The organism is Microbulbifer mixtoriginis (SeqCode) (genome assembly GCF_052466715.1).
The window spans coordinates 3593872-3651542 of record NZ_CP174288.1; the positions used below are offsets into that span (position 1 = coordinate 3593872).

The window sequence follows — 57671 nt, forward strand, 5'->3', positions numbered from 1 at the left end:
TCGAGGGTTTCCAAATCTTTGAAATAGGCCTCGAAAGCGCGGTCGAACTTATCGAAATGTTTTTCATCCTTCACCAGACAGACACGAGCGAGGAAATAAAATTCCTCCAGATCTGCAAAAACCAGGCGCTGTTGTAAAGCCTCCAGCAAGGCCAACAACTCGGTGATGGATACCGGTAATTTATAGCGACGTAAATTCAGGAAAAAGCCAATCAGCATAGTAATTCGCAGTCAGCAATGGGAAAAAATGCTCAGTGGTACCGAGCGGAACATCATCAGGGGCAGAAGTTTACCCCTAATGAAAGGCAACAAGGCTTGCTCAGCGGTTGTCACGACGTGCCATAAACGCCAGGCGTTCGAGCATATGCACATCTTGCTCATTTTTCAGCAAGGCGCCATACAGTGGAGGAATGGCACTGCTGTTATCGCGATTCTTGAGTACTTCTTCCGGAATATCATCGGCCATCAACAACTTCAACCAATCAATCAGCTCTGAGGTGGAAGGCTTCTTCTTTAAACCCGGTACTTCGCGCAACTGGAAGAAAATATCCATCGCTTCTGCGACCAGTTGCCCTTTAATTTCCGGGTAATGGACATCGACAATTTTGCGCATGGTATCGCGGTCGGGAAAGCTGATGTAATGAAAGAAGCAGCGGCGCAGGAAGGCATCCGGCAGTTCTTTTTCATTATTCGAAGTAATAATGACAATGGGGCGGTGCTTAGCCTTGATAGTTTCTCCGGTTTCGTAAACGAAGAATTCCATTCGATCCAGCTCCACCAACAAGTCGTTGGGGAATTCGATATCTGCTTTGTCAATCTCATCGATCAGCAGTACCACACGCTCTTCCGCAGCAAAGGATTCCCACAGCTTGCCGCGCTTGATGTAATTGGCAATATTGTGAACCTTATCCACCCCCAACTGGGAGTCGCGCAGGCGGGATACCGCATCGTACTCATAAAGTCCCTGCTGAGCCTTAGTGGTAGATTTGATATGCCATTGGATCAATTTCATTCCAAGGCTCTCGGCAACCTGTTCCGCGAGCAGTGTTTTGCCGGTGCCCGGTTCGCCTTTGATCAACAAAGGGCGCTGTAAGGTGACGGCTGCATTCACCGCCATCTGCAGGTCTTCGGTAGCTACATAGCTATCGGTACCGGTAAATTTCATGCTTACTCCAATCCTGTCATCACGCTATCTTCAGATTTAGCGAATGATAATTGAACAGCGGGGCGGGTGGCGAGGCGGGAACGATCAAATTGGATGACCAGCCCGAGTAGAGACTAAATGAAGGGGATTATCGACTATGGCTCAAGCCATCTGAGTGCTGCGGCGGTGTACTACTTGGCGCCCCTTACCGGTGATATACCAGCGAATCCCCAGGTGACTGTGGATTTTGCCCACCATTTCTAATACAAGCAGGCTGTTAAGGGCACGGGCAATAGAATTGGTCTCCATACCACTATCTTGCACCATACCACTTAGGGAGCGGAATACACACTCACCGTCATTTAGCAGATTGAGTACCTGCAGGGCATTGTCGTCCAGCTTGCGAATTTGGTTGAAATCCAGCACCGGCCCCTGCTCCAGATCCCCTTCTATCTCATGTTCCAGCAAAGGCATCATTTCCAATTGCATAGTGCGCAGTTCCTGCTCCATATTTTCCACTCGAGCACGGGCGATACTGGCATCGCGCAGCTGGCGACGCGCAGCATTAAACACGAACATGCGGGAAGCTATAGCGGCAAGCAGACAATAACCGGTAAAAATCAAAAGCCGCGAAGGGTCGCCTTGGATTTCGATCAGTAAATCGCTTTGGGTAAACTTCAGGAAGATTGGCACCATTAAGGCACCACACAATCCCATAATCAGGCAGCGAGCAAGGCCGGCGGGATCCTCCTCCGTAAACAGCATTTGATAATAGTTCACCAGCCCACCGAGAATGCCCGATACCAGCATTACTGCAGTGAGAATCAGCAGGTGGTCGAGCATCAGGGTTCCTCAGCCATCTGGCAACCTGCGCCATAACAATGGGCGAAAATCTACGCCAAGGGCAATTTATAAACTTTATCTGTCGTGAGTCTGGCTTACCAATAAGTAACCCTCTCCACTGGGATATTCAGGAAATACAATCCATGATTTCCCAACAGGGGCTTGTTTATTGGTCTTTATCAGTAAGCCGGCTCGTCTGGCCTCACGCCAAGTGCGTAAGCAGCCTAATAGATATAGCAGCTGTCACCATCCACAGAGAGGCTAGAGAAAGGAAGGAACGCCTTTGATAAGCAAGGGGAGAAAAGTGAGTGGGCCCAGTTGCGATGAGCCCTGTGATGAGGGAAGATCTGGATGAAAAATCCCGTTACTGTTCCTTGAAGTATGGGTCTTCGTCGAAACGACGGCGGCGACTGCGACGAAACTTAGATAATAGCGAAACCAGTCCCCACACAATCATCACCGCTAAAGCACCACCTGCAGCAAATACCAAATTTGCTGTCACTTCCGGTGCAGCCCCATTTTCTTCAAATAATACCTGGTAGAGATACAGGGGTAGTACGGGCATGGCTACTGACTCGGCCACCGGTATTTTTACCGGCAGCAGTAGTACACCAGCCAAGACCAATAACAAGGTGCGGCGCAGCCAGCTCCAGCGCCAATTGCGCATAAACCACCAGCCGGCAGCTAGTAAAACCAGTGTCGAGCCGGTATATACCAACCAGGCAAGTTGAAAATCTTCAGACATTTTTTATTTACTCTATGTTTCCCGCCCAGTTCAGGAACTAGTGACTATGCCTCACTAGCTCAACCGGCTTCCACCCAAGTGACGATGTGCTCCTCCATATCGTCTGGGTGAACCAGCTCCTCACTGATGACACTGCCGCGCACAGACATACCCGCTTTGTGTACAGACTGGCTATCTCCACTCACAAGCGGATGCCACTCCGGCAAAGGGTGCCCTTCGGCCAAGCGACGGTAGGCACAGGTGCTCGGAAGCCAGGTGTATTGGTCTATATCCTCTACCCGCAACTGTACACATCCAGGCACCAATTCTTTTCGCCTTGAATACTGGCTACAGCGACAGGAGTCTGTATCCAGCAAACGGCAGGCGACATTGGTGTTGTAAAGCTCACCAGTTTCCTCATCTTCCAGGCTGTGCAGGCAGCAGCGCCCACAACCATCACACAGAGCTTCCCATTCAGGTTCACTCATTTGCGCTAGAGTTTTACGTCGCCAAAAAGGCAATTGTGCCATTAATCTAACTCAGCGCTGCAGTTTGCTGTTTTTCAATGCGATCTCACGCATTTCAGAATCGGCCACCGGCGGCATCTGCAAATAGTAACCTTGCACACGTACCTCTTGCAGGACTTTGTCGGCATTTGCACGCGCCAGTTTGCGCTCTGGAGTCATTAGCATGGTAGTGACGTGCTGGGGGCTGCCAAACAACTCCAATAAATTTTTAGGTACCCGCGCAGTCCCCTCACGCTTATCGACGTACAAATACATTTCTTCTTTTTTGGGACTGCGATAAATATCACACAAGACTTTCACTTCATTTCCTCTTTGCGTAAATGTCGCAGAGCTTTAAGCAGGGGCCGACCAACCACTTCGGCGCGCCAACCACAGAGACGCCCCTGCAACTGGGGGTCGCGAGCAAGGACCAGGGCTTCCAACTCTTTTTTGCGAATTAGGATTTCTGCAGGCAGATTTTCACGCTCTGCAATACTCGCGACCTCTTTACGCAGTAACTTCAGTAACTCCCCCTGTTGTCGGTTGAGCGGCTGCGGTAAACGCGTCGGCAAATCGCTGCGCTCCAGGGCGCGGGAAATCAACTGCAACAACCTATCACCGTGTTCTCGCAGAGCACGGCCCTCGAGGCCAGCCTGGCTCAAGGCGCCTTTATGCCGCGGCAACTGCTGGGCCATGGTCATACAGAGATTTTCCTTGAGCAGGTGGTTGCGCGGCATATTTCGAGTTCGCGCCTCACATTCCCGCCAAGTACAAAGGTCCTGTAACACGGCCAAGTGTTTGCCGCGCAGGCGCCAGGCACCTTTCACTTTCTGGTAATAGAACTCAGGGGGTTGCGGGCTTCGCGCAGTTGCCACCAAAGTTGTGCAGTCTTCAACTAGCCAAGTTTCCCGCTGCTGCTCCTGCAACCGCTTTAGCAAGGCACCATAGAGAACCGGCAGCCAAGCTACATCGAGTGCGGCGTAGGTTTTCTGCGCATCACTGAGAGGGCGCTGCAACCAATCCGAGCGGGTCTCACTCTTCGGCAGTTCAATACTCAATAGCTCGCGCACGGTAGCGGCGTAACCAAGGCCCGCCCCCATACCACTAATCGCCGCGGCGATCTGAGTGTCAAAAATGGGCTCGGGGATTACCCCCAGCAGACGCTCCAGAGTTTCCAAATCCTCGCTGCAGCTGTGCATAATTTTTGTAACAGCCGTATCCAGCAGCAGATCACGCAACGGTTGCAGGTCTTCAATGGCGAGATTATCGATGAGGTAGCAGTGCCTGCCATCCCCAACCTGTACTAGGGCCGGCTGAGGATAAAAGGTGCGACTGCGCATAAACTCGGTATCCAGAGCCACAGCGCGCTGCTGTCGCCACTGTGCGCACAAAGCCGCCAACTGCTCGCAGGAGTCCACCCAGCGCGGAGTAGTATCTATTTCAACCATCGGTATTACTCTGCTGGGGGGAAGAAGGCGGTGCGACTATTGAAGGCGTGCGCCAGGGTACCGCCGTCGATATATTCCAGCTCACCGCCGATGGGAACGCCATGGGCGATACGACTGACAGTCACTCCCTGCGCTTTGGCGCGCTCGGCAATGTACTGGGCTGTCGCCTCCCCCTCTACTGTGGGATTGGTGGCGACAATCAACTCCTGTAATGGCTCACTGGCCAACCTGCGCTCCAGCAGGTCCATACCAAGATCCACGGGGCCGATACCATCGATCGGAGACAAGTGACCATGCAGCACAAAATAGCGGCCATGGTAGTTACCAGCCTGCTCAATCGCCAGCACGTCGGCGGGAGTTTCAACAACACAGAGAGAGGTTTGTTCGCGTCGGCTATTGTTGCACAGGGTGCATACGACTTCTTCGGTCAATGTACGGCACTGCTGACAACGTCCGACCTTCTCCACAGCCTGCGCCAGGCTGCGCGCCAGTAATTCTGCAGCGTCGCGATCCTTTTCCAACAAGTACATCGCCATGCGCTGGGCCGACTTGGGGCCCACACTGGGCAGGCAACGCAGCGCGCGAATCAACTCTTCGATTAAGGGACTAAACATATAAGGCTAAACAACCGGGCTCTGCCCCTTAAAATGGAAACTTGAAGCCTTCCGGCAGATTCATGCCAGAAGCGAGGTTGCCCACCTGCTGCTTTTGTAACTCCTGGGCCTTCTCCTCAGCTCGGCGCACAGCATCGTTCACTGCCGCGGCCAAAAGATCTTCCAACATCTCTTTGTCTTCAGACAGCAGGGAAGGGTCGATTTCCACAGAGATAACATCGTGCCGGCCATTCATGGTGACCTTAACCATACCCGCGCCGGATTCACCACACACCCGTAGCTCATTTAACTCCTGCTGTACCTTCTGCATTTTTTCCTGCATGTCGGCCTGCATTTTCTGGGCCTGTTGCATCAGATCGCCCAAACCTTTCATAGGTAACCTCTATCTCTATTATGTGTGAGCCCGGTTAGATGCCGGGCAACCAAAAACTCTATCAATCCGCCTTCGCTAGGGACTCGACGGTATCTGACACTAACTCAGCGCCCAGCTCGGACTGAAGTTCCTGAACCAGGGGGTCTGAGGTGAGGGCATCCCGTGCTGCTGCTAGGCGTGCATCGCGAGTCGCCGCAGCCAAACGTGCCGGCGTACTGCCTTGTACCTGCCCCACCTGAATCTGTGCAATAACCGGCTGCTGGAAAAAGTCTCCCAGCAAGTCCCCCAGGCGCCGCTGATGCACCTCGTCATAAAGACTGCTAAAAGATTCGTCCAGGGTAAAGGAAAGTATATTGTCCTGGCGCCCCACTAGCTCCAGATGCTGCGCGATCGAGTGTAATATGCCGCTGACGCCCAACTGCTTATAGAGTGCCGGCCAGCTACCTGATGTAAGGGCATCAAAGCGTGCCGGCGGCGCTTCAGCAACCTGAGCAACCGCTTCCGTTCTCGTGGGGGCCGGGTTTTCTAGCGCAGGGGGGGAGGCCTCGACTTCCGCTACGCGTTGGCGAAGTTCAGCTAGAACCCCCTCCCGCGAGCCAGAGGGCTGCGCGCTGGGTACCTCTAGTGGCCGCTCAACTATTGCAGTCTGGGTATCCAGTACTAACTCGCCGGCTTGTTCTGCATGGTATGGAGGCTGCTGGGGCGCGGGTTCTTCAAGTTTAGGAGGCATACCCCCTCTAGCCGGCACCGAGTTCTGAACCGGGCTTTCAATATGCGCAGCTGCTATCGCTTCAGCATGAGGCCCTGGAGTTGGCACAGCCTCAGACTTTTTTTCGTCGGCATTCTCCTGCTCGATAGGCGCCTGCTCCCCAAGAGCCGTCTGAGTTTGCGCACTAGCAGTTGTTTCAGGCAGTTCTGCCCTTGGAATTGTCGCTACACCCTGCGGACGGAACGCCAGCATGCGCAACAGCGCCATTTCAAAGCCACTACGGGGATCTGGGGCCAGGGGCAGGTCACGGCGAGCGTGCAGGGTCATTTGATAGTAGAGCTGTATATTCTCTGGGGCTATACGACTGGCAAGCTGTCGTAGCCGCTCGCCATCACCCAGGGCGTTATCTATCGACTGGGGCAAAATCTGGGCGACCGCCAGACGATGTAAGTTATCGGAGAGCTCTGCCAGGGTGGCGCCAAAGTCTGGAGCCTGTTGAGCCAGCTCAGCGACAGTAGCAAACAACGTCGCCGCATCTTCATCTGCCAAGGCATGTAGCAGTTTCCACACCAAGCCGGTATCGATACTACCGAGCATGCCGCGCACTTCGGCTTCACTGATTTTGCCACCGCCAAAAGCGATAGCCTGGTCGGTGAGACTCATACCATCGCGCATACTGCCGTCTGCCGCGCGGCCTAGCTGCCAAAGGGCGCCTTCTTCAAAAGGCACCTGTTCCTCCCCCAGTACAAAGCGCAGATGCTCGACAATCCGCTCGGGGCTCATATTCTTAAGCTTGAACTGCAAGCAGCGGGACAACACAGTTACTGGCAGCTTCTGTGGGTCTGTAGTGGCAAGCAGGAATTTTACATGGGGCGGCGGCTCCTCCAGGGTCTTCAGCAGGGCATTGAAGGAACTGTTCGAGAGCATATGCACTTCGTCGATCAGATAGACCTTGTAGCGACCTCTGGTCGGAGCATACTGGACATTTTCCAGCAGCTCCCGGGTATCCTCCACCTTGGTGCGGGATGCCGCATCCACCTCAATCAAATCGACAAAACGGCCATCGGCTATCTCATTGCAGGCATTGCACTGTCCGCAGGGCTCAGAGCTGACACCCTCCTCACAGTTCAGGCATTTGGCCAGAATTCGGGCAATTGTGGTCTTTCCCACTCCCCGAGTACCGGCAAACAGGTAGGCGTGATGCAGCCGGCCGTTATCCAAGGCATTGATAAGTGCCTGGAGCACGTGCTCCTGCCCCACCATCTCCTTAAAAAGACGCGGGCGCCATTTACGTGCCAGTACTTGATAGCTCATCCAGTCTCCGGTGCTCGGCACACCTCTGCCAACTTATATCTCAGCGCCTTTGGCGCGGGCGCCATTATACCGGCATAGACGACGAGGCATAGCGAATAGCAGGCTATCATCCCAAGAGATCGTTTCGCGCCACTCGTAGCCCAAGCCAACCTTGTGATATAACTGCGCCAGCTCGCACTAAGAACAAACAATTCACAACGATAAAGCGAGCCTGGGACGGGGAAAGCAATACGCAATGAATAAAGCCAGGAAGACACTTCTGGAGAGGCTATTTGCCGAGCACGGCCAAGCCTTGGTGCGCTTTGTCGCACGTATTGTCAAAAGCCCAGACGATGCCGAGGATATTGCTCAGCATGCCTACCTGCGCCTACAAAAACTCAGCGATGAAAAGGAGTTGGAAAACCCTCGCGCCTACCTCTACCAAATCGCAAACAATCTGGCTGTTGACCAACTACGTCGAGGCAAGCTGCATGTGGAGTACCTCAACCAGCAAGTCTCATTAGAGGGGGAGACTCACGGTAACGACCATACCGATCACCAGTCCCCAGAACGGGTTCTCGCTGCACGCCAACAGTTACAGTCCATCTATGAGGCAATGGATAAACTGCCACTGAAGTGCCGACAAGCCTTTCTGCTGCATAGAACTCGCGGACTCTCTTATAGTGAAATCGCCCATGAAATGAACATCTCGGTGAGCAGTGTGGAGAAATATATTCTACAGGCACTAAAGGCCTGCCGGCGCAAAGTGGATTCCTCCCCGTAAACCATTAGGGCTCATTTCATATCCCCATCAACTTTTGTTGAGGGGGGTACCACCTTAGCCGTCTCAGTGTGCATGAGCGGAGCTTAAATCCTGGCCAAACCTGAAAAATAAGGCACTTTCAGAATTATTTGCTGCCCAAAAGCAACCGGCATCGTAATTATTTCGTATAAGAGTCTTTACATTCTCTGGCATCGTATAAACCGGTCACCTTTGGTTAATATGTCCTGAGAATTGAGACATAAGTCCCACTCCCAAAATGTTATTTAACTTCTAACGACCAGAGCAAATATGAACAGCAACCCCCAACACCAAACAAGCGATGAGAGCCTCGATCAGGCCTGTGCTTGGGTTGCACGTTTACGCTCGGGGTCTATGAATAACTCGGAGAGGCGCGAATTCACGATTTGGCTGACTGCCTCCAAAGTCCACCGCCAAGCTTTTGATCAAATAGTCAAACTCTGGGGCGACCTGGGTGCCCTCGCCCATATGCCGATCGATCAACTTTTCCCCGAGAGTGTTCCCAGCTCCCACTCCAAGAATGGGAAAGCCCAGAAACAGAAAGGAATACAGCCTGTTCGATGGGGCCTACCGCAATGGCTCATCGGCGGTGGGCTCGCCACCTGTGGTGTATTCCTCACCATCTGGATTGGCCTACAATGGCTAGGAAACGGCAAGACTGATCAACAAATTTATATCACCCAGCTAGGTGAGATTCGCACCATCAGCCTGCCGGATGGGTCCGAAGTAATGCTGAATTCTAATAGTGAATTCAGCGTAAGCTATAGCCGCAAGGAAAGACAAACGCAACTCCTTCGTGGAGAGGCCTTTTTTGACGTCGCTCGCCAAACTGCCCGCCCTTTCACCGTTGCCGCAGGCAGTGCAAGTATCCGTGTACTGGGAACCGAATTTAATGTAGAGCTGAACCCAAAGAATACCCGAGTATCGGTCACCGAAGGTAAAGTCTCTGTCAGTGAAACAGAGAAAACACCAGGCCTAACCCCCGACTCCGTTACGCTAATTAAGAACCAAAAGGTCAGCGTATCTGACCAAGGCCTCACCCAAGTCCAGCGCACTTCACCGGAAGAGGCGACAGATTGGACTCGCGGTATCCTGGTATTTGAAAGAACTCCCCTCAAAGAGGCCTTGCAAGAGCTAAACCGCTACTTAGCCACCCCTGTTGTCGCTGCACCACAAATCGAGGGACGCCTAGTATCTGGTACTTTTGCCATATCCGACCCAGATAACACACTCGAAGCCATTACCACGGCCCTGGACCTTCAGCAGGACCGCAGCAACAACAACCTGACTATCTTGTCTCCCAAGCACAACTAGGTTATAACCGCCTCAAATGGCGGTCGTTTATTAAGCAAATAACCAACTCCCCGCCCACAAACACAATAGATACACCCGCTCAGTTAAATTCAAACTGCTGGGCGCAATAAAAATGGGCAATTTCTTGACGGTAAAGCACTGGGTTACAGCTTTTTTAGCACTCATGCTGTCGGCAAATAGTGCGGCCGATGCACTGTGCCCAAAGCCCAGAATCGAGCTTCCAGCGAGCTCTCTGCCAGAGGCCCTCATTTCTTTGGGAAGGCAGTGCCAAGTCTCTATTCTGGTACCAACCTCCTCAGCTTCGTTATATCAACTACCTAAGCAGACACTGAATACAGGGCAAAACCAATTTGAAGCAACAATTGAACAACTACTAGAAGGCCTTCCATTTTCCTATCACCGTATAGGCCCGACCTCCTTCGCGGTGACTCCAAGTAAGGAGTCACCGCCTCGATCTGAACAGCAATCCAGCAAAGCACCTGAAGAAATCACAGTTACCGGCCAAAGCCTTACCGGCAGCCATTTGCGCCATTATCAGCTAGACGGCTATGCTCCTATCGACAGACTAACCCGCGAGCAGCTTGAACTTACCGGAGCGCAAACTGTTGCCGATGTACTCAAGTTTCTCCCAGCCATTTCGGGAAATTCCACCAGCACCTCAGTCAGCCAACAGGATGACGGCACAGCCACCGTCTCTCTCCGTTACCTTCCTGCCAGCAACACACTGGTCTTGATCAACGGCCGCCGCATAATTGGGGATGGTTACAACGGAGAGGCTACTGACCTCAACACAATTCCTTTATCTTTAGTTGAGCGTGTCGAAATCCTAAAAGACGGGGCTTCTGCAGTTTATGGATCTGATGCCATTGCTGGAGTGATCAACATTATCCTCCGCAAGGACTTCGAGGGCCTATCTATAGATAGCTACTATGGGCAATCAGGAGCTGGCGATCGCGAAACCGAATCCCACCATTTAACCTGGGGGAGACACGGCGAGCGGGGTCATATCATGCTCAACCTGGCACAATACACCCAAGGCTCAATAATGAGCCGCGACCGCAACTTATCTGAGTCTGCAGACAGCCGAAATTTTGGTGGCACAGATAAACGCTCATCAGCCACCCCGGAAGGATTTATCGCGCTTGATAACGGTGCCACTCTGACCAGTCAAACCTCCAATAATTATCGGGACTGGTCCCTAGAAGATCGCTACAACTATAACGACTACACCTCTGCCATCACTCCACTCAAAAGTAACTCTGCTTACCTATCTGCTAATTTTGACCTTTCAGACAACCTCCTTGTATTTGCCGAGGCAATGGGTCTACACACCTCTGCAGAGTCGACCAAAGCGCCCTCCCCAGTCTTCACACGCTTCGATAACGGTGATTTGACAATAGCAGCAGATAACATCTACAACCCCTTCAACCAAACAATTACAGATGTTAGGAAGCGCATTACGGAACTAGGACCACGCATTCAAAAAAACCGCACAGCGACCTGGAGACTCAATACAGGAATCAAAGGGGTCTACAACCAGTGGCATTGGGAACTGAATACCTCCCTGCAAAGGGCAAAAAAATCTGAAAAACTCAGCAACCTTATTAACCCTCTAGCGCTCTCTCAAGGCTTGAAGGGGCCTACCAGCTGCAATTCAAGCAACGACTGCACCCCTATCAATCTCCTCGGCCCCAGCGGCAGCATCCCTCAGGAACAGCTGGAGTTTATTCGAGGAACAAGCACTACTAACAGCCGCACGAGAATGGAATCTCTCACCTTTATCTCAGACGGATCCCTAGGGGAAACCAGAGCCGGAGAAATTTTAGCGGCAGCAGGGTTTGAGATTAGGCATGAAACCCTGACCAGCGACTCGAATGACCTAAACGGCCTTTCCTATATTGGTGGGCACTCCCCAGGAGCGACCCGAGGCTCACGCACCATTAAAGAAACTTTCGCCGAGGTCTCAATCCCAATTCAGGAAGAAAAACTCTGGCTCGATGGGGCCGTCCGCTTATCCAGCTATAGCGACTTTGGTAATACCTACAACCCCAAGCTCGCCATACGCTGGCAGGTTTTGGAAGACTTAAATCTACGGGTCAGCTATGCCAGCGGTTTCAGGGCCCCTACTCTTACTGATATGTATCAACAGGGCTATCAAAGTCAGGAGTTTATCTTTGACCCCTGTACCAGTAAGAGCGCAAGCACTTTAACTGGCTGCCCAGGGCAATCAGACAGCGCACGAATTCAGTATCTTACCGAGTTTGGAGGCAACCCCAACCTCACGCCTGAAACTTCAAAAACCCTTACAGCTAGCCTTGCCTGGACACCAGAGCATATAGAAGGGTTAAGCTCTGCAGTCGAATTTTTTAACATTCAACAGGAAGATGTCATTGGCAGTAACCCTCAGTTCCTGGTTGAGCAAAATGCCTATGCTGGGCTATTCAGCGATAGAGTACTGAGAGACGAGCAAGGTGAAATCACCAAAATTCTCGCAACAAGAATCAATAAAGGTCGCAGAACCATCCGTGGTTACGATGTTGCGCTTCGCTACGATCTACCGGAGGATGAGCATGGGCAGCTCAAGCTGGCTATGAACATAAGCCATATGCTGGACTACCTCAACCAGGGAGCCGCAGGACTGCCTGACGAAGAACTGTCAGGCACTTTTGTAGACATCACAACTGGCGGGGCAGGCTCACTGCCAGAATTTAAAGCCAATGCGGGGATTTATTGGAGCAGCAACCGATGGAAAGCTGGCTACACCGTACATTTCGTCGGTCGCACTAAGGAAACCTACGCTCTGAACGATAGAATCGTCACCAACGATATAGGCAGCTGGTTTAGCCATGATGCACAACTCTCCTTCAACCCCTCTAGCAGATTTCGATTCTCAATCGGTGTCAACAACATACTTAACACTCCGCCTCCTCTCGCAGTAACAGCGACGGAAAATAACTTTGACCACCGTACCTATGATCTGACTGGACGGTACTGGTATAGCGCTTTCTCTTTAAGGCTATAACTTACCACCTCCAGCTGCAGCCTCCTTACACAGCACACCGCCCCTCTCCCAAACCTGCCAAAACACCCATAACGAAGTATCGGCAAAAAAATGAGATTTTTTTTGAGGGGATCTTCATATCACTCGTTAATGGATATGTTGGGAGGGAAGTGGCCACTTGGGGGTAGCTGCTTTCAAAACTCGTCATTATTGACAACAGATTATAAATCCAACGATCAAGAGAGGATTGACAATGAAAAAGAACCTCCTGTCCGCAGCTGTAAAAGGGGCTCTCGGCCTAACAGCAGCAGCCATAATGATTCCTGCCATGCCCGCATTTGCTCAAGAAGATGCAGCAATTGTAGAAGAAGTGGTAGTTACTGGCTCCCGAATCAAGCGTGACACACTAAATGTTTCAGGCCAAACCGTAACCATCGACCGCTCTGACATTGATATGAGCGGTAATTTATCCGTTGCCGACGTACTGCGTGAAACCTCGCTGAACTCTTTAGGCTCATTTAGTGAACGCTCTGGTAGCTCTGCGCAATCAAACGCAACCGTAAACCTACGCGGTGCTGGTTCAGATCGTACTCTGGTACTGATCAATGGCCGTCGCGTATCTGCATCCCCCTCCCTGGGCGGCGGCGGTTCCGTAAACCTCAATATGATCCCAATGGATGCTGTTGAGCGCATTGAAATTCTTGCTGATGGCGCATCCTCTACTTATGGTTCTGACGCTATTGCCGGTGTTGTTAACCTAGTAATGCGTAAAAACTTTGAGGGTGTGAGCTTTAAGTCCCGCATGGGTCGTCCATCACAAGAGGGTGGCGGCGATGAAGAAGCATTTAGCCTGGTCTTTGGTACTTCCGGTGATCGCGTCTCAATTACATCAGCCATAGAGTTCAGCTCTCGCGATGAGATGTACGATAGAGACCGCGATTACTCCGCAGCCAGATGGGGGGATGAAAACGGTGATGGCTTCATCGATATTGATACCGAGACCGTTGGCGTTAGTCGCTACGGCCGTGGTATCTGGGACCCAGTGAATAACACCTGGGCTGCACCCGGTTCAACTTGGAACGAGGAAACTCAGCTCTGGGAAGGTGCCAACTGTGAAGAAGCTGGTGATAACTTCATTAATGCACAGTATAAAGGCGGAAACGTTTGCGGTTACGCTTATGGCCTGATCGCAGCCAACCGCGCTTCCTTGAAGCGAGCTAACAGCTTCACTAGTGCAGAGTTCAACATCAACGATGACTGGAAAGCATACACCGACGTGCTTTTCTCTCGTGTTGAGTCATTTGGTCGCTACGCCCCCCCTGCAGCAAGGTTTGACCCTATGCCTGCCGACCACCCAGACAACCCTACTGGTGTAGATACCTACGCCACTTGGCGCTGGGACGCACTTGGACCTCGCGACAATACTGTTGAAGACCTGATGATGGATGGCACCTTAGGTGTTTCAGGCCAAATCAACGATAATGTTTCTTTAGAAGTTTACGCACAGTTTTCTAAGTATACTTCTACCAGCACTGGCTCAAACTACCTAAGCTATGGCGGACTAGCAGCTAATAACGAGTGGTATGAAGATCTAATTATGGATAGCGAAGATGCTATCGCTAGACTCCGACACACCACTATTTCCGACGAGCAAATGGATACTCGCCGACTGTTTGCCGGCTCTCAGATCGATATGATGGAGCTGTCTGGTGGAACTGCATCCGCCTATGTTGGCGTTGAACGTATGGAGGTAGAATACACTTCTCTTGTAGATGCACAGTCAGAGGCAGGTTTGGTTGGCGGTAGCGCTGGTAACAGCGCGACCGGCAGTCGAGAAGTATCCGCTCTCTTCACTGAGTTCTTGCTTCCAGTAACAGAACAAATTGAAGTGAACTTAGCTGTTCGCTACGATGATTACTCAGATTTTGGCGGCGCCACCTCACCTAAAATAGGCATCAACTACCGCCCTCTTGACACCCTATCGCTAAAAGCATCTTGGGGTCAGGGCTTTAAAGCTCCCGCACTATCAGACCTATATGGTGTTACGTCATTTTCTGCAGCATATGCTACGGACTATGTATGGTGTGCAGCCAATGGCATTAACTCCACAGACTGTATTGAAGAGCAGTTCGATACTTACTCCGGTTCAAACCCCGACCTGGATGCCGAAGAATCTGAAGCATTCACCCTGGGTGTACAGTACGATGTTACTGAAACCATCACTGTCGGCCTCGACTACTTCAACTTAGAAGTAGAGAACGTTATCCAGACAGTGACTGCTCAAGATATGATCTATGCAGAACTTGCAGGCCTGGAGCACACTGTTGAGCGTCTGGGGAACGGCCAAATCAAGGAGATCAGCGCTGGTGTGGTAAATGGACCTGGCTTTGAGTTGCAAACCCTTGATTTAAGCGCTAAAGGTGACTATGAAACTGGGTATGGAGTGTTCGGTTTTAACCTAATGCTTAGCCGCCTGCTTGAATACTCACAGCAAGCCTACTTCGGTGCTGGTGTCCAAGATCATGCCGGCTGGAACCTCTACCCTGAGTGGAAAGGCACACTTGGCTTGAGCTGGGCTAAAGATGAGCACCGTGTAGACTGGTTTATGTCTTATACCGGCTCCCATGCTGAAGAAAACGTACTCGACGAGAATGATACTAGTGCGCTGAAGGCGCTAAAAGCCAACGGTACACTGGACGATTGGTTGGTACACAACGTTTCATACAACTACACCTTCCAGAATACCCATAACTTCAAACTAGGTATTCGTAACGTATTCAATGAAGACCCGGTTCTGGACAAGAATGGTGAATTCTCCAGCGATCACTTCAATCTATACAATAACTTCGGGCGCGTTTACTTCGCAGAATACGCCGTTGACTTCTAAAGTTATATCTAGCGCCATTAATTTGGTGCTCACATAACACATTGAGGGGCCCACATAGGGCCCCTTTTTTTAGCCTAAAATTTCTTATCTAATCGATGGTCTTAGGCATAAAAATCCCACTCCACGCAAACTCCTTCTCGCATACATCTCACAGTTGATAAAGCATCACCTAAAACTGTAGCATTCAAAATGCTAAACGCGCTGCTCAACTCTCCATGATTAAAAAAAATCTACCGCCCTATTAACTCCCACCAAGAATAAAAATTTAATACCACAAAAAAAATAAATAATAGAAATTAGTTCTCACAAAGATGCTATTCATCAATTAAAAACACATTTTTTGCGCAAAAAACAAACAAAATAGTTTTCGGGGACGTGAAATACTGAGCAAAAAGTGGACAGTAATTTTATACGAGCAGTTCCATATTTAATTTTTATAGATTAAAGTCAGACCTGTCAGGTTAGTACACAAATGCAGAATAGACATAAAAACACCTCCGTATAAAAAGGTTCCACTATGATCAAGACCAAACTGAGCGTTGCCATTGCAGCACTGGGCACCATCGCCAGCTCTGGCGTTTTCGCCCAGGAATCTATTCCCGGACCAGAAGTTGAGGAAGTAGTTGTTACCGGTTCCCGCATTGCGCGTGACCCTCTATCCACTACTGGCCCAATCACTTTGGTTGACTCTGAAGCTATCCAGCGTTCCGGTGTGGGTACTATTGATGAGCTGCTTAACCAGCTTCCATCCATGGGCACTACCGGTATCAATGCCAACGACAACAATGGCGGTGCTGGTCTGTCATTTGTGGACCTGCGTAACCTAGGTTCTGCCCGTACTTTGGTACTGGTTAATGGCCGTCGCTTTGTATCCTCCAGCTCTGGCGTAAGCTCTGCAGTGGATATGAACAATATCCCGGTAGATATGATCGACCGTATCGAAGTTCTGACCGATGGCGCCTCCGCCGTATATGGTTCTGACGCGGTAGCCGGCGTAATCAACGTGGTCATGAAAGATTCTTTCGATGGGGTTCGCATTAATGCCCGCGCTGGTGCGACCGAAGCTGGCGGCGGCGAGAATGGTGAGCTGTCCATTACCTTTGGTAAGGAATTCGATCGCGGTCAGTTTATTGCGAACGTTACCCACAGTCAGCGTGACGAAATCACTTATAAAGACCGCGATTGGGCAGGGTTACAGAGCTCCATGTCCTCTACTGGCAACATCTTCACCAACTACGGAGCATTCAGTGTCGGTGAGGATGGAAAGACGCTTGGGGATTATTCTAGCTATGACATTGGCCAGTACATGTGGCTTTCAGGCGCGATGGAGCGTACCAGTCTCACCGGTAGCGGTACTTTCTCTATCAATGACTACATCGAATTTTACGGTGAAGGTTCTTACACCCTAAAAACCACCAACCAGCAACTGGCCGCTCAGCCAATGTATGCGGGTAATGGTTTTGATCTCACGGCTAACCATCTGTCCGATGAAGTTCAATCGCAACTGTCCGAAGCTTGGCAGGAAGCAGAAGATGCCTATCAGATAGAGCTTGCTGCATATAACGCCGCATTGGCTGAATGGGAATCCCAAGGCAGCCCTAAAGACCTTGAGCCAACCAAGCCAGTAGCGACTCACGGAGACACTTGGCAGAAAGGCTTGTCAGATGTTCGTCTGCGTCCCGTTTCAGGTGGCACCCGTGACTATGAGCAGAAGACCGAAACCTACCGTCTTCTCGGCGGTTTACGCGGTGACCTGGCGAACGGCTGGGGCTGGGATACCTTCCTGAGCTACGGCAAAAACGAAGGTGAAAACACCACTAACAATTCCTACAACAAAACCCTGCTCCAGCAGGTGCTTGATGGAAACAGCGGCATTGCTGAAGAGAACATTCAGTTCCTTGGTGGTATGAGCGATGAAGTCATCGACTACATCAGCTATACCGACCGCGAAGATAATGAGTATGAAATGCTCAACTTCGGTGCCAGCCTGACCGGCGACATTGAAGCCGTTCAGTTCCAGGGCGGCGCATTAGGTTTTGCCTCAGGCATTGAGTACCGTAAAGAATCTGGTGAGTTCACCCCAAGCGAAGAGACGCAAAGTGGTGCAACTTTCGGCAACCAGCAAGATGCCACTTCCGGCGATTTCGCTGTAACAGAGGTATTCGCAGAGTTTAACCTGCCGATCCTGGCCGGCCTTAAGTTCGCGGAAGAACTGTCCCTCGACGCTGCGATACGTTATTCGGATTACGACACCTTTGGCGGCCAAGCTACATATAAGCTCGGTGCTGTATATGCGCTAACAGAAAACCTGCGTTTCCGCGGCAGTGTTTCTACTGCATTCCGCGCTCCAGGTATCTACGAGCTATACAGTGGTACTGCCCAGAGCTACAGCTACCTGATCGACCCATGTGATACCAGCAGCAACAATACTGCGGGGCAAGGTAGTAACTGTGATATGGTCAGCGCCGGCTTCAGCCAAGCTGGTTCCCAAGTGCCCACCAATATTGGTGGTAACCAAGACCTGCAACCAGAAAAGTCCAAAAGCTACACTGCTGGCATCGTGTGGACTCCGAGCTTCACTGAAGATCTCTCCATCACCTTAGATTACTTCGATATCCGAATTAAGGACGCTATCACTTCTGCCGACACACAGAAGATTTTGGACGATTGTTACCGCGATGGTATCAGCTCAGCCTGTGAACTTGTTCGCCGTGGCGACAGCGAGCAGATTGAGTACCTGGAAGGTTCCCTGCAAAACATTGGTGAAATTAATACCAAAGGTCTCGACCTGGATATAGTGCAGAACTTCCACTACGATACCGGCAAACTGGCTCTGCGCGCTCAGGCAACCCACCTGCTGGAATACGAGGAGTTTAACTCTGAAACTGGCGAAACTTCTGACTATGTAGACTACATAGGAACAAGTAGCAGCGCCTATACCAAATGGCGCGGCCTGGCCAGCGCAACTTGGTATGCTGACAACTGGGACTTCGGTGCCGACGTACAGTACATCGGTGATGGTCACAGCCCTTATGTGAATGTTCCCTCCCACACCTACCTGAATTTGAAGGCAGGTTGGGATGTGAACGAGTCCATGCGCTTAACCGCTGGTATCGACAACGTGACCGACCGAGACCCGTCTTACACTTCATCCTATGACGATGTAAACGGCACTTACGACTTCCAGGGCCGCTATGCCTGGGCTGGTGTTACTTACCAGTTCTAATTAACGAATCTCGCAGGTCAATAAATAAGAAAGGGGCCAATCTGGCCCCTTTCTTTACTTAGCGATTAAGCATTTAATTTTAGTACGCCCTTGTACTTAACACTTAATTACAAGTAACAAAAATTCTTACTCTCTCTGCATTATCAGATGCAATTTTCGCTGATAGGCATTAACTGTTGAGGGACTAGTCACCAACGAGAAGGCCTCTTCAAAGCTCTCCCTTGATGCCGCCATTTTCCCAAGTTGATATCTGGCCAACCCGAGCAGAAAGTGGAAGCGATGATCGCCTTCATAACGCGATACAGCCTTACGCAAACGGCGTTCGGCACGCTTAAAGTCGCCCTGCTCATAGGCATCCCGTGCCTGGTAGAAAAGATAATAAGGATTGCGCTCTCGGTGGTAACGGGCACGCTTGGCGTATTCATCGGCGATAACCGATTCGCCATTACGGCGATAAAGCCTTTCCAGATTACTAATCGCAACAAGATTGCTACTTTTTAAATTAAGAGCTTGCTGATAACTTTGCTGTGCCTCGTCAAAGAAACCAAAATGGCTATAAATGGCCCCCAGATTAGCCCATAAATCACTCCTCTGTGGACGCAGCTCCAGAGCCTTACGCAGATATAAAAAGGCTTGCTCTCTCTCCCCTTCACGCATCAACTCAACTCCGCGATTACTGTAGTAGAGAGCAAAGGCCGTCGTGTCATCCAGGATATGCTGATCGTAAGCGGGGTCATAAGCGGCAAGGTTGAAATCGACTACGCGGCGGCCGCGCGAGCTTTCCGATACCATATTCACATGACGGTAAACGATGAAAGTCTCAGCCTCATCGTGGCTCCAGACGGGAGGCACTTCTACCTGATTGAAGGAAGCCTCAGCCCCTAATTCCCTGGCCATCGCTACCATCATCAGAGTGAAAGCCAGGCAGTTGCCGCGCGCCTGGCGATAGGTTTCCATAGCCGTTAGGGTGCTACTCTCATCGTACTCGACGGTAAAGTCTCGTTGCTCAAAGGCCCGAATCAATGCCGCTAAGCGGCTTTGCGGACTGGCCTTGGGAGCCAATTCCTGCAGGTAGGCCCGCAAATCGGAATCTAATCCCAGGAGGTCTTCTTGGGGCAATTCCTCCAGAGTAACGGATCTGCCGAGTAAAACCTCACCGCTCAGGGCGTCTTCAAGGCTAATTGGCCGATGTTCATCGGGTGGCAAGCTGGCGCAAGCACTCAACAACAGGAACAGACTTAGCAACAATGGGGCTTTCATTGTTATTTTCCCCTTGAAATTCTTGTTTATACAGGATTTACCACTTATCAGCCCCCAATGGAAGCACCTGATTACCATTTCTCTAAATTGTTCCACAACGGTTCGCCTGGAATTTAGACAGCTGGTAAACTCTGCCCGTTGTACTGGAAGCTCTTGGAGCAGTCTGTTCGATCTCGTCCTTTTCGAGTGAGCGGCTGGCGGAGGTTCCCCAATAACTATTACAGACAGAGGAACTTCTATGTCTTCTAATGTCGCGGACGTCACCACGGCGGCCTCTCCGAGCTCGGGCGAATTGCTCGGCCACCCGAAAGGGCTCTATATCTGTTTTGCTACAGAGCTGTGGGAGCGATTCTCCTTCTATGGGATGAAAGCACTTCTGCTACTTTATCTAACAAAATACCACCTGTTTTCAGATAGTGCTGGTTTGGACATCTTGGGCGCCTATGCCGGCCTGGTATACGCGCTGCCACTGATTGGAGGCCTGCTGGCCGACCGCTATCTGGGCATGCGTAAGGCTGTACTCATCGGAGGAGTCTTTCTCTGTCTTGGGCACCTGCTAATGGCAGTAGAAGGCCATCAGGCTATCTCCTATGCAGCAGGCACAGTTCTTTCCGAAGCCATTACTTTGAATGATGGCAGCGTGATTGCGGCAGGTACTACCCTGACTGAAAACGTCATTATTCAGGATGTAGTGGCCCTAAAAGTCTTCTTTATGGCCCTGGCACTGATCACCGTGGGGGTTGGCTTCCTAAAGCCCAACATTTCCACCATTGTCGGCCAACTCTATCCAAAAAATGATTCCCGCCGCGATGCCGGCTTTACCATCTTCTATATGGGTATCAACATTGGCTCTCTAGCTGCAACTATACTCTGTGGATGGCTGGGTGAAACCTACGGCTGGGGCTATGGTTTCGGCCTCGCCGGTATCGGTATGTTGTTTGGTCTGATCACCTTTATTTGGGGACAAAAGTATCTAAATGGCCTAGCGGAACCGAGTCGACCGGAAGTGCTTAAAGAAAAAGCCTTCGGCCCCATCAATAAAGAGTGGGCAATTTACTTAAGCGCAACCATTTCCCTTGGCTTAGTATGGTACCTAGTGCAAAGTGAACCTGTGGTCCATATTGCCCAAAATAGCTTACTAATTGTTGCCATTGTTGGACTGATCCTATTCTCCATGCTTCACAAAGACAACAAGGGCAAAGATGTTGTCGCTATCGGTATGGCCGCGCTGTCTGCCGGCCTCGGTCTAATCTGGGCATTCAGCGGCGTGGACCTATGGCTAGGTGGCATGCTGCTAACACTGGTAGCCTTCATTGGTTACGGTTTTGTCCGCCACTACAGTGAAGAGTTCTCCCGTACCGTAGTACTGATGGTACTTATCACGTCCACAATTGTTTTCTGGGCACTATTCGAGCAAGCATATGGCTCTATGACTCTCTTTGCTGATCGTGCGGTAGACCGATCAATAGCGGGATTTGAAATCAATGCTTCTCAATTCTCCTCGCTGAATCCAGCCTTTATTATTCTCCTGGCAATTCCCTTCGCAGCTGTATGGGTATGGCTGGGCAAGCGCGGATGGGAGCCAAGCACCCCGGTAAAATTCGGTTTAGGTATAATTCAGGCAGGCCTAGGCTTTGGCGCCCTCGTACTCGGAGCAACCTTCCCTACTGAGAGCGGAAAAGTTGCAATGATCTGGTTGGTGCTTGCCTACCTTCTGCACACGATGGGAGAACTATGCCTATCACCAGTTGGCCTCTCTGCTGTTACCAAGCTGTCCATTGGTAAGGTGGTCAGTGTAAGTATGGGCACTTGGTTCCTGGCTACGGCCCTGTCAGAAACAGTAGCCACTCGTATTGGTAAAATTGCCGCTATGGATTCGGGTGCCAGTGCCGATACTGCCGCTGCAGTAGCAACTTACACTGCACTCTTTGAGTACCTGATGTGGTGGGGCCTTGGTGTCGGTGTACTGATGATTGTTATCTCACCGCTGCTGAAAAAAGGTATGTGTGGTATCCGCTAAGGGAAACCAGCATCACAACAAAAAGCCACTGTTTTTACAGTGGCTTTTTTATTTCTGATATCCCAACCCTCAAACACCAATCAATGAAGAAACCCTCTTCGTCACCCATCGAGCACTAATTAGTGAGAAAGTAGCTCTAGCTCAGCCCCGCTAACAGATTGAAGTTTTGCCAAATAAAACGAATCCCGATAATGCAGAGCAATATGGCAAAGTACAGCTTCAGTCGTCTAGCGGAAATTCTGTGAGCCAGGTTCGCTCCAAATTTGGCAAAGAGCACACTGGTAAGAACAATCCCAAGGAAGGCCGGCCAGTAGATATAGCCACTACTCCAGTGCGGCAATAACTTATTACCCCACCCCTGAACAACAAAGCTCAGCGAACCAGAGATGGCAATAGGCAAACCAAAAGCCGCTGAGGTACCCACTGCCCGCTGCATTTTGACAGCAAAGTGCGACAGATAGGGAACAATCAGCGCCCCCCCGCCAATACCAAAAATAGCCGCGAGCCAACCAATTACCCCCCCCGAACAAATCAGCGGGAGTGAGCCAGGTAAGCGGTCATCACTCTCCTTCTGGGAGGCTGCGCGCAAGCCACTCACGCCCATACGCACAGCCATAATTATGGCGAAGACACCAATCAGGAGTTGTAGCCAGGCTCCAGGCAATAGGTCCGCAGTCACGCCGCCCAACCAAGATCCCACAAGTATCCCAGGGGTCATAATCCAAAATAGATGCCAGTCGACGGCGCCCTTAGCATTGTGAGCCCACACCGAGCTTATTGAAGTAATAACAATGGTTGCTAGAGAAGTACCCACAGCCATATGGGTCAGCACTTCGGGAGAAATACCCGTCGCGGAAAAGATCAGCACCAGAGCAGGAACAATGATCAGCCCCCCACCAATCCCCAAGAGGCCTGCCGCGGTACCTGCAACAGCACCGAGTAATAAATAAACAAGCAACATTTCCATGTTGCTTCAGTTTAGTCACCCTGTGTGACTAGGATGGGTTACGGGCAACAGGGAGAGTTCAAAGCACCCACCCCATAACTGCGCTTTGCCAAAAGCTCAGATCAATATGACCTGAGCAACCTTACTTCACAGAGCCAGTAAGCCACTATTCAGCCAAATGAAACGTCCACCAATAACGCAAAGCAACACTGCAAATCCATGCTTCAACCACTTTGCCGGTAGGCGGTGGGCCAGATTAGCGCCGAAGCGAGCAAAGATCGTACTGGTCGCAACAATCCCCAAAAAGGCAGGCCAGTAGATAAATCCACTGCTCCAGCCTGGCAGTAGAGTGTTGCCCCAACCCTGCACCGCAAAGCTGAGAGCTCCCGCAATGGCGATGGGCAAACCGCAAGCTGCGGATGTAGCAACGGCTCTCTGCATCCGCACCTTGCAACGGGACAGAAATGGCACTGTGAGCGAACCACCACCAATGCCAAAGATTGCCGAAACCCAACCAATCACTGCACCTGCGCCAGCTAATATGGGGGCTGCCGGTAAAATACCGGCACCCTCCTCCGCCCCACTGTGCCGCAAGCCACTCAGCCACATGCGAATGGCGATAACGATAGCAAAGACGCCAATTAACAGCTGTAACCAGGCCCCAGACAACCAATCTGCTGTCATTCCGCCAAGCCAGGAGCCAATAAGAATCCCCGGAGTCATCATTCCAAACAAGCGCCAGTCCACCGCACCTTTTTTATTATGTGCGCGCACTGAGCTGATAGAAGTAATGATGATAGTTGCGAGAGATGTCCCCACCGCCATATGGGTAAGGATATCCGGGGAGATACCCATGGCAGTAAAAACCAGCACTAGGGCCGGCACGATAATTAAACCACCGCCCACCCCAAAGAGGCCGGCAATAGTCCCTGCCGCAGCCCCCACTAACAAGTAAATAAGTAAGGTTTCCATCCAGTCTCTATCCTTTAAACAATCGCTAGCACTGACCGCAGCGCCCTTGGGCCTGTGAGTTATCACTATTTTTTGAGAGGAAATTTAGGTGGCACCCGAGTGCCGATTACTCTCGGGCTTCAACGGTGAGCCAGTCAAACCCTTCCTGCTGACAGGCAAAAATGCAGTTCTCGACACTCTCCACCATTTCTGCCAGAGCCGAACGAGCAAGTTCGAGAGTATTGTTTTTTTCGCTAATATGGGCGACCACCAGATGCTGCAGCTGTTCATAACCCACACGCTGTAAAAATCCCGCAGCCTGCTGGTTACTCAGGTGCCCATAGGCACCACCTACACGCCGTTTCAGAGAGGGGGGGTAGGGCCCCTGGGCCAGCATCTGTGGGTCGTGGTTGGCTTCCAGAACCAGTGCATCGCAACCTGCAAAATGGGATTCCACATGGGGCGTTACTGTGCCCAGGTCGGTCAATAAGCCCAAACTACTCCCTCGGCTGCGGAATACATACTGTGCAGCTTCTCTGGCATCGTGCGGCACGGCGACAGGTGTCACCTGAATATCCCCAATCAAGAAAGGCTGATGCCCTTCGATCAAGTGCACCTGTGGTAACTTGCCGATATCACGGGCGCGAAGAGTCCCAGGAGTCAGGTAAATCGGCAGGCCATACTTGCGCGCAAGCGGAGCGACACCGGAGAGATGGTCGCTGTGCTCGTGGGTTACCAGTATCGCAGCGAGGTCAGCCGGAGACATACCGAGCCGAGACATACGTCGCTCGGTTTCCTTGATGGTAAAGCCGCAGTCCACTAACAGACATTGGTCGCCACTGGCGACCAATGTACCGTTTCCTTTACTGCCGCTTCCCAGTGAGGCGAAGCGCAAACCCATTATTAAATCAGGTTCTGCTGAATAGAGAGCAGTAGCTGGGAGGCCTTGTTACGCGAGAGAGGCTGACCGCGGGTATCGCGGATACGCACTTCGATCTCATCGTCACCACCCCGAATCACAATTAAGTAGCCGGGGAAGCCGCCCTCAGGAATTGAGCCGACACCCAAGCCTTTGATTTCCTTGAACAGCGCAGGCTCACTACCCTCAGAGGTATCGATACCGGCAAGGATCTGCTGCAGGGTTACCTGGTTGGCATTTTCGGCCAGCTCATCGTCCTGCTTGGACTTCTTACCCCAGGAGAACCAACCACCATCATCCTCTTCACTCTCCGCCAACTCGCGCTCTTCATCGTAGGTAACGTAGAAAAGACCGATATCGGAATCCTCGCGATGCAAACGATAAGCGCCGGCATTCACAGCGTGGGCAACGGTAGCCCAAGCACGTTCCATCTCGAGCCCCATAGAAATATAGGGTTCGTGACCTACGGGTTCACGCAGCTGCACCTTTACAGAGCTACCACCTATAGCCTGGGCCACCAGAGAGGCCGAAGCACCGGCGGCATCTGTGGCCAGGGCAGTTGACATCTCATCGATCATCCACCCCTCGCGCTCCGGGCTACTTGAGAGTTGCGGCCAGTTGACCGTTCCCCCCACAGGAGCATCCACCGCAACAGATAAGTGGCGCACGTGGACCTCGGTGGTGTCCGGCTGAACGCCAGTTTCTATCTGCAGGCGATATTTATCCTTGGTATCGGGGCTCTCGTTAAATGTCATCCAAGCGGTTTCCATAATACCGGCACTGGCATCAGACATCTCCACGGTCAGCCCGGAAGTGCGCAGGAAATAGTGCAGCTGGGGCCAAACCTCTTCCGGGGGTTGGGAAATCAATACCCAGCGGCTGTTGCCCAGCTTCTGAATTTTTACTCGCTCCAGCCCCGCATTGACCGATAGTGCCTGTGGACGCGGCACTTCAAAGTCCCCATCCTCTAAGCCATTTCCGGCGATCTGTGGAATCTCGTAGAGTTCTTCCTGGTGTTTGGCGTTGATACCCTCTGGAATCTGCAGCGGCGCCAGGCTGTCCGCCTGCTGGTAATCGTTGCTGCGATCGCGAAAATAGCCATCGTTGCCGAACACACCACAACCCGCCAGGCTGAGACTAGAAATACAAAGCGCGACTCCAACGGTCAATTTGTTCATTAAAGCTTTCCTGGTTAATTCACGATTCGCAGGTTTATAGTACGCCGGCACTGCGCAGAGCCTCGCGCACTGTAGCATGATGCTCGGGCGAGAGACTGGTCAGCGGCAGGCGGATGCCACCATCAATACGCCCCATCTCCCGCAAAGCCCACTTCACCGGTATCGGGTTGGACTCCAAAAACAAAACTTTGTGCAATATTTGAATACGCTGGTCTATTGCCCGTGCAGTCACGGCGTCTCCAGCCAGTGCGGCCTCACACATCTGAGCCACTGCCGCTGGGGCCACATTGGCAGTGACACTGATATTACCCTGGCCGCCCATCAACATCAGTTCCATGGCGGTACTATCATCTCCGGAGTAGAGTGCAAAGCCCTCTGGCAAGGTATCCAATAAAACTTTAGCGCGCTCCAGGTCACCGGTGGCCTCTTTAATCCCAACGATATTACCAATTGATGCCAGGCGCTGAACTGTCTCTGGCAACATATCGACGGCAGTGCGACCAGGCACGTTGTATAGAATCTGAGGAATCGGCACAGCCTTGGCGATAGCGCGGTGATGTTGATATAAACCTTCTTGGCTCGGCTTGTTGTAATAGGGCGTCACCAACAGACAGGCATCGGCACCACAGCGGGCGGCACCTTCGGTTAGATCGATCGCCTCTGCGGTAGAGTTGGCGCCAGTACCGGCAATTACCGGAATACGCCCCGCGACTTGATCCACAACCCGACGGATAATCTCAACATGCTCATTAACGTCGAGGGTCGCGGACTCTCCTGTGGTACCCACGGCCACCAGTGCACGTGTACCCTGTTCAATATGCCAGTCAACTAGGTTACGCAAACTGTCCCAGTCCAAGCTTCCGTCTGCAAACATTGGGGTGACCAGGGCCACCATACTGCCGGTAAACATCCTCTCTCCTTAATTATTGCGCTCGGCCTGGAATAGCACCGCCAAAGTCGAACTGGTATGTTACTTAGGGCGCAGAATCTATGCCAGTGCCACTAGCTCGCTACCTTCCTGCGCTTCTTTTTCTTCTTGCGCACACCTTCATAGACATTGGTTGCGCCCTCTGGACGGGTCTTAAAGCGGCGGTGAACCCACATATACTGCTCGGGCGCCTCGCGGATACGCGCTTCGATGAAGCGGTTGACCAGAATCGCGTCCTGTAGTTCATCACCGGAAGGAATTTCATCGATGGGATCGTACACTTTGAGGCGATAACCGGAATTGTCATCCAGGCGGGTAAGCACGTAAGGCACAACCCTAGCGCGCCCCACACGGGCAAATCGCGAAGTCCCTGTGACGGTCGCTGCAGGCACACCAAACAAAGGCGCAAAAACACCCTGCTTAATCCCATAATCCTGATCCGGAGCATACCAGACCGCCCGACCATGTTGCAGGGCGCGCAATACTCCACGCACATCCTTACGCTGATAAACGCTGCCACCGCCAGTATGTCGCTCGCGTCCTTTGCGTTGCATATAGTCGTAAACCGGATTTTTATGGGGCCGGTACATGCCATCAAGGGTAATACTCATACCCATCAGGGCCGCCCCCATCTCCAGAGTGGTGAAGTGCATGGCCATCAACAACACACCCTGCCCCTGAGACTGGATTTGCTGTAACTGCTCAAGGCCCTCGAAAGTACATCGCTTTCGCAACCAGCGCGCTGAGCGAAACCAGGCCATACCGGTTTCCATTAACGCGATGCCACTGGATTCAAAATTGCGGATAAGTAAGTTTGCCCGCTCGGTATCACCGAGCTCGGGAAAACACAGGGCCAGGTTGCGCTCGGCTATGGTGCGGCGGCTCTTGGCCATTCTGAGCATTGCTCGGCCAAAACTGCGCCCCATTGCCAGCTGCCAGCGATAGGGCAGTTGAGCCACCAGGAACCAAAGACCGAACAACAACCAGGTCGGCCAGTATCGGGGGTGCAGCAGGGCCGCTCGAAAACGAGGTTTTTCCATCGGGTATCGCTACGCGGCCGGGGAGTTCCCCCGGCTTAATCGGTTGAATTCGGCGTAGTATAACCTATGGGATACGGCGCAGGGGTGGACAACTGGCCAGTGACACGGCGGATTAATGACGCAGCAGTGAGTCCAGCTCATCGACTGCGACGCACCAGTCAGAATCTTCTTCTATGGCACTCTCGAGAAATTGTCGCTGCCCCTCGGTCCAGAAAGATGCTGCGGACAGTTTCTCATGCCGATGCAGGTAATGAGTGATCAGAAACTCGTGTATTTCCGCATCCTCTGAAGCCAGCCCCAGCTGGGCGAACAAATCATTGAGAGTGTGATGCCCGGTGGTCTCCATAAAAGCTCCCTAAAGTTTTCCCTTACCGGTTACGCAATTTTCTCTCCCAATTATAGATATCTCCACCCGCGCACTAAGGTGCCGGGTTAGGGTTTTCGCTGTGGATTGCCTCAATTGCGGCCAGCACTTCCTCATCGAGCTTCAAATCAAGGCTGGAAATATTTTGGCGCAACTGCTCCATAGTTGTGGCGCCGATAATATTAGAGGTCACAAACGGCTGCTGATTGACGAAGGCCAGGGCCATCTGCGCAGGGTTTAGATCAAATTGACGCGCCAATTTCACATAGGCTTCGGTAGCTGCACCAGTGCGCCCCCCCGTATAGCGCTGGAAGCGTTCATATAGTGTCAAGCGTGCGCCGACGGGCTTTTCCCCTCCCAGATACTTCCCGGAGAGGACCCCAAAGGCCAGTGGCGAGTAAGCCAATAATCCACATCGCTCGCGCAGGGACATCTCGGCACAACCAATCTCAAAAGTACGGTTCAATAGGTTGTAGGGATTTTGGATCGAGACGATGCGCGGCTTGCCCAAAATCACCGACTCCCTAAGATACTCATGCATACCCCAAGGGGTCTCATTGGAAATGCCAATGTGGCGCACCTTACCCGCCTTGACCAACTCCTCCAAGGCATCGAGAGTCTCGGCAATAGCGATACCATCATCCCCTCCGTGCTGATAGCCGAGGCGGCCGAAAAAATTGGTCAGGCGCTCGGGCCAGTGCACCTGGTATAGGTCGATATAGTCGGTAGCCAGCCGTTTGAGGGAGTGGTCACAGGCCTCCAATATCTGCGCACGGTTCAGCCGCGGGCCCGAGCGCAGATGCCCAACGCCGGAGTTTGCCTCCCCACGCCCAGCTACCTTGGTGGCGATAATCACCTTGTCGCGCCCACCGCGGGCCGAGAGCCACCTGCCGATAAACTCTTCCGTCCGCCCCTGGGTCTCTGGCCGAGGTGGCACCGGGTACATTTCGGCGCAATCAATAAAATTCACCCCTTGCTCGAGGGCATAATTCAGCTGTTCGGCGGCATCATCGGCGCTATTTTGCTCGCCAAAAGTCATGGTGCCCAGGCAGATCTGGCTCACTTTGAGATTGCTGGTACCGAGCTGGCGGTATTCCATGAAGTCCTCCCCGCAAAAACAAAATGGGAATTATGCCCCCTTGCCGCAGGTAGAAAACAGGGAAGTGAAGAAGTAATTAGGGAATAAGAGAAAATGCCATGCAGACCTTAACGGTGAGGCAAAATAAAGGGGAGTAGCGACACGACTCCCCGTGGGTAAGGGCTCCAACTTGAGCCCCGCAAAAATCAACGGAACTCCGCCTCTACCAATGGGCTGGTATCCGCCTCATAGTCAACACTCTTAGAGCCAAAACCAAACAGCTTGAGAAAATCCGCTTGATAACCGCTGTAATCAGTCAACTCAAACAAGTTTTCCGCCGTTACCTGAGGCCACAGGTTTTCAATCTTAGCCTGGGTCTCCGGGCGCAGCTCTTTATCATCCATACGCAGGCGGTTCTCTTCATCGAGGCGCGGCGTATCCGTATAGAGCCCTTCGGTGTAAAGACGATACAACTGCTCAATACAGCCCTCGTGAGTGCCCTCTTCTTTCATCACCTTGTAGACCAGGGAGATATAGAGCGGCATTACCGGGATCGCGGAGCTGGACTGGGTAACCAGAGCCTTGAGTACCGCAACATTAGCGTTTGCCTTACCACTCTCGGTAATCGCCCTGGCGGCGCGATCCAGGTCTTCCTTGGCCTTGCCGATGGTGGCGTGGCCATAAATCGGCCAGGTGAGCTTTTCACCGATATAGGTGTAAGCCACCGTCTTGCAGTTATCGGCCAGAACCCCAGCTTCGCCCAGGGCCTGCATCCATAGTTCCCAGTCCTCACCACCCATCACCTTCACGGTGTTGGCAATCTCTTCCTCGCTGGCGGGGTCGACAGTGATATCGGAAATTTCCAGTTTGTCGGTATTCAGGTTTTTGGCGGTATAGGATTCACCGATGGGCTTTAATACGGAGCTGTAGAGTTCACCGGTCTTGGGATCTGTACGGCGGGGTGAGGCGAGACTGTAGACCACAAGGTCTACTTGCCCCAGGTCCTCTTTAATCATCTCAACAGCCTGGGCTTTTACCGTGTCGGAAAAGGCATCGCCATTGATACTCTTAGCATAAAGGCCGGCCTTATGCGCCTCGGCCTCAAAAGCTGCGGAGTTATAGTAACCAGCGGAGGCTGTGCGCTTCTCCGTGGGCGGTTTCTCAAAAAACACCCCCAAGGTATCGGCGCCACTGCCAAAGGCGGCAGTAATCCGCGAGGCCAATCCGTAACCGGTGGAAGCACCCACGACCAGGACACGCTTTGGACCATTTTCGATCACTGGCTGCGACTTGATGTAGTCAATCTGCTCACGCACGTTGGCAGCACAGCCCTGCGGGTGGGCATTGGTACAAATGAATCCGCGAACTTTCGGCTGGATAATCATCCTAACAGTCTCTCCCTATGCACTTGGGGAATCGTGGTTATGTGATCACAGATACGCGGAACACGCATCGGGGAAAACGGTGCTGCAAACCCTGCGCATCGACGCCTGAGTCACACTGATAGGTCATTCTAATGGTTGTGGCCTAGGAGTCCCATAGCCCCTCTTCCCTTCAAACAGCCTCACTGTCCAGAACCTCCCCAATAGCGGCCAAAGTGGCCAAACACCCCTAAAGTGACTTTTTGCACTATTTTTGCGCATCAGGATTAATTTCACGCCGGATATACGGCTTAAATCTCTTGTTATGGCACGCATTCCACCTGAAAAGCTCAGCTAGACTTTCTCAGGCTTGGCACGCTGTGTGCAGAACACTCCATATACGAAAGCTATCGGTTTGAATACTGGAAGCATCCAATCCGAATAGTCACTGTGCAATTACTTACCCGTCGAGCGTTAAACCCAAAGTAAGTTAGGAAGGTCAGCGTGAAATATTACTCCCGTCACTGCGTCAAACCCTGCGATCTGAATCCCGCACAGCGCCTGTTTGGCGGTCAGCTGCTCGCCTGGATTGATGAAGAAGCCGCCATTTTTGCTGGCTGTCAAATGGGCACGCCCATGCTGGTCACCAAGCTGATGTCAGAAATTGACTTTGTTAGTTCAGCCTGCTGCGGCGATGTCGTGGAATTCGGCTTTGAAGTGGTTGGTATTGGTCAGACCTCCCTGACCGTGCACTGCGAAGTGCGCAACAAGCAGACCCAACAACTGATTGTGCAGGTGGAACAGATTGTTTTCGTGGCACTGGATGCCAACGGCAAACCCACTCCCCACGCCAAGGCCGGGATGACCCTTGAGCAGGCGCGTATCGCTACGCGGCGTGAGCGGGAGCTTCGCGAGCGTCGATTGGCCGGTTAAAGCGCTCTTTAATCCCCAGAAAGCTATTCCTGTGGATGGCGGTATAATGACCATTTTGTCACTGCCGTTATCCACCATGTTGAAACTACGCTTTAAAACTCCGAGGGCCTGGGCAGAGGTAGTGCTCAAAGATTTCAATCGTTTTCTACAGGATCACGCCGCCGCCGAAAAGAAGGCCTCTGGCATGGCCGTCTCCATGTTCTCCCACTATCCGGACAAACCTCTGTTAGTGGAAGCCATGGTGAACCTGGCATTAGAGGAAATGAACCATTTTCGTCAGGTCATCAAAATCATGCACGAGCGAGGTATCTACCAAGCAGCGGACGAGAAAGATCCCTATATCCACGCCCTGCGACAGTTAATCCGCCGCGGCCCTGATGAATACTTGATGGATCGCTTGCTCACCGCAGCCATTATTGAGGCGCGCGGTTGCGAGCGCTTTGGCCTGGTGGCCGAAGTACTTCCAGAGGGGCCGCTGAAAACTTTTTATCGGGTAATCACCGAGAGCGAAGCCCGCCACCATGAACTCTTTTTAGAGTTGGCACTGGAATACTTTCCTAGCCATACAGTCGAGAACCGCCTTTGCCATCTACTGGATGAGGAAGCGCGAATCACTGAGGCACTGCCCTACCGTGCGGCTCTGCACTAGTCAGGGATGGAGGCAGTAATCCGATACAACCCACGGAGATAAGCAATCGTGTATGCTGGCGCGGATATACCTTGTCTGTAATGGGGTTTCTGCATTTATGTCCCCCCTTCGCCAACACTGGTACCGCTTGGTACTACTGAGCGTTTTCGCCTTTACTTGGGGTTGGTCCGCCTGGCAGCCCCTACATCCGGATGACTGGTTGTTGGAAAACTACCTGGTCTTTGCAGCCCTTCCCGTTATTTTGCTCAGCGCCCGGGTATTTCCTCTATCCAGGGTTTCCTACACGCTAATCACCCTGTTTATGTGCCTGCATGTCATCGGCTCCCACTACACCTACGCGGAGGTACCATTCGGTTTCTCCATGGGGGAGTGGCTCGGCAGCGAGCGCAATATGTACGACCGGTTGGTGCATTTTAGTTTTGGCTTATTACTGGCCTACCCGGTACGAGAGATATTGATCCGCCTCGCCGGCTTGCGCGGTTTTTGGGCTTACTTCTTCCCGGTAGATGTCACCTTCGCCCTGTCCTCCATTTATGAAATTATCGAGTGGCAAGCGGCGCGCACAGTTTCCCCGGAATTGGGCATCGCCTTTCTCGGTTCACAGGGAGATATTTGGGATGCGCAGAAAGATATGTTGCTGGCGGGCCTAGGCGCCATAGTCGCTATGTTGATTGTCCTAGCCCTAAACCTGTGGCTGAACTCCAATACTTGGAAAGAAATACGCAATAGTATGCGGGTTCCTGAAGGGGACCGGGCCAGAGGAGAAGCCAAGCTCCTGCAATGGTGGCGCAACCGGCACAGCCACTAATCCTTCAGCCTGTCCCTGCGTAAGTCAGTGGCAGGCGGGTAGTCTGTTTCATGGTCTCCATCACAAAACTGGAACTGACATCGAATAGGTCAGCTTTAATCAGCGCCTTGTAAAGGCGGTCGTAACCGGGCATATCGGTAACCACCGCCTTGATCAGGTAATCAAGGTCCCCACTCATACGGTGCACCTCCAATATCTCGGCGATGCCTTGCACCAATTCACCGAACTGAGCAGCCCAATGATCATTGTGCTGATTGGTTCGAATGGAAATATATACGGTCAGTGGCAGATTGAGTTTCTGCGGGTTCAGCAGTGTCACCCGTTCGGCAATCACGCCCTCCTCCTCCAGCTTGTTAATACGCCGCCAACAGGCGGATTTTGATAGCCCCACCTGCTCGGCAATATCCCCCACAGAGAGTGTCGCATCCCGCTGCAATAACTCGAGAATTTGTTTGTCCTGCCGGTTAAGTGCCGCTGCCATACATGTCCCCACTCTGGCCACCAAATGGCCCATCGTCTCACTTAACCATCATAATTCAACACAAAGAATCTAAAAACTTAAAATTACGGCACAAAACTTCGGTAATGAGCTGAAAAACAACATAAATAGGCACATTGTTTCACTCCCAAAGCCCTAGAGTGCCCCTATAAAACAGGGAAGAGAATCATGACCACTCTTATCAAGCACATCCGTGAATCTGTTATCGGCGATCGCACACCGATTCCGACTCCTTTTGGACCGAGGCCTTTGGTTTATGCCGATTACACCGCTTCCGGTCGTTCATTGAGGTTTATCGAAGATGCCATCCGTCAGCAGGTACTGCCCTACTACGCCAATACCCACAGCGAGAGTTCCTTTACCGGTGCCCAGATTAGTGCGCTGCGCGAGGAAGCGCGGGAAGAAATTCGCCGTGCGGTCAATGCAAGCCCCGAACACAAGATCATTTTTTGTGGCTCTGGCGCCACCGCTGCGATCAACAAGCTGATCGATATCCTTAACTTGCGTCTGCCGGCTGACCTGGATAAGCGACACCAGCTACTGGAGCAAATCCCTCCCCAACAACGGCCGGTGGTTTTTATCGGACCCTACGAGCACCATTCCAATGAATTGCCCTGGCGGGAAAGCATCGCCGAACTGGTTTCTATTCCCCTGAATCGCCAAGGCGGGCTGGATCTAAACGGTCTGGAGTCCATGTTGCACACTTACGCCGAGCGACCCGTGAAGATTGGCAGTTTTTCCGCTGCCTCCAATGTAACCGGCATTAAAACCGACGTAGCGGCCGTCACCCAACTGCTACACCGCTACGGCGCTCTGTCCTTCTGGGACTATGCGGCTGCCGCGCCCTATGTGGGGATCGACATGTGTGCAGTTGGGGACAACGGGGACAACGGGGACAACGGGGACAAGGCAAATAAAGATGCGGTCTTTATTTCACCGCACAAATTCGTCGGCGGGCCGGGTAGCCCCGGTATTCTGGTGGTACACGAGCGGCTGTTAAAAAACTCTGTACCGGCGACTCCCGGCGGAGGCACAGTACTCTATGTCACCCCGAAAGATCACCGCTACCTGGAGGACCCGGAGCGCTGTGAGGAGGGCGGCACACCCGCCATTGTTGAGTCTATTCGCGCCGGCATGGTCTTCAAACTGCAGGGGATGGTGGGCACAGAGGAAATTGCCAGACGTGAAGAGCAGTTTATCAACCGAGCGCTGCAGCGCTGGTCCCGTGAAGAAAATATCGAAATTCTCGGTAACCTGCAGGCACCTCGCCTTTCCATCGCTTCACTGCGTATTCTCTGGCAGGGCAAGGACTTGCACTACGGCTTTGTTGTAGCACTGCTCAATGATCTGTTTGGTATCCAGGCCCGCGGTGGCTGCTCCTGTGCCGGCCCCTATGGGCACGCACTGCTCGGCATCGATATGGAGCACAGCCGCGCTCTGGAAGAACAGATTCTAAAGGGGCAAAAACTACTACGGCCCGGCTGGGTGCGCCTGAATTTCAATTATTTTATCGACGAAGACACCTTTGAATACTTGCTAGAGGCAGTTGCCCTGGTCGCACAGCACGGCTGGAGGCTGCTGCCCTATTACGCCTTCGACACGGCTCAAGGAGTCTGGCGCTTCCAGCAAGAAAAACTCGGTCCAGTTGTCAGCTTGGCAGAGATGGATTTTCTCGCAGGGGCAATAAACGAAGAAGAGGAGCCTCAACCGCTAAGGACCCTGAGCGACTACCTTGCTATCGCGGAGGAGGAGCTATGCCGAGCTCGGCCGGAGGCGCATTACTGCGAATTAACACTACCTGCAGATGCCGAAGTACTGCGCTGGTTCACCAGCCCCAGGGAGGCAGCGTTGGCACTCTGAGGCCGCAACCCCAGAGCTTCAATGATCAACGCAACAGCAGCAGGGGTTGCCGGGTTTTTAGCAGCATCTTGGCGGTGATGCTCCCCATTAACAGATCACGCAGGCGATTGTGGCTGAAGGCCCCCATCACTGTGAGGTCAATCTGGTGTTCTGACTGATAGGCAATCAAAGCTTCAACCGGATTGCCCTCCAGGTGGCTGGCTGTAACCGCCAGCCCCGCAGTATCCAGCTCAGCGCTAGCCTGCGCCAGCAGCTTCTCCGCCACATCCGCAGGTCCCACATTGACCAGATGGCAGGACATCTGCCGGAACAGAGGGCTCTCTGCCACCAGCGACAGGGCCTTGCTCGCGGCTTCGCTACCATCGTAAGCGAGCATAATGCGCTTAGGTGGCTGGAATTCCCGGTTAACCACCAGAATCGGCTTGTGCAGGGCACGCACCACCGTCTCCAATTGCGCACCCAGGCCCTGGTCAGAATCCGCGTGCTCTTCACCGCGAATACCGAGCACCAGCACACGAATCGAATCCTCAAGCTCCACCACGGACTCGGGCAAGCTGTCGTGGCGCTGGCAACTCAGTACCTGCTCCACACCGGCAGCCTCCACGCGACTGCGCGCGGCCTGCAACATCAGTTTGCCCTGTTTTACCAGCAACTGCGCGCGCTGTTGCTCCAGCGCGGTCAGCTCTTCCAGTAACTCTTCCTGGCTGCCGAGGCCGATGCTGCCGGTGAAGTCCGTTACCGCCGGAACCTCACTGCGTTCGATGTTATGCAACAGCTTTAACGGCGCACCCAGGCTATCGGCCAGCCAGGCCGAATAATCACAGACTGCACCGGTGTAATGAGAGCCGTCGATACAGGAGAGTATCAACGGCGGTGTAGCACCACTACCAAAGGAGTTATTGTTATTGTCGCTGTTGCTTACGGCCATCAATGTCCTCCAAGAACCCGTTCAATTTCCTCGGGTTTATCATGTACGCCGAACCGGTCGACGATTGTCTCACTGGCTTGGTTAAGTCCCACCAGCTCTACCTGGGCGCCCTCGCGACGGAATTTCAGCACAACTTTGTCTAGAGCGTTCACCGCGGAGATATCCCAGAAATGTGCGCGGCTGAGGTCGATCACTACCGTATCCACGACTTCTTTGAAGTTGAATGATGCGGTGAATTTATCGGCGGAATTAAAGAAAACCTGCCCAATCACTTTATAGGTTCGACGACTCTGCGCCTCGTCCAGTTTACTGCTTACATACATAAAGTGGCTGACTTTGTTGGCAAAAAATAGCGCGGCCAGCAACACCCCAACAAACACACCATAAGCCAGGTTATGGGTCCACACTACCACAATCACAGTGGCCAGCATGACCAAATTGGTGGAGAGCGGATAGTGTTTCAGGTTGCGAATGGAGCTCCAATCAAAGGTGCCGATAGAGACCATGATCATGACCGCCACCAGGGCCGCCATAGGGATCACCGCCACCCAGTCACTGAGGAACACCACCAGGGTCAATAGGCCAATACCGGCTACCAGGGTCGAGAGTCTACCGCGACCGCCAGACTTCACGTTGATTACCGACTGGCCAATCATGGCGCAACCGGCCATACCACCGAGGGAGCCGGCAGCGATATTGGCAATCCCCTGCCCCTTACACTCGCGGTTTTTATCGCTGTTGGTATCGGTCAGGTCGTCGACAATCGTTGCCGTCATCAGAGACTCCAGCAGACCGACCACAGCCAGGCCAGCGGAATAAGGGAAGATAATCTGCAGGGTTTCAAAATTCAGCGGTACTTCGGGCCAGAGGAAGATCGGCAGAGTATCCGGCAGTTCACCCATATCGCCGACGGTACGGATATCCAGCCCCATAGTTACGGCCACTGCGGTGAGCAGTAGGATACACACCAGCGGTGAGGGCACCGCTTTACCAATCACCGGAATATAGGGAAAAAGATAGATAATCCCCAGGCCCGCTGCGGTCATGGCGTAGACCTCCCAGGTGCCACCGATCAACTCGGGCATCTGCGCCATAAATATCAAAATGGCCAGGGCGTTCACAAACCCGGTCACCACCGCCCGGGACACAAAGCTCATCAGGCTGCCCAGCTTGAGGTAACCGGCAATAATCTGCAGTACCCCGGTGAGCAGCGTCGCCGCCAGCAGGTACTGCAATCCGTGCTCCTTCACCAGCGTCACCATCAGCAATGCCATGGCCCCCGTGGCCGCGGAAATCATGCCCGGCCGGCCGCCCACAAAGGCGATCACCACGGCAATACAGAAGGAGGCGTAGAGTCCAACCCTGGGGTCCACCCCCGCAATAATAGAGAAGGCGATCGCCTCTGGAATAAGAGCCAGGGCCACTACCAGGCCTGCGAGAACGTCGCGACGTATATTGCCGAACCAGTCGGCTTTGGTCGATGAGAGCAGCGATGGAAGGAACATAAACGCAATAAATTTGAATTGATCAAAAAAAGGCCGCGCACTCTACCACATGCACAGTCCCCCCGCATAAATCCCCACTACAGACCAAAGATTCAGCGGATAGACCTTCGCCTTCAGTCTCCCCAGCCCTAGCTTTATCCATCTTCCCCGGCCTCTTAGCACTAGCGGACAAAGCGGACAGCGGACACTTTTTGCGGACACTCCCGAAAAAGCCCTGCACTACCAACAACTCAAAAAATCCTTATTTTTCAATGAGTTAACAATTACCTCAAAGTTGGCACAGCCCTTGCTGAATACCCGGCAAAACCAGTTTTTTTGATTTGCATCCGAATAGAAAATTTTTTGCATCCAAGTTGGAAAAGCAAAAGCCCCAATTAGAGAGTAATGGAAAGCGAGATGATCAGAGACACTTCCAGGCAAGATACAAAAATCGAAGCCGTGCCGCTGTGGAAGAATCCAAAAGTAATCAAGAGTACCCTCGGCCTCGGCCTGGCCACCGCTTTCCTCACCTGGGGTATCAGCGCCTGGCATAGCACCAGCTCCGTAGATAACACCCTATCTCTATCAAGGATCAATATCGCCCAAGTGGAGCGCGGTGATCTAGTGCGCGACCTGGTGGTTCAAGGCAAAGTCGTCGCCGCCAACAGCCCCACCCTGTTCAGCCCCGCTCAAGGTATCGTGAAGTTTTCCGTGAAAGCCGGAGATAGCGTAAAGGCCGGTCAGATCCTCGCCAGCGTCGACAGCCCAGAGCTGTCCAACCAACTGGCCCAGGAAAAGGCGCAACTGAACCAGCTCGGTGTGCAGCTGCAACGGCAGAAAATCCAGGCCAAACGCCAACAGATGGAGAACGAGCAAAAAGCCGACCTGGCCAAAGTCGATCTCACTGCAGCTAAGAGGGAGTTAAAGCGCTCCGAACTCTCGATGGAGAAACAGATTATCTCTCTGCTCGACTTTGAGCGCAGCAAGGATGAAATGGCCCGCGCCCAGCTGGAATACCAACAGGCCGTACAAAATGCAGAGCTGGAGAAAGAGTCCCTCACCTTTGAAACCCAGACTCTGGAGTTGCAGCTATCACAACAACAACTGCAAGTGGAGGAATTGGAGCGCCGTGTGCGCGAGCTGCAGATTCTCTCTCCAGTGAATGGCACTGTCGGCAGTCTCGCCGTTACCCAACGCAGTGCAGTGCCCGCTAATTCACCGCTGATCACTGTAGTGGATCTCACCAGTTTCGAATTGGAAGCCGCCGTGCCAGAAAACTACGCAGACGACCTGGGTCTGAATATGGCCGTGGCCATCAACCTTGGAGGGCGTGAACTGCCCGGCGAAATCACCGCGATATCCCCCGAAGTCATCGACAGCCAAGTCATCGCCCGTGTGCGCTTTAGCGAGGGGCAACCCCGAAACCTTCGCCAGAACCTGCGTCTCACCGCTCGCGTACTGCTAGAGAACCGCAATGATGTGTTGCTGGTAAAACGTGGAGGCTTTCTGGATCAGAGCGGCGGCCGCTTTGCATTCCGTCTCAACGATCAACAACAGGCAGAGCGCGTTGCCATCCAAGTCGGCGCGCTGGGATTGAAGCAAGTGGAAATTGTTTCCGGCCTGCAAGAGGGCGATCAAATCATTATTTCCGCCTCCGAAGAATTGGATACGGCGCAGCTGGTTGCCCTGAAAGAATAAGCCGAGCAAGACATTTAACACGCGCAAGCTACACCCACTCAGCTTGAGCAACTAATCAACGATTTAAAAATTCAGTGATAAACAAGGAATATCGCCATGCTTAAAATGCATAACGTCCGCAAGAGTTTCCGTACAGACACCATAGAAACCCATGCCCTGCGCGACTTCAGCCTGGAAGTAAAGGAAGGGGAATTTGTCTCTGTCACCGGACCCAGTGGTTCAGGCAAAACCACCTTCCTCAATATCGCAGGGCTACTGGAAACCCCAACCGGTGGCCAATATTTGCTGGACGGTGAAGACGTCAGCAACCTGAATGACCGCCAGCGCTCCCGCCTGCGCAACGAGAAAATCGGCTTTATTTTTCAGGGATTCAACCTGATTCCAGATCTCAACCTATTCGACAATATCGATGTGCCTCTGCGCTATCGCGGCTTTAATGCTAAAGAGCGCCGTAAACGCATCGAAAAAGTTCTGGAACAAGTAGGTCTATCTGCCCGAGCTAAGCACCTTCCAGCACAGCTGTCCGGTGGTCAGCAGCAGCGTATCGCCATCGCCCGTGCCCTGGCCGGCGAACCGCGCTTCCTGCTCGCGGATGAGCCCACCGGAAATCTCGACTCCCTGATGGCGCGCCAGGTTATGGAGCTTCTGGAGTTTATCAATGAATGGGGCACCACTATCGTGATGGTCACCCACGACCCCGAGCTGGCCCGCCGCGCGCATCGCAATATTCAGATTGTGGATGGGCAAGTGTGTGATCTGCGCCCGGTCACCAAGCAACCTGAAGCCGCTACTGCTTAAGGAGCCTGCAGTAATGATTGGATACTATATTTCCCTGGCACTGCGCAGCCTGCGCAGTACACCGATATTAAGCGCACTAATGGTCGCGGCCATCGCAGTGGGTGTTGGTGCCTCCATGACAGTGCTTACTTTGAACTACACGATGTCAAAAAATGCTCTTGAGCATAAGGATGACGTACTTTTCGCAGTACAGCTCGATGGCTGGGATGTTAATAAAGCCTACGATAGCGCCAACGAAATTCCCTGGCAGTTGACCTTTAAAGATGCCGAGGCCCTGCTGCGTTCCGATATTCCCACCCACCAAGTGGCTATGCATCGCTATGGTTTCACCGTGGAACTGGAAGATTCTGCAACCCGGCCTTTTACCGCAAACACCCGTGTAACCACCCGTGATTTCTTCGCCCTATTCGATGTTCCTTTTATCTATGGCGGTACCTGGGCTCAGGCTGCCGACAATTCGCCCACGCAAGTTGTGGTGCTTTCCAAAGCCACTAATGAAAAATTATTCTCGGGGAAAAACAGTGTAGGTAAAACAGTCGTATTAAATAGCCTGCCTTATACTGTCATTGGCGTTATTGATACCTGGAAGCCCTCACCCAAAGTCTACGATATAAATAACAGTCCTTTCGCAGAGGTCGAGTCCCTTTTTGTGCCTTTTGGTCTTCACCGCAAGCTGGAAATGCATAGCTGGGGTAACACTAATGGTTGGGACCACTCCAACCCTGAAAGCTATGATGAATTTCTGCAGAGCGAGTATATTTGGGTTCAATACTGGGTAGAACTTAGCAACCACGAACAAAAAGAGCAGTACGAACAATTCTTAACCGCTTATATTCAACAGGAAAAACTACAGGGACGTTTTCAAAGGCCTCTTAAATTTGCCTTAAGTAAACCTTCGGAATGGCTAGTGCTCAACGAAGTACTCAGTGATGACAACCGCGTTCTGGGCTGGGTCTCATTGGCCTTTCTACTCGTATGTATTATTAATGCTGTAGCCTTACTCTTGGCCAAATTCTTGCGTAAAGCTCCCGAAGCAGGCGTGCGCCGCGCACTGGGCGCCAGTCGCAATGCCATTTTTACTCAGCACTTAATTGAAAGTGCCACCATCGGAATTATCGGCGGTATAACAGGCATTTTTCTTGCCATCTTAGGTCTCAGTGGCATCCGTTACCTTGCCATGGGACAAATTGATACGCTACCGACTATGGACTGGCTCATGATGATCGCAGCTATCGGTTTAGCACTTATGGCCAGCTTATTGGCAGGTTTCTACCCTGCTTTAAGAATAAGCCAAACCAATCCCTCCATTTATCTAAAAACCCAGTAAGGACGAACCATGCTTGAACTAAAACCCATGCTGTCCGCACTCTGGCGCAACAAGATCTCCGCACTACTAATAGCTCTACAGCTCGGACTAACCTTGGCAATTATTAGTAATACTGCAGTTATTATTCATGACAGGATTGAAAAGATAAGTCGCCCCACAGGAATAGATGTAGACAACATCATTACCGTAGGTTTGATGGCTATTCCCCAAGACTATGACTTCAAAGAAACCGTTCGTGCCGATATGGATCTTCTACGAACAGTTCCCGGCATTATAGATGCTTCCTACACCCAGCATATTCCGATCTCGCAGTCTGGCTCTTCCTCTAAGTACTTCAATAAACCTAATCAGGAAATCGGTGGCGAGCGCAGCAATTACTATTTTGTTGATACCCACTTTATCAACACAATGGATCTCAAACTGGTCGCAGGTCGTAATTTCACAGAAAATGAAGTTAGCATGGATAACTCCGACGAGTCTGATAAAAGCGCTGTAGTTATTATTACTCAGCAAATGGCAAATAGCCTTTATCCAGACCAAAACCCAATAGGAAAGCCTGTTTTCCCTGGAGCCAGCTCTGAACCAATGGAAATTATTGGAGTTGTAGAGCGCCACCTGGGCGCTTGGGTTGACTGGTCAAAAGCCGGTAACGTAATTTTTATTCCTGAAATTAAAAATAGACGTAATACTAAATATTTGGTACGCACAGAAAGTGGAAAGCGAGACGAGACTCTTAAAATACTTGTGGAAAAATTGTATGAGCAAGACCCCCAGCGAGTAATCACCGTCAAGACGCTATCTGAGCATGTAGACCGCAGTTACGCTATCGATAATTTGATGGTTAAAGTCCTCTCCGTTGTTGCAGCAATGCTCAGCTTTATCGTAGCACTGGGAATTGTCGGCCTGACAATCTTCTGGATTAATCAACGGGCCAAACAAATTGGCGTAAGGCGTGCACTAGGTGCAACCCGCACTAATATCAGTCGTTATTTTCTGATTGAAAACAGCCTGATTGCCGCTACTGGTATTGCCCTGGGCAGTGCCGCAGCCTTAATCGCCAACCAATATATGGTGCGCGATTACTCCCAGCCGGTATTAACCCTGCTGCCACTCACTATCTGCGCTCTATTGGTACTGGTTGTCAGTCTTGCTGCAGCTCTAGCACCAGCACTGCGTGCTGCCAATATTTCCCCGGCGACTGCAACACGAAGTGTATAAAGATTGGACTTGGTGGTCAGCCTTCTTAATAGCCTGACCACTATTCTTAAGAAAACATAGAAGGATTTTTTATGCGCAATTATTTTGGAGCTGTAGGTTTTACAGCTATATCGCTTTTCATGTCCACAGCACTTGCCGAGCAGCACCCAGTCGTTGCCGGCCCTCAAGCCACAAAGGAATTAGAACAAGAAATCACAACTGTGGATTCACAACTGTTTGATGCAGTTTTCAACAGCTGTGACATCGACAAACTGAGCCAGCTTGTAACCGAAGACTTGGAAATGTACCACGATAAATGGGGAAAAACCGCAAGCTCAGCGCAAGAGTTTCTCGATGGTATTAGTGGGATGTGTGAACGACAAAAATCCGGCAGCGATATCAAGGCACGCCGCGAGTTAATTGCTAAAAGCGTAAAGATATTTCCAATCAACAACTACGGCGCGATCCAAACCGGAACGCATAATTTTTATGGTATTCACGCCAACAACAAAGAAGTACTGCGTGAAAGTGGACAATTTACCCATCTCTGGCAAAAGGTAGATGGGCAATGGAAACTCGCCAGGGTGCTGAGCTTTGATCACCAACCTGCTAACAATAGCCAATAACTCCTAACACTTTGGTGAACGCCTTCCGCTGGGGCACATATTGCCCTAGCTGCAGTTCCCCCTTAATACCCACTCATTGCATAATGCTCAGCTTACAAGCTGGCTCTTGGCCCTATGGATAAAATACTCATTATCGACGATAACAGCGGTATCGTCTCAGCCCTAGAAATACTGTTGTCACTGCACGACCTACAGCCTCTCTGCGCCATTACCCCCCAGGCAGGTCTGCAGCTGTTGCGGGAAAACCGGGATATCAGCCTGGTGATCCAAGATATGAATTTCACCTCGGATACTACCTCTGGTGAGGAGGGACGCGAATTGTTTTTTGCCATTCGCGAAATTAACCCAGATCTACCCATCATTCTTTTGACCGCCTGGACGCAATTGGAAATGGCCGTGGAGCTGGTCCGCGCCGGTGCTGCCGATTACCTGGGCAAACCCTGGGACGATAACAAGCTGATTTCCACCATCAATAATCTTCTTGAACTCGGTGAATTGCAAAAACGGCAACGGGCTTCCCAGCAAAAGGCCATCGATGCCCGCAGCGAATTACAGGATAAATTCGACTTGCGCGAGATCATCTACCGCAGCGATAAAATGCAACAACTGCTGGAGATGGCCACGCAGGTGGCCAAATCTGATGTACCAGTTCTAATTACAGGGCCCAATGGAGCCGGCAAGGAAAAAATTGCCGAAATTGTGCAGGCCAATTCCATGCTACGTGATCAACCTTTTGTAAAGATCAATGTGGGCGCCCTACCGGAAGAGCTGATGGAGGCAGAACTATTTGGTGCCGAGCCAGGCGCCTATACCGGCGCTGGTAATAAGGCCCGTGAAGGACGTTTCGAAGCCGCCGATGGCGGCACCCTCTTTCTCGATGAGATCGGCGAACTTTCTGCCAGTGGGCAGGTGAAGTTATTGCGCGTACTGCAAACCGGCGAGTTCCAGCGGCTCGGTAGCAGTCAAACCCGCAAGGTTAAGGTAAGGGTAATCAGTGCCACCAATAGCGATCTGCCCCAAGCCATCGCCAGTGGCAACTTTCGCCAGGATCTGTTCTACCGCCTGAATGTAATTGAGTTGCGCCTGCCTCCCCTGTGTGAACGCCCCGAGGATATAGCCCCGCTGGCTATGAATTTTTTACAGGATAACGGCAGTTCAAAAAAACTCTCCCCCCAAGCGTTGACCGCGCTAACCCGCTATCAGTGGCCCGGTAATGTACGTGAACTACAAAACGTGATGCAACGCGCTTCGGTTCTCTGCCGTGGAGATACGATAGATGATGCACTGCTTGCCCTGCCGAAACAGGCCCCAATAGACAGGGCCGAAGTACATTTCGAACCCAGCCGAGAACTCCTACAGCAAACGCTGGCCAGCTGTAATGGCATTATCGCCCAAGCTGCCAGGGAACTGGGCATGAGCCGTCAGGCACTGTATCGCCGACTGGACAAACACGGTATTCCCTATTGATGTCGAAATATTTCTCTCTGGAAGGCCGTATCCTCGCCTTCTCCATATTGGCTCTAGCCATCGCCGCCGGCCTGCCGTGGTTATTAAGCTTTATTGGCCTGGACGCCCGTCTCTCCTGGACACTGGGCCTTATCCTGGGAATTTGTACTCTTATCAGCCTGATACGTCTGGCACTAAAGCCCCTGACCTCCACCCTGAAATCCCTACAGGGTGGATTGCTCAACTTTCGCGATGGTGACTTTTCTATTTCACTGGTCTCTCCCCGGGATACTGAACTGAGCAAGATCACGAATTTATACAATGATATCGGCGAACACCTCAGACGCGAACGCGCCCATATCTATCAGCGGGAATTACTTCTGGATACAGTAATACAAAGCTCTACCCAGGCTTTGATCCTGGTGGACCAGAGTGATCATATTATTTATTCCAACAGTAGCGCTAAAAAGTTACTCAATGGCGGGAAACCTATTCAGGGTTTACTGTTGCAAAAGTTGCTGCCCAACAGCCCGAAAGAAATTGCCAGCGCCATACAAAATTGGGATAACGGCCTGTTTAATTACACGGATAAATATGGCAGCCACTCCATGCATATTGGCAACAGCACATTTGTACTCAACGCCCACAAGCACCGCCTGATTGTTATGCGCGAGATGACAAAGGAGCTCACCAAGGCGGAAGTAGAGGTATGGAGAAAAGTGATTCGCCTGATTAGCCATGAATTAAATAATTCCCTCGCCCCCATCTCCTCCCTGGCCCACTCAGGAAAAATGCTGATCGCCAAACCGGATAAAGCCGCGGCGCTTGGAAAGGTGTTCGATATTATTGCCGAGCGCTGCAAACACCTGACTGAGTTCACCCAAGGCTATGCCAGCTTTGCCAAATTACCCCCACCAAGCTGTGAACAAGTCAGCTGGCAAGAACTTGTAGAACGCATAGCCCCCTTACAGGAATTTATTTTAAAAGGTGAACTACCAGAGCGACCAGGCTACTTTGATCCGGTACAAATTGAGCAAGCTCTACTAAATTTAATCAAAAATTCCCGTGAAGCGGGTTCCAGCATTAATGATATCGAACTGTCGATTCACACTGATGGTCTGGGTCAACAACTGGTTATTGCCGACCGTGGTTGTGGCATGAGTGAAAAAGTGTTGCAACAAGCTCTGCTGCCATTTTTCTCCACCAAAGAACAGGGAGTGGGCCTGGGCCTCGCTCTCTGTAGGGAAATTGTCGATGCACACGGAGGGCACATTCAGTTAATGAACCGCAACGGTGGCGGCTTGCAAATCTCACTATGGCTACCCTGGGAGCAAGAAGTTTAGGGGCTCCAATTCAATTAAATAGTTCAACTAGAAATTAAGACTGGGTGAATAAACCATCGCAGTAAATAATTTCCTAAGTACACTCTCACCTTGCCAGAGCAAAGCAGTTAAAAAAACCGAACAAAAATCACCAAGTCCATCACATAAAAACTATTGCGGCACTTCTCTCCTGCTTCGTTGAACAACATGGGTTAATTGAAAATTTCAGTTGGCCCATGCGGTTCGGGTACTGCACTGGCAAAGTGCCATCACAATTTTAAACTACCCCCGAGCTGCTCGTTGTTTAAAACAAAAATGAAAGAAGGGATCAATGCTAAAAGTAAATAGTCTGCTGCCCGTCAGCGCGCTTGCTCTCAGCCTGATGGCTGCGAACAGCTACGCTGCACCCTCACCTCAGCTACAAGGTGGCAATCAGTTCGACCTGGTAATCGCCAACGAAGCCAAGCTGATCGACATGCTCAAGCGCTCAGGCCGCATTAGTAAAAATGCATCCATTGGCGAAGCCGAGCGCACTCTACACCAGTTTCTGAAAGAACGTGCCAGTAAAAGCCAAAACTTGGCCCAGGATTTGTCTAGTGAAACGGTACAAATGATGAAGCATGCCCGTGGCGGCAAGCATCCCAGATTAGGGCGCGGTAAAGGCAAGGGGCGCTTTCATGGCATCGGCCGTGCACCGGCACCCATTCAGCTCGAAAACTATGAAGGTGAGATGCGTACCGCGAAGGTTCTCGCGATCCTGATGGACTTCCCCGATTTCCCCCACAACAGCATTGAGCCAGGGGAAACGGATATGTACTACGAGGACTATGCCGCACAACACTATGCAGACCTGCTGTTCTCCCAACAGGGCTTCACTGGCCCCCAGGGTGAAAACCTACTGTCTATGCAGCAGTTCTACTGGCAACAATCCGGCAATAGCTACTCCGTCGAAGGTGCAGTAGCAGGTTGGTACACTGCCAGTCAGCCAGCAGCTTTCTATGGTAACAATGAAAACGGCGATGCCCGTGCTCTGGTGCGTGAAGCACTGCAGGCTGCCGCAGCAGATCCCAGCGTTAACCTCGCTGACTTCGATATCGAAGACCGCTACGACCTGGATGGGGATGGCAACTATTGGGAAGCCGACGGCTTGGTGGACCACATTATGATCTTCCACTCCTCAGTGGGAGAAGAAGCGGGAGGCGGCCAGCTGGGAGAAGACGCGATCTGGGCGCACCGCTGGAATCTCGGCGATGTTTTCTCTATTGAGGGAACTACCGCATCAGTGGATTACTGGGGCGGCACCATGGCGGCCTACGACTACACAGTACAGCCTGCCGACGCAGCAGCAGGTGTTGTCAGTCACGAGTACGGCCACGACTTGGGTCTACCCGACGAGTACGACACCGATGGTTCCGGCCGCGGTGAACCCGTCTCCTCCTGGTCAATCATGTCCAGCGGCAGCTGGGCCGGTGTTATCCCTGGCTCAGAACCCACGGGTTTCTCTGCTTGGGCAAAGGAGTATTTGCAAACCAACCACGGCGGCAACTGGCTGCACGGCGAGACCATCGCCCTGCAAGATATTCCCCGTCGCGGCATCCCTCTCCTGCTTGACGAGGCGGTACACAAGGGCACCAACAACGATGCGATCCGTATCGACCTTCCCCAAAAGGAAGTGGTCGTGACCGTACCAACCAGCGGTGAATACGCCTATTTCAGTGGCAGTGACAACAACCTGCAAAACTCCATGGTAATCCCTGTCGACCTGACCGATGCTCAGAGCGCAAGCCTGACCTTCAAGGCCTGGTATGACATTGAGCAGGATTGGGATTACGGTGCGGTTATGGTTGACCTGGGTGAGGGCTTCGTCACTATTCCCGGTAACATTACCACCGAGACCAGCCCCAATGGGCAAAACCCGGGCTTCGGTATTACCGGCAGCTCCAGTGGTTGGGTCGATGCCGAATTTGACCTGAGTGCCTACGCTGGACAACAGTTCAACCTGTCCATCGCATATATTACCGATGCCTATGAAGCCAACCCCGGCCTGTTTGCCGATGACATCACCATCAATGTCGACGGCCAAGCCACCCTCTTCGATGATGCGGAGAGCGACGGCAACTTCAGCCTGACCGGTTTCAGCCGCCACCCCGGCTACAACCTCCACGACCACTACTACCTGTTGGAATGGCGTACCCACCGCGGTGTAGACCAAGGCCTGGCACACATAAATGTGGCCGGCCAAATGCTGACCTATAACGAGGGCCTCCTGATTTGGTATGCGGACACCAGCTATGAAAACAACTGGGTAGGTGTCCACCCCGGTAATGGCTTCCTCGGCGTAGTCGATGCAGATCAGCAGGTTCTGAAGTGGAGCGATGACTCCGTTGCATCTACTCGCTACCAGATCCACGATGCCACATTTGGTGTCGACTGGGCCCAGCGGCTGACACTGGACCTTCTGGAAGATTACGGCATCACCATGACCGATATCCACAACCGTCCCCAGCGGGTATTCAACGATCGCAGAAGCTTTAGCAGCGATGAGATCCCCGATGCCGGCCGCGCGATTACCCCTTACGGTTTGAAAGTTCGCGTAGTCACGCAGAGCAGAGACAAGTCGGTAGGTAAAATCCTTATCTCTCAGAAGTAATTCTGTTTTGAGAAAAATCTGAAAGGCGGCCAGATGGCCGCCTTTTTTATAAGCGAATAAGATTTCTTCTTATTTCGTTTCCCTTCTGCAGCAATGCAAACCCTCCAGCAGAAATTCCAAACCGAGCTACTCTGAAATTCTGAAGACTAATGCAAAGCGTTTTGGAAATTTTGCCAATGGAAAAACATCAGAATATTTCCCGCAGAAGGTTCCTTAAGTTATCCGGCGGTGTCCTGGCGATTCTTCCGGTTAGCATAATCGCCACTGATCGGGCCAGCGCCCAAATCAAGGCGACCAAGGAATCGGTCAATTACCAGGACACACCGAAAGATGGTAAGAAGTGTGTGGACTGCCAGCTATTTACACCACCCAATGCCTGCATAGTGGTGGAGGGCGATATCAGCCCCGAGGGCTGGTGTAGCCTGTTTGTTCTCAAACAGGGCAATGCCACTTCAGACTAAGCTGGCACTCGCAGCTCACCGCGCAGCTTACTGACATCGGCGCGAGGCGGTAGGCCGAACATGCGGCTGTATTCACGGCTGAAATGGGAGGGGCTTTCGTAGCCCACCCTATAACTGGCGGAAGCTGCTTCCAACCCCTCTGAGAGCATCAGGCGGCGTGCCTCATGCAGACGCAGTTTCTTTTGGAACTGCAGTGGCGACATGCGGGTTATCTGCTTGAAGCTGTGATATAGAGAGGACTCGCTCATATTGGCTTGTTCGGCCAGATCGCTGATACGCAGGGGCTCGGAGAAGCGGTCTTTAAGCACCTCTATCACCCGCGATACCCGGTTAGCCTGGCTGTCCGCCATGGCAAACTTGCGCATGCGCGCACCGATCTCACCCATCAGAGCCCGATAGATAATCTCCCGCCTCGCCATGGGCGCCAGTATTTGCGCGTCTGTAGGATTTCCTGCCAAGTGCACTAAGCGGCTCACTGCATCGAGAATGCCCTGATCCATTTGTGTTACACAGAGGCCGCAGCTGACCTCCGGGCAGTCATAGCCCGCTTCAATGCCGGGAGCCTTATCTCCTAGCTCCAGGACCAGGTCTGCCACCTCTTTGGGGTCAATAATCAACTTTACCCCAAGAAAGGGGACATCCTTGGAGGCCCGCTCTACTCGCCCCAAAATCGGCAAATGTACAGAAGTTGCGACATAACTGAGGGGCATATAGGAAATTTCCCTATCCCCCAACTCCAGGGTTTTGTTGCCCTGGATAATAAAGTTCAGTGAAGGCGTATAGACTGACGAGGCACAGGCGAGCGGCTCATTGCAGCGAATCAAGGCCAAGCCATCCAGTGCAGTCTCCGTCAAGCCTTGCTCCGGTGCCTGGCGCATCAGGGTTTGGATCAGTTTTTGCCTGGTCGACTCCAGTTCCGCCGGAATGACTTCTGCTACCGCTCTCTCTTCACTGCTCATAGTTTTTCCTCGCGCCCGCGTGCCCTGGGCGGCATCAAACAAGGTGGCTGACAGTATACGGAGTTTTAGGCAACTCTCGCAGGATTTTGCAGGATTGGGCAATTACTGTGCAGCAATAGATAACTTACCGTAATCTCCTACCGTATAAAGCCGTGATAAATTCATTAATGAATCACAAACCTAGTTATATATACAGTACTAATTGATTGACTTAAAGGTCTTTCTCAGACTGTCACCTCACTGAGAAAAATAGAATTAGGCAATCAAGCCATAGTTACCGGATACCGCCCCCCTATTGCGCCCTATTAAAGTTGCCTCCCAACTGAGAGGAGTGCCGAACGGCCCCTCTCTTCCGAAGCAAAGGGAGTACACGCGTTATGGTGAAGAAACTTACCGCCACACTGTTCGGCCTCTCCGCACTGGTCCTGGCTGGCTGCGGCAGCGAAGAGCCCACTGGGCAGCAACCGCCCCCTCCGGCCGTAGAAGTTGCCCAGGTTAGCACCGAGGCAACCACTTTGTGGCGCAGTTTTACCGGCCGCGTTGTCGCTCCGGAGACCGTTGAACTACGCCCCCGTGTCAGCGGGTATATCGACCAGGTATCGTTCACTGAAGGCGCGCTGGTAGAGCGAGGTGATGTGTTATTCACCATCGATCAGCGCCCCTACAAAGCCAAACTGCGTGCCGCTGAAGCGGATTTACAGCGGGTACGCAGCGAACTGGCATTCAATACGAAGCAGGCCCGCCGCGCCCAGCAGCTGCTCGACAGTAAAGCCATCTCGCGAGAAGAATACGACCGCCGCATCGCCGCGCGGGATGCCAAGCACGCAGCCCTGAATGCCGCCGAAGCCGCTGTGGAAAACGCGCGCCTCAACCTGCAATACACCGAGGTGACAGCCCCTATTAGTGGCCGTGTTAGCCGCGCCCAGATAACCCGCGGCAATCTGGCCAACGCGGATACAACCCTGCTGACCACCCTCGTGTCTGTAGATCCCATGTACGTGTATTTCGAAAGTGACGAGCAGACTTTTGCCGCCAGTCGCAACCTACTTAACAGCGATGCCAGGCCCCCAGTTCATATCGGCTTAGCAGGCGAACACGGCTACCCGCATAAAGGTCAGTTGGATTTTATCGACAACCGCCTCAACAGCCACACCGGCACTATCCAGTTCCGAGCGGTAGTCTCCAACCCCAAAGGCACATTTAAGCCAGGGCAGTTCGCCCGCGTGGAAATGCCTATCGAAGAAATGGCCCAGGCAGTACTGATCGATAGCAAGGCAGTACTCACCGACCAGGATCGCCGCTATGTCTATGTGGTCACGCAGGAGAACTTGACGGAACGTCGCCCGGTAGAATTGGGCCCACGGCAGGGGGAGCGCACGGTAATCCGTAGCGGCCTTCAAACTGGCGAACGAATTGTAGTCAACGGCCTCCAGAAGATCTTCTTCCCCGGCATGCCGGTCGCACCCGAGATGATCGCCCAGCAGGGTCAAGGCAGTAGCGCTCAGGCCGCCGGACACTGAGCCTAGGTGTTTCCACTACTTTTGGACACCGAGTTTTGGGCACCGAACGCCCAACGAATCCTATCAATGGAATCCGAGCGGCCTGAAAACCGCTTCCCAGGTAGCAGCGTATGAATTTTTCCCGTTTCTTTGTCGACAGGCCCATCTTTGCCTCGGTGCTGTCGATCATTATTTTTGTAGTGGGATTGATTAGCATCCCGTCATTACCAGTCAGTGAATATCCTGAGGTTGTACCGCCTAGCGTGCAAGTAAGTGCCCGCTACCCTGGTGCCAACCCCAAGACGATATCCGAAACTGTTGCCACACCACTGGAAGAAGCCATCAATGGTGTGGAAAACATGATCTACATGAAGTCGGTGGCCGGCAGTGACGGCACCCTCACTTTGAATGTCACTTTTAAACTCGGCACCGATCCAGACCAGGCGCAGGTTCAGGTACAAAACCGGGTATCCCAAGCGCTACCCCGTCTACCGGAAGACGTGCGCCGCCAAGGGGTAACCACGCAGAAGCAGTCGCCCAACCTGATGATGGCAGTGCATCTGATCTCTCCAGACGACAGCCTCGATGCCACCTATATTCGCAACTATGCGGTATTGCATATCCGTGATGAGCTGTCGCGTATTCCCGGTGTCGGCCTCGCCGCGGTCTTTGGCTCCGGGGACTATGCCATGCGCCTGTGGGTAGACCCGCAAAAAGCGGCGGCCCTGGGCGTGACTGCAGCGGATATCGTCAGCTCAGTGCGTGAGCAAAATGTGCAGGTGTCCGCCGGACAGATCGGCGCCTCGCCGATGCCCAATGGCTCTGATTTCCTGATCTCTATCAACGCCAAGGGCCGCCTGCAAAGCGAAGAAGAGTTTGGCAATGTGGTACTGAAAACCGGCAGCGATGGTGAAATTACCCGATTGCGTGACGTGGCGCGGGTTGAACTGGCCTCATCCCAAGACTCTCTACGCGCCTTACTAAACGGCCGCCAGGCGGTGGCCATTCCGATCTTCCAGTCCCCGGGCTCCAACTCCCTGGAAGTCTCCGCTGCAGTACGCGAGAAGATGGCGGAACTGGGAGAACAGTTCCCCGAAGGCCTGGAGTGGAAAGTTGCCTACGACCCAACCGTATTTGTCAGCACTTCCATCAGCTCTGTGATCAAGACCCTGCTTGAGGCGGTGTTACTGGTAGTGCTGGTGGTTATCCTGTTCCTGCAGACCTGGCGCGCCTCCCTGATTCCACTCTTGGCCGTGCCGGTATCCATTGTTGGTACCTTTGCGGTGCTACTGATGTTGGGCTTCTCGATCAACACCCTGACCCTGTTCGCCATGGTACTGGCCATCGGTATCGTGGTGGATGACGCCATCGTGGTGGTGGAAAACGTTGAGCGGAATATCGAGGAGGGACTGACACCTTTAGCCGCTGCCCACCAGGCCATGCGCGAGGTGAGCGGTCCGATTGTCGCCATCAGTTTGGTGCTCTGTGCAGTGTTTGTGCCCATGGCCTTCCTGGACGGCATCACCGGCCAGTTCTACCGCCAGTTCGCCACCACTATTGCCATCGCCACCATTATCTCCGCGATCAACTCCCTGACCCTGTCCCCGGCTCTGGCGGCTACCCTGCTGAAGCCCCACGGTGCCAAGCCGGATATGCCCGCGCGCATTATCGAGCGCCTGTTCGGCTGGTTATTCCGCCCGTTCAACCGCTTCTTCCAGCGCAACTCTGAACGCTACCAGCGGGTGGTGGGCCACAGCCTCAAGCGTCGGGGTATCGTATTTGGGGTCTACCTGATATTGCTCGGCAGTACCTTCGCCCTGTTCCAACAGGTGCCCGGCGGCTTTATTCCGGTTCAGGATAAAACTTACCTGGTGGGTAGTATCCGCCTGCCAGAAGGTGCCTCCCTGGACCGCACCGAGGAAGTTGCTCGCCGCGTGAGTGAATTGGCTTTGGAAACTGAGGGGGTTGCCAACGCCGCAGCCTTTGTCGGCTTCAATGCCCTGCAAGGTACCAACACCCCCAACGTGGGCACGGTATTTATCCTGTTCGACGATTTCGATGAACGTGAGCGCAGTGCCCAGGAAATCGCTGCGGAGCTAAATGGCAAAATCTCACAGATCAAGGAAGGCTTTGCTATGACCTTTATGCCACCGCCCATCTTCGGGCTGGGTGCTGGGTCCGGCTACTCCCTCTATGTTCAGGACCGTCGCGGTGCCGGCTACGGTGAGCTGCAAAATGCCACCAATATGCTCGCGGGCGCCCTGAGCCAGGCCAGCGGCCTCAGCTATCCCTTCAGCTCCTACCAAGCCAATGTGCCGCAAATGGATGCCGAGGTAGACCGCCTGCAGGCCAAGGCTCAAGGCGTGCGCATGGATGACCTGTTCGGCACCCTGCAGCTGTATTTCGGCTCCATGTATATCAACGACTTCAACCTGTTCGGTCGCACCTATCAGGTGGTTGCCCAGGCAGATGCGCCTTTCCGCGATGAAGTGCAGGACCTCGACAACCTCTACACCCGCAATATGAATGGGGAAATGGTACCCATCAGCACCATGGTGACCCTGCGCCAGAGTTACGGACCCGACCCGGTAATTCGCTACAACGGCTATCCGGCAGCGGACCTGATGGGCCAATCCGATCCCAGCATGCTGTCCTCTTCCGAAGCCTTGGCCGCGGTTGAACAGGTTGCCAGCCAGGCCTTGCCACCGGGTATGCAGATCCAATGGACCGACCTGAGTTTCCAACAGGTTAACCAGGGGAACGCCGCTATGGTGGTCTTTCCGCTGGCGGTGCTGCTGGTGTTCCTGGTACTGGCCGCACTCTATGAGAGCTGGGTGATGCCTCTGGCAGTGATCCTGATCGTACCCATGTGCCTGTTGGCCGCACTCTTTGGTGTCTGGGCGACCGGCGGAGACAACAATGTGTTCGTTCAGGTAGGACTGGTAGTTTTGATGGGGCTCGCCTGTAAAAACGCCATTCTGATTGTGGAGTTTGCCCGTGAGCTGGAAATGGACGGCAAGGGTACCGTGGAGGCAGCACTGGAAGCCTGCCGCCTACGTCTGCGCCCAATCATTATGACCTCTGTGGCCTTTATTGCCGGTGTGGTGCCTCTTGTACTGGCCAGCGGCGCCGGCGCCGAAGTGCGCAACGCCATGGGAATTACGGTATTTACCGGCATGATCGGCGTAACCCTGTTCGGACTGTTCCTGACACCAGTGTTCTATGTAGCCCTGCGCAAGCTCTCCGGCGGCGATCTCTCAGTCACTAAAAAAGTCGATACGCCTGCGCTAATCGCAGACTCTCTGAAAGAGCCAGCGCACAGCTAGCCATCCCCCCCAACCCCCAAGCTCATTCCCCCGCAGCAGCCACTGCGCGGGGGCTTTTTTATACTAGGTTTTTTCTTTGCGCCAGCGGGCACTGGGAAACACCAGCACAAATAGCCAGGTAAACACACTGAGGGGCACACAAAATAGCATTACGAGCACCCCCAGCAGCGCGCGCATAAAATCACTGCCTTCCTCATGTTTTTCTGCGCGATCCCAAAGATAGCCACGATAACAGTGATCCGGTCCATCAATAGGTAAAAAGGTAAAGTTGATCATCCACTCGAGTACCCGCCAATAGCGCCGAAAAGGTGTCTCCTGCACACGTGAAAAGTAGCCGCAGCGTGCAGAAATAGTGGCATCGGGTTTTCCCCCGGCAATGGCATTACCGAGCTGATCGATCGCGATGCAGACATTAATAATCCAGCTTCTTCTGGCGCCTCTCATTACACGCTCGTCTAATTAAAAGAAATCCGGCAAGCACTGCCACTCGCCAAGTAATGTATAGACGTATCGAGACAAGAGCAGCCCCCGAGTTGTACAGACCTGCCACTTCAGATAAAAGGGTCGGCTAGACTTCTCACAGGTGGCAAAGAAACCTTTGCCGGCTTAGAAAGTTGTAGGCGCAGGGGTTTCTCCTAAAAAATGTTGCATATCGCCACCATTGCCACCCACTCGGAAAGAATGTTTCCCGTACTCCAGGAATCCGCCAGACGCAATGGCGTATCACTTACCATTCTTGGGCGCGATCACCCCTGGAAAGACTTCTCATCCAAAATGGATATTTTGCTTCCTTTTTTTCAAACGCTACCTGAGGAGGACATAATCTGCTATCTCGACGGTTTCGACTCATTGATATTACCGTCAGTACGCCTGCTCGAAAAAAACTTTCACTCCTTTGGCAAAGATATTATTTTTTCCAATGACTACCGGCATGATGGTGTTCAGGGGTATTTTGAAAAAAAATTCTTTCCCAACGAACATGTTTTTTCCACGGGAATATTTATTGGAAAAAATAAAGCGCTACAAAACCTATTCCAGGCAGCCCGCGGAATGTATCCCAATTACTGCGATGACCAGAAAATACTGCGGCGCTATTATGCGCATCACACTTGTGAGCAGGTGGATATAGATCACGAGGCCAAGTTATTTTATAACTTTGACATGGCCGACCCCAGTTACAATCTGCTCAATCAAGTAGACCATATTCAGGGAGGAAAAATTTACCTGCTCAACGGGCAGAGTCCCAGCATTATCTCCTTCCCCTGCAGCTGGTTCGCCATTGGTATCAAGAAAAACCTACATATCCTGCTGGAAAATCTGGGCTATGACTACTACCCGGAAGTGAATATCAAGGGCACACTTAACGGCTTAAAGTACTATATTGGAACTTCGATAAAAGAAAGTATTAAAACACTGCTGAAGTAACTCAACACTTTTGCCGCTTCCTATATTTTCACCCCTGCTTCACCCGGAGCAGTCACGAGCATATCCATCAATAGAAGCTGTAACTCAATTCAAATGGTGAATAGGGCCCGGCACACCAGTCGCCAGTATCCAATTGATAGCAAGGCACTCCCGCAGCAATGCAATTGTCCAGGTCACCCATATAGGGATCACAAACCAGGCAAAAGCGTGGAAATGCAGTCAGTTCATCGGGCGGAACGGGACTGTGCTTATAGGAATAATAAATTGCGGTGCCATTTAAATCCTGCCAAAAACCATCGGCACAGCCACCGAGCAGCTGCGCCACAATCAATGACAGTAAAACTTTACTCTTCATAGGAAATACAACGCCTTCCACCGGAAATATCAAAGCAACGGGCACTCTCAGGACAAATTGATCCGGGCGCCAATTCCTCAGAGTCACCGGGGCAACTGGAATGACTGGACCTGCGTGTTGAGGGAGCTGCGGGCATTGCTTGAGAGGGATATGCGCGATATTCCGCATGGCGGGGTATCGGCGCACTGGTTGGGTAGACCACCTGGTTGCGCGTATCCGGGGTACCGCAAGCTGGAAGCAGCAAGCTGGTACACAACGCGGCAATGGCTATAGGGAATTTTTTCATGGGCTTGCCTCCGTATCGGCACCACGCGAAACCTAATTCGCGTACTTCGGTAAATGATCGGACGGTGCAGCCACAACCTTGCGCACTACCTTCCCAGACTCGCAGCTTGGTGCTTAGTACACCCTCAGAACCGGGAAGAACCAGGCGGTGGAGTCGTACACCTGGTGAGTGCAATGCCCTTCACACTCATTATTAACAGGCAAGGCC

General features: G+C 52.4%; 50 protein-coding genes (2 of these 50 only partly in view). 22 read left to right on the forward strand and 28 right to left on the reverse strand.

Features of this window, described 5'->3' with window-relative positions:
• The 10 genes from ACJJH9_RS15920 to dnaX all read right to left on the reverse strand — a co-directional run.
• Positions 1-218, reverse strand: partial view of a vWA domain-containing protein gene (locus ACJJH9_RS15920; protein ID WP_252084687.1) — the 5' portion only. Its footprint begins 964 nt before the window's first position; 218 of the gene's 1182 nt are visible here — the first part of the coding sequence; the start codon lies at positions 216-218; its stop codon lies beyond the left edge, outside the window.
• A gap of 100 nt (positions 219-318) precedes the next feature.
• A complete protein-coding gene (locus ACJJH9_RS15925; protein WP_252084686.1) occupies positions 319-1164 on the reverse strand; it encodes an AAA family ATPase in 846 nt (281 codons plus the stop codon).
• 141 nt (positions 1165-1305) lie between these two features.
• Positions 1306-1986 (reverse strand): YEATS-associated helix-containing protein, encoded by a 681-nt coding sequence (locus ACJJH9_RS15930; RefSeq protein ID WP_252084685.1) that lies wholly within the window; start codon positions 1984-1986, stop codon positions 1306-1308.
• A gap of 364 nt (positions 1987-2350) precedes the next feature.
• Positions 2351-2731, reverse strand: a complete 381-nt coding sequence (locus ACJJH9_RS15935; protein WP_252084684.1) for a hypothetical protein — start codon at positions 2729-2731, stop codon at positions 2351-2353.
• A 59-nt stretch (positions 2732-2790) separates the two neighbouring features.
• A complete protein-coding gene (locus tag ACJJH9_RS15940; RefSeq protein ID WP_252084683.1) occupies positions 2791-3240 on the reverse strand; it encodes a YcgN family cysteine cluster protein in 450 nt (149 codons plus the stop codon).
• Between the two features lie 9 nt (positions 3241-3249).
• Positions 3250-3537, reverse strand: a complete 288-nt coding sequence (locus ACJJH9_RS15945; protein ID WP_252084682.1) for a YcgL domain-containing protein — start codon at positions 3535-3537, stop codon at positions 3250-3252.
• The gene (rnd, locus tag ACJJH9_RS15950) at positions 3534-4664 is read right to left on the reverse strand and encodes a ribonuclease D (protein ID WP_444923358.1); all 1131 of its coding nucleotides are present in this window, start codon (positions 4662-4664) and stop codon (positions 3534-3536) included. The genes ACJJH9_RS15945 and rnd overlap by 4 nt, the downstream gene beginning before the upstream one ends.
• A 5-nt stretch (positions 4665-4669) precedes the next feature.
• Complete coding sequence (recR, locus tag ACJJH9_RS15955) at positions 4670-5278, reverse strand: recombination mediator RecR (RefSeq protein WP_444923359.1); 609 nt, start codon at positions 5276-5278, stop codon at positions 4670-4672.
• A gap of 28 nt (positions 5279-5306) precedes the next feature.
• Complete coding sequence (locus ACJJH9_RS15960) at positions 5307-5651, reverse strand: YbaB/EbfC family nucleoid-associated protein (protein WP_152451685.1); 345 nt, start codon at positions 5649-5651, stop codon at positions 5307-5309.
• A 61-nt stretch (positions 5652-5712) separates the two neighbouring features.
• Positions 5713-7674, reverse strand: coding sequence for a DNA polymerase III subunit gamma/tau (dnaX, locus tag ACJJH9_RS15965; protein WP_444923360.1), 1962 nt, complete (start codon positions 7672-7674; stop codon positions 5713-5715).
• A 235-nt stretch (positions 7675-7909) separates the two neighbouring features.
• Between dnaX and ACJJH9_RS15970 the strand changes: the two genes are divergently transcribed.
• The 5 genes from ACJJH9_RS15970 to ACJJH9_RS15990 all read left to right on the forward strand — a co-directional run bounded on the left by ACJJH9_RS15970 (position 7910) and on the right by ACJJH9_RS15990 (position 18883).
• Entirely contained in the window at positions 7910-8437 is a 528-nt protein-coding gene (locus ACJJH9_RS15970; protein ID WP_252084678.1) for an RNA polymerase sigma factor, read from the forward strand.
• A gap of 288 nt (positions 8438-8725) precedes the next feature.
• Positions 8726-9769, forward strand: coding sequence for a FecR family protein (locus tag ACJJH9_RS15975; protein ID WP_444923361.1), 1044 nt, complete (start codon positions 8726-8728; stop codon positions 9767-9769).
• Positions 9770-9881: 112 nt separating this feature from the next.
• Complete coding sequence (locus ACJJH9_RS15980) at positions 9882-12791, forward strand: TonB-dependent receptor (protein ID WP_444923362.1); 2910 nt, start codon at positions 9882-9884, stop codon at positions 12789-12791.
• Positions 12792-13023: 232 nt separating this feature from the next.
• Positions 13024-15657, forward strand: coding sequence for a TonB-dependent receptor plug domain-containing protein (locus ACJJH9_RS15985; RefSeq protein ID WP_444923363.1), 2634 nt, complete (start codon positions 13024-13026; stop codon positions 15655-15657).
• Between the two features lie 517 nt (positions 15658-16174).
• The gene (locus ACJJH9_RS15990) at positions 16175-18883 is read left to right on the forward strand and encodes a TonB-dependent receptor plug domain-containing protein (RefSeq protein ID WP_444923364.1); all 2709 of its coding nucleotides are present in this window, start codon (positions 16175-16177) and stop codon (positions 18881-18883) included.
• 126 nt (positions 18884-19009) lie between these two features.
• Here ACJJH9_RS15990 and ACJJH9_RS15995 read toward each other — a convergent pair whose 3' ends face one another.
• Positions 19010-20143, reverse strand: a complete 1134-nt coding sequence (locus tag ACJJH9_RS15995) for a tetratricopeptide repeat protein (RefSeq protein ID WP_444923365.1) — start codon at positions 20141-20143, stop codon at positions 19010-19012.
• A 238-nt stretch (positions 20144-20381) separates the two neighbouring features.
• Between ACJJH9_RS15995 and ACJJH9_RS16000 the strand changes: the two genes are divergently transcribed.
• Positions 20382-22163 carry a peptide MFS transporter gene (locus tag ACJJH9_RS16000; protein WP_444923366.1) on the forward strand — a complete coding sequence of 594 codons (1782 nt, stop codon included), beginning with the start codon at positions 20382-20384 and terminating at the stop codon, positions 22161-22163.
• Between the two features lie 136 nt (positions 22164-22299).
• Here the strand turns inward: ACJJH9_RS16000 and ACJJH9_RS16005 are convergent, their stop codons facing one another.
• The 9 genes from ACJJH9_RS16005 to fabV all read right to left on the reverse strand — a co-directional run bounded on the left by ACJJH9_RS16005 (position 22300) and on the right by fabV (position 30952).
• Positions 22300-23130, reverse strand: coding sequence for a sulfite exporter TauE/SafE family protein (locus ACJJH9_RS16005; RefSeq protein ID WP_444923367.1), 831 nt, complete (start codon positions 23128-23130; stop codon positions 22300-22302).
• Positions 23131-23256: 126 nt separating this feature from the next.
• A complete protein-coding gene (locus ACJJH9_RS16010; RefSeq protein WP_252084670.1) occupies positions 23257-24081 on the reverse strand; it encodes a sulfite exporter TauE/SafE family protein in 825 nt (274 codons plus the stop codon).
• A gap of 106 nt (positions 24082-24187) precedes the next feature.
• Complete coding sequence (locus tag ACJJH9_RS16015; protein ID WP_444883845.1) at positions 24188-24961, reverse strand: MBL fold metallo-hydrolase; 774 nt, start codon at positions 24959-24961, stop codon at positions 24188-24190.
• Between the two features lie 2 nt (positions 24962-24963).
• Positions 24964-26157, reverse strand: coding sequence for an NlpB/DapX family lipoprotein (locus ACJJH9_RS16020; protein ID WP_444923368.1), 1194 nt, complete (start codon positions 26155-26157; stop codon positions 24964-24966).
• Between the two features lie 34 nt (positions 26158-26191).
• Complete coding sequence (gene dapA, locus ACJJH9_RS16025) at positions 26192-27067, reverse strand: 4-hydroxy-tetrahydrodipicolinate synthase (RefSeq protein ID WP_252084667.1); 876 nt, start codon at positions 27065-27067, stop codon at positions 26192-26194.
• A 92-nt stretch (positions 27068-27159) separates the two neighbouring features.
• Complete coding sequence (lpxL, locus tag ACJJH9_RS16030; RefSeq protein ID WP_252084666.1) at positions 27160-28125, reverse strand: LpxL/LpxP family Kdo(2)-lipid IV(A) lauroyl/palmitoleoyl acyltransferase; 966 nt, start codon at positions 28123-28125, stop codon at positions 27160-27162.
• A gap of 112 nt (positions 28126-28237) precedes the next feature.
• Positions 28238-28471, reverse strand: coding sequence for a DUF2789 family protein (locus ACJJH9_RS16035; RefSeq protein WP_252084665.1), 234 nt, complete (start codon positions 28469-28471; stop codon positions 28238-28240).
• 73 nt (positions 28472-28544) lie between these two features.
• Positions 28545-29588, reverse strand: a complete 1044-nt coding sequence (locus ACJJH9_RS16040) for an NADP(H)-dependent aldo-keto reductase (RefSeq protein WP_444923369.1) — start codon at positions 29586-29588, stop codon at positions 28545-28547.
• A gap of 185 nt (positions 29589-29773) precedes the next feature.
• On the reverse strand, positions 29774-30952 hold the full coding sequence (fabV, locus tag ACJJH9_RS16045) for an enoyl-ACP reductase FabV (RefSeq protein ID WP_444923370.1): 1179 nt from the start codon (positions 30950-30952) through the stop codon (positions 29774-29776).
• A gap of 480 nt (positions 30953-31432) precedes the next feature.
• On the opposite strand from fabV, the gene ACJJH9_RS16050 reads away from it, so the two are divergent.
• The 3 genes from ACJJH9_RS16050 to ACJJH9_RS16060 all read left to right on the forward strand — a co-directional run bounded on the left by ACJJH9_RS16050 (position 31433) and on the right by ACJJH9_RS16060 (position 33318).
• Positions 31433-31861, forward strand: a complete 429-nt coding sequence (locus ACJJH9_RS16050) for an acyl-CoA thioesterase (protein ID WP_252084662.1) — start codon at positions 31433-31435, stop codon at positions 31859-31861.
• A 76-nt stretch (positions 31862-31937) separates the two neighbouring features.
• A complete protein-coding gene (locus tag ACJJH9_RS16055) occupies positions 31938-32510 on the forward strand; it encodes a MiaE family protein (protein WP_444925229.1) in 573 nt (190 codons plus the stop codon).
• 97 nt (positions 32511-32607) lie between these two features.
• The gene (locus ACJJH9_RS16060) at positions 32608-33318 is read left to right on the forward strand and encodes a DUF2238 domain-containing protein (RefSeq protein ID WP_444923371.1); all 711 of its coding nucleotides are present in this window, start codon (positions 32608-32610) and stop codon (positions 33316-33318) included.
• 4 nt (positions 33319-33322) lie between these two features.
• On the opposite strand, the gene ACJJH9_RS16065 is transcribed toward ACJJH9_RS16060, so the two are convergent.
• Entirely contained in the window at positions 33323-33799 is a 477-nt protein-coding gene (locus ACJJH9_RS16065; RefSeq protein ID WP_444883841.1) for an Lrp/AsnC family transcriptional regulator, read from the reverse strand.
• Positions 33800-33985: 186 nt separating this feature from the next.
• On the opposite strand from ACJJH9_RS16065, the gene ACJJH9_RS16070 reads away from it, so the two are divergent.
• Entirely contained in the window at positions 33986-35677 is a 1692-nt protein-coding gene (locus ACJJH9_RS16070) for an aminotransferase class V-fold PLP-dependent enzyme (protein WP_444923372.1), read from the forward strand.
• A 25-nt stretch (positions 35678-35702) separates the two neighbouring features.
• On the opposite strand, the gene ACJJH9_RS16075 is transcribed toward ACJJH9_RS16070, so the two are convergent.
• Together ACJJH9_RS16075 and ACJJH9_RS16080 are read right to left on the reverse strand one after the other, a co-directional pair.
• Positions 35703-36605: a universal stress protein gene (locus ACJJH9_RS16075; RefSeq protein WP_444899026.1), complete on the reverse strand. Its 903-nt coding sequence runs from the start codon at positions 36603-36605 to the stop codon at positions 35703-35705.
• Positions 36605-38110, reverse strand: coding sequence for a SulP family inorganic anion transporter (locus ACJJH9_RS16080; protein WP_152451629.1), 1506 nt, complete (start codon positions 38108-38110; stop codon positions 36605-36607). Before ACJJH9_RS16080 ends, ACJJH9_RS16075 begins: the two co-directional genes overlap by 1 nt.
• Before the next feature lie 396 nt (positions 38111-38506).
• On the opposite strand from ACJJH9_RS16080, the gene ACJJH9_RS16085 reads away from it, so the two are divergent.
• From ACJJH9_RS16085 to ACJJH9_RS16125, 9 genes are all read left to right on the forward strand, one after another.
• Positions 38507-39787, forward strand: a complete 1281-nt coding sequence (locus ACJJH9_RS16085; protein ID WP_444923373.1) for an efflux RND transporter periplasmic adaptor subunit — start codon at positions 38507-38509, stop codon at positions 39785-39787.
• A gap of 96 nt (positions 39788-39883) precedes the next feature.
• A complete protein-coding gene (locus tag ACJJH9_RS16090) occupies positions 39884-40585 on the forward strand; it encodes an ABC transporter ATP-binding protein (RefSeq protein WP_444888068.1) in 702 nt (233 codons plus the stop codon).
• 13 nt (positions 40586-40598) lie between these two features.
• Entirely contained in the window at positions 40599-41912 is a 1314-nt protein-coding gene (locus ACJJH9_RS16095; protein WP_444923374.1) for an ABC transporter permease, read from the forward strand.
• Between the two features lie 9 nt (positions 41913-41921).
• The gene (locus ACJJH9_RS16100) at positions 41922-43130 is read left to right on the forward strand and encodes an ABC transporter permease (RefSeq protein ID WP_444923375.1); all 1209 of its coding nucleotides are present in this window, start codon (positions 41922-41924) and stop codon (positions 43128-43130) included.
• A 71-nt stretch (positions 43131-43201) separates the two neighbouring features.
• A complete protein-coding gene (locus tag ACJJH9_RS16105; RefSeq protein ID WP_444903903.1) occupies positions 43202-43735 on the forward strand; it encodes a nuclear transport factor 2 family protein in 534 nt (177 codons plus the stop codon).
• A gap of 114 nt (positions 43736-43849) precedes the next feature.
• Positions 43850-45202 (forward strand): sigma-54-dependent transcriptional regulator, encoded by a 1353-nt coding sequence (locus tag ACJJH9_RS16110; RefSeq protein WP_444923376.1) that lies wholly within the window; start codon positions 43850-43852, stop codon positions 45200-45202.
• Positions 45202-46524 (forward strand): sensor histidine kinase, encoded by a 1323-nt coding sequence (locus ACJJH9_RS16115; RefSeq protein WP_444923377.1) that lies wholly within the window; start codon positions 45202-45204, stop codon positions 46522-46524. The genes ACJJH9_RS16110 and ACJJH9_RS16115 overlap by 1 nt, the downstream gene beginning before the upstream one ends.
• A gap of 310 nt (positions 46525-46834) precedes the next feature.
• Positions 46835-49153: an immune inhibitor A domain-containing protein gene (locus ACJJH9_RS16120; protein WP_444923378.1), complete on the forward strand. Its 2319-nt coding sequence runs from the start codon at positions 46835-46837 to the stop codon at positions 49151-49153.
• 176 nt (positions 49154-49329) lie between these two features.
• Complete coding sequence (locus ACJJH9_RS16125; RefSeq protein WP_444923379.1) at positions 49330-49614, forward strand: hypothetical protein; 285 nt, start codon at positions 49330-49332, stop codon at positions 49612-49614.
• Here the strand turns inward: ACJJH9_RS16125 and ACJJH9_RS16130 are convergent.
• A complete protein-coding gene (locus tag ACJJH9_RS16130; protein ID WP_444883829.1) occupies positions 49611-50573 on the reverse strand; it encodes an AraC family transcriptional regulator in 963 nt (320 codons plus the stop codon). The two genes, ACJJH9_RS16125 and ACJJH9_RS16130, sit on opposite strands and share 4 nt — an antisense overlap.
• A 377-nt stretch (positions 50574-50950) precedes the next feature.
• Here ACJJH9_RS16130 and ACJJH9_RS16135 point away from each other — a divergent pair, with 377 nt between their 5' ends.
• Both ACJJH9_RS16135 and ACJJH9_RS16140 read left to right on the forward strand, forming a co-directional pair.
• Positions 50951-52093 carry an efflux RND transporter periplasmic adaptor subunit gene (locus ACJJH9_RS16135; RefSeq protein ID WP_444899034.1) on the forward strand — a complete coding sequence of 381 codons (1143 nt, stop codon included), beginning with the start codon at positions 50951-50953 and terminating at the stop codon, positions 52091-52093.
• 110 nt (positions 52094-52203) lie between these two features.
• Positions 52204-55398 (forward strand): efflux RND transporter permease subunit, encoded by a 3195-nt coding sequence (locus ACJJH9_RS16140; RefSeq protein WP_444923380.1) that lies wholly within the window; start codon positions 52204-52206, stop codon positions 55396-55398.
• A gap of 63 nt (positions 55399-55461) precedes the next feature.
• On the opposite strand, the gene ACJJH9_RS16145 is transcribed toward ACJJH9_RS16140, so the two are convergent.
• The gene (locus tag ACJJH9_RS16145) at positions 55462-55842 is read right to left on the reverse strand and encodes a hypothetical protein (protein WP_444921097.1); all 381 of its coding nucleotides are present in this window, start codon (positions 55840-55842) and stop codon (positions 55462-55464) included.
• A 198-nt stretch (positions 55843-56040) separates the two neighbouring features.
• On the opposite strand from ACJJH9_RS16145, the gene ACJJH9_RS16150 reads away from it, so the two are divergent.
• Positions 56041-56823: a glycosyltransferase domain-containing protein gene (locus tag ACJJH9_RS16150; protein ID WP_252084644.1), complete on the forward strand. Its 783-nt coding sequence runs from the start codon at positions 56041-56043 to the stop codon at positions 56821-56823.
• Between the two features lie 67 nt (positions 56824-56890).
• Here the strand turns inward: ACJJH9_RS16150 and ACJJH9_RS16155 are convergent, their stop codons facing one another.
• The 3 genes from ACJJH9_RS16155 to ACJJH9_RS16165 form a co-directional block, all read right to left on the reverse strand.
• Positions 56891-57178, reverse strand: a complete 288-nt coding sequence (locus ACJJH9_RS16155) for a hypothetical protein (RefSeq protein ID WP_252084643.1) — start codon at positions 57176-57178, stop codon at positions 56891-56893.
• Positions 57168-57464, reverse strand: a complete 297-nt coding sequence (locus ACJJH9_RS16160) for a hypothetical protein (RefSeq protein WP_444883825.1) — start codon at positions 57462-57464, stop codon at positions 57168-57170. The genes ACJJH9_RS16155 and ACJJH9_RS16160 overlap by 11 nt, the downstream gene beginning before the upstream one ends.
• Before the next feature lie 113 nt (positions 57465-57577).
• Positions 57578-57671: the final stretch of a hypothetical protein gene (locus tag ACJJH9_RS16165; protein WP_444923381.1), read on the reverse strand. The gene runs 176 nt beyond the window's last position; 94 of the gene's 270 nt are visible here — the last part of the coding sequence; the start codon falls outside the window, past its right edge; its stop codon occupies positions 57578-57580.

Coding starts and splice junctions, on each gene's coding strand:
- ACJJH9_RS15925 (WP_252084686.1), bottom strand. CDS start 1,164: ATGAAATTTACCGGTACCGATAGCTATGTAGCTACCGAAGACCTGCAG.
- ACJJH9_RS15930 (WP_252084685.1), bottom strand. CDS start 1,986: ATGCTCGACCACCTGCTGATTCTCACTGCAGTAATGCTGGTATCGGGC.
- ACJJH9_RS15935 (WP_252084684.1), bottom strand. CDS start 2,731: ATGTCTGAAGATTTTCAACTTGCCTGGTTGGTATATACCGGCTCGACA.
- ACJJH9_RS15940 (WP_252084683.1), bottom strand. CDS start 3,240: ATGGCACAATTGCCTTTTTGGCGACGTAAAACTCTAGCGCAAATGAGT.
- rnd (WP_444923358.1), bottom strand. CDS start 4,664: ATGGTTGAAATAGATACTACTCCGCGCTGGGTGGACTCCTGCGAGCAG.
- recR (WP_444923359.1), bottom strand. CDS start 5,278: ATGTTTAGTCCCTTAATCGAAGAGTTGATTCGCGCGCTGCGTTGCCTG.
- ACJJH9_RS15960 (WP_152451685.1), bottom strand. CDS start 5,651: ATGAAAGGTTTGGGCGATCTGATGCAACAGGCCCAGAAAATGCAGGCC.
- dnaX (WP_444923360.1), bottom strand. CDS start 7,674: ATGAGCTATCAAGTACTGGCACGTAAATGGCGCCCGCGTCTTTTTAAG.
- ACJJH9_RS15970 (WP_252084678.1), top strand. CDS start 7,910: ATGAATAAAGCCAGGAAGACACTTCTGGAGAGGCTATTTGCCGAGCAC.
- ACJJH9_RS15975 (WP_444923361.1), top strand. CDS start 8,726: ATGAACAGCAACCCCCAACACCAAACAAGCGATGAGAGCCTCGATCAG.
- ACJJH9_RS15980 (WP_444923362.1), top strand. CDS start 9,882: ATGGGCAATTTCTTGACGGTAAAGCACTGGGTTACAGCTTTTTTAGCA.
- ACJJH9_RS15985 (WP_444923363.1), top strand. CDS start 13,024: ATGAAAAAGAACCTCCTGTCCGCAGCTGTAAAAGGGGCTCTCGGCCTA.
- ACJJH9_RS15990 (WP_444923364.1), top strand. CDS start 16,175: ATGATCAAGACCAAACTGAGCGTTGCCATTGCAGCACTGGGCACCATC.
- ACJJH9_RS15995 (WP_444923365.1), bottom strand. CDS start 20,143: ATGAAAGCCCCATTGTTGCTAAGTCTGTTCCTGTTGTTGAGTGCTTGC.
- ACJJH9_RS16000 (WP_444923366.1), top strand. CDS start 20,382: ATGTCTTCTAATGTCGCGGACGTCACCACGGCGGCCTCTCCGAGCTCG.
- ACJJH9_RS16005 (WP_444923367.1), bottom strand. CDS start 23,130: ATGGAAATGTTGCTTGTTTATTTATTACTCGGTGCTGTTGCAGGTACC.
- ACJJH9_RS16010 (WP_252084670.1), bottom strand. CDS start 24,081: ATGGAAACCTTACTTATTTACTTGTTAGTGGGGGCTGCGGCAGGGACT.
- ACJJH9_RS16015 (WP_444883845.1), bottom strand. CDS start 24,961: ATGGGTTTGCGCTTCGCCTCACTGGGAAGCGGCAGTAAAGGAAACGGT.
- ACJJH9_RS16020 (WP_444923368.1), bottom strand. CDS start 26,157: ATGAACAAATTGACCGTTGGAGTCGCGCTTTGTATTTCTAGTCTCAGC.
- dapA (WP_252084667.1), bottom strand. CDS start 27,067: ATGTTTACCGGCAGTATGGTGGCCCTGGTCACCCCAATGTTTGCAGAC.
- lpxL (WP_252084666.1), bottom strand. CDS start 28,125: ATGGAAAAACCTCGTTTTCGAGCGGCCCTGCTGCACCCCCGATACTGG.
- ACJJH9_RS16035 (WP_252084665.1), bottom strand. CDS start 28,471: ATGGAGACCACCGGGCATCACACTCTCAATGATTTGTTCGCCCAGCTG.
- ACJJH9_RS16040 (WP_444923369.1), bottom strand. CDS start 29,588: ATGGAATACCGCCAGCTCGGTACCAGCAATCTCAAAGTGAGCCAGATC.
- fabV (WP_444923370.1), bottom strand. CDS start 30,952: ATGATTATCCAGCCGAAAGTTCGCGGATTCATTTGTACCAATGCCCAC.
- ACJJH9_RS16055 (WP_444925229.1), top strand. CDS start 31,938: ATGTTGAAACTACGCTTTAAAACTCCGAGGGCCTGGGCAGAGGTAGTG.
- ACJJH9_RS16060 (WP_444923371.1), top strand. CDS start 32,608: ATGTCCCCCCTTCGCCAACACTGGTACCGCTTGGTACTACTGAGCGTT.
- ACJJH9_RS16065 (WP_444883841.1), bottom strand. CDS start 33,799: ATGGCAGCGGCACTTAACCGGCAGGACAAACAAATTCTCGAGTTATTG.
- ACJJH9_RS16070 (WP_444923372.1), top strand. CDS start 33,986: ATGACCACTCTTATCAAGCACATCCGTGAATCTGTTATCGGCGATCGC.
- ACJJH9_RS16075 (WP_444899026.1), bottom strand. CDS start 36,605: ATGGCCGTAAGCAACAGCGACAATAACAATAACTCCTTTGGTAGTGGT.
- ACJJH9_RS16080 (WP_152451629.1), bottom strand. CDS start 38,110: ATGTTCCTTCCATCGCTGCTCTCATCGACCAAAGCCGACTGGTTCGGC.
- ACJJH9_RS16085 (WP_444923373.1), top strand. CDS start 38,507: ATGATCAGAGACACTTCCAGGCAAGATACAAAAATCGAAGCCGTGCCG.
- ACJJH9_RS16090 (WP_444888068.1), top strand. CDS start 39,884: ATGCTTAAAATGCATAACGTCCGCAAGAGTTTCCGTACAGACACCATA.
- ACJJH9_RS16095 (WP_444923374.1), top strand. CDS start 40,599: ATGATTGGATACTATATTTCCCTGGCACTGCGCAGCCTGCGCAGTACA.
- ACJJH9_RS16100 (WP_444923375.1), top strand. CDS start 41,922: ATGCTTGAACTAAAACCCATGCTGTCCGCACTCTGGCGCAACAAGATC.
- ACJJH9_RS16105 (WP_444903903.1), top strand. CDS start 43,202: ATGCGCAATTATTTTGGAGCTGTAGGTTTTACAGCTATATCGCTTTTC.
- ACJJH9_RS16110 (WP_444923376.1), top strand. CDS start 43,850: ATGGATAAAATACTCATTATCGACGATAACAGCGGTATCGTCTCAGCC.
- ACJJH9_RS16115 (WP_444923377.1), top strand. CDS start 45,202: ATGTCGAAATATTTCTCTCTGGAAGGCCGTATCCTCGCCTTCTCCATA.
- ACJJH9_RS16120 (WP_444923378.1), top strand. CDS start 46,835: ATGCTAAAAGTAAATAGTCTGCTGCCCGTCAGCGCGCTTGCTCTCAGC.
- ACJJH9_RS16125 (WP_444923379.1), top strand. CDS start 49,330: ATGGAAAAACATCAGAATATTTCCCGCAGAAGGTTCCTTAAGTTATCC.
- ACJJH9_RS16130 (WP_444883829.1), bottom strand. CDS start 50,573: ATGAGCAGTGAAGAGAGAGCGGTAGCAGAAGTCATTCCGGCGGAACTG.
- ACJJH9_RS16135 (WP_444899034.1), top strand. CDS start 50,951: ATGGTGAAGAAACTTACCGCCACACTGTTCGGCCTCTCCGCACTGGTC.
- ACJJH9_RS16140 (WP_444923380.1), top strand. CDS start 52,204: ATGAATTTTTCCCGTTTCTTTGTCGACAGGCCCATCTTTGCCTCGGTG.
- ACJJH9_RS16145 (WP_444921097.1), bottom strand. CDS start 55,842: ATGAGAGGCGCCAGAAGAAGCTGGATTATTAATGTCTGCATCGCGATC.
- ACJJH9_RS16150 (WP_252084644.1), top strand. CDS start 56,041: ATGTTGCATATCGCCACCATTGCCACCCACTCGGAAAGAATGTTTCCC.
- ACJJH9_RS16155 (WP_252084643.1), bottom strand. CDS start 57,178: ATGAAGAGTAAAGTTTTACTGTCATTGATTGTGGCGCAGCTGCTCGGT.
- ACJJH9_RS16160 (WP_444883825.1), bottom strand. CDS start 57,464: ATGAAAAAATTCCCTATAGCCATTGCCGCGTTGTGTACCAGCTTGCTG.